This is a genomic window from Paracoccus sp. SM22M-07, assembly GCF_001887735.1.
Classification (GTDB): domain Bacteria; phylum Pseudomonadota; class Alphaproteobacteria; order Rhodobacterales; family Rhodobacteraceae; genus Paracoccus.
The window spans coordinates 1-56,036 of sequence record NZ_JPKW01000008.1 but is presented as its reverse complement, the minus strand read 5'-3'; the positions used below and the strand labels follow the sequence as shown (position 1 = coordinate 56,036).

General features: G+C 65.9%; 54 protein-coding genes, 1 tRNA gene, 1 pseudogene and 1 riboswitch (1 of these 57 running past the window's edge). Of the genes and pseudogenes, 25 read left to right on the top strand and 31 right to left on the bottom strand.

Translation table 11 applies throughout. The features are described from left to right. Both IE00_RS12470 and IE00_RS12465 read right to left on the bottom strand, forming a co-directional pair. Positions 1–179 carry the beginning of a GNAT family N-acetyltransferase gene (locus IE00_RS12470; RefSeq protein ID WP_072297448.1) on the bottom strand. The gene continues 406 nt to the left of window position 1, outside the view, so 179 of the gene's 585 nt are visible here — the first part of the coding sequence; the start codon lies at positions 177–179; its stop codon lies off the left edge, out of view. Further along, a complete protein-coding gene (locus IE00_RS12465; RefSeq protein ID WP_072297447.1) occupies positions 176–571 on the bottom strand; it encodes a ketosteroid isomerase-related protein in 396 nt (131 codons plus the stop codon). Before IE00_RS12465 ends, IE00_RS12470 begins: the two co-directional genes overlap by 4 nt. 165 nt (positions 572–736) lie before the next feature. On the opposite strand from IE00_RS12465, the gene IE00_RS12460 reads away from it, so the two are divergent. Beyond that, entirely contained in the window at positions 737–2,125 is a 1,389-nt protein-coding gene (locus tag IE00_RS12460) for a phosphomannomutase (protein WP_072297446.1), read from the top strand. A gap of 40 nt (positions 2,126–2,165) precedes the next feature. Here IE00_RS12460 and IE00_RS12455 read toward each other — a convergent pair whose 3' ends face one another. From IE00_RS12455 to cysQ, 8 genes are all read right to left on the bottom strand, one after another. Then, positions 2,166–3,563, bottom strand: a complete 1,398-nt coding sequence (locus tag IE00_RS12455; protein ID WP_072297445.1) for a hypothetical protein — start codon at positions 3,561–3,563, stop codon at positions 2,166–2,168. Beyond that, positions 3,560–5,254, bottom strand: a complete 1,695-nt coding sequence (locus IE00_RS12450; RefSeq protein ID WP_072297444.1) for a beta-1,6-N-acetylglucosaminyltransferase — start codon at positions 5,252–5,254, stop codon at positions 3,560–3,562. Before IE00_RS12450 ends, IE00_RS12455 begins: the two co-directional genes overlap by 4 nt. Next, a complete protein-coding gene (locus IE00_RS12445; RefSeq protein WP_072297443.1) occupies positions 5,251–6,276 on the bottom strand; it encodes a glycosyltransferase family 2 protein in 1,026 nt (341 codons plus the stop codon). Before IE00_RS12445 ends, IE00_RS12450 begins: the two co-directional genes overlap by 4 nt. Before the next feature lie 87 nt (positions 6,277–6,363). Next, complete coding sequence (locus tag IE00_RS12440; protein WP_371328442.1) at positions 6,364–7,407, bottom strand: glycosyltransferase family 2 protein; 1,044 nt, start codon at positions 7,405–7,407, stop codon at positions 6,364–6,366. Continuing rightward, entirely contained in the window at positions 7,404–8,390 is a 987-nt protein-coding gene (galE, locus tag IE00_RS12435; RefSeq protein ID WP_072297441.1) for a UDP-glucose 4-epimerase GalE, read from the bottom strand. Before galE ends, IE00_RS12440 begins: the two co-directional genes overlap by 4 nt. Before the next feature lie 4 nt (positions 8,391–8,394). Beyond that, positions 8,395–9,291, bottom strand: coding sequence for a UTP--glucose-1-phosphate uridylyltransferase (locus tag IE00_RS12430; RefSeq protein WP_072297440.1), 897 nt, complete (start codon positions 9,289–9,291; stop codon positions 8,395–8,397). Between the two features lie 189 nt (positions 9,292–9,480). After that, the gene (locus tag IE00_RS12425; protein WP_072297439.1) at positions 9,481–10,281 is read right to left on the bottom strand and encodes a 3-deoxy-manno-octulosonate cytidylyltransferase; all 801 of its coding nucleotides are present in this window, start codon (positions 10,279–10,281) and stop codon (positions 9,481–9,483) included. A gap of 1 nt (position 10,282) precedes the next feature. Further along, positions 10,283–11,080: a 3'(2'),5'-bisphosphate nucleotidase CysQ gene (gene cysQ / locus IE00_RS12420; protein ID WP_072297438.1), complete on the bottom strand. Its 798-nt coding sequence runs from the start codon at positions 11,078–11,080 to the stop codon at positions 10,283–10,285. A 158-nt stretch (positions 11,081–11,238) separates the two neighbouring features. On the opposite strand from cysQ, the gene IE00_RS12415 reads away from it, so the two are divergent. The 8 genes and pseudogenes from IE00_RS12415 to IE00_RS12380 all read left to right on the top strand — a co-directional run bounded on the left by IE00_RS12415 (position 11,239) and on the right by IE00_RS12380 (position 20,356). After that, the gene (locus tag IE00_RS12415) at positions 11,239–12,063 is read left to right on the top strand and encodes an ABC transporter permease (protein WP_233490611.1); all 825 of its coding nucleotides are present in this window, start codon (positions 11,239–11,241) and stop codon (positions 12,061–12,063) included. Between the two features lie 203 nt (positions 12,064–12,266). Beyond that, positions 12,267–14,177, top strand: a complete 1,911-nt coding sequence (gene dnaK / locus IE00_RS12410) for a molecular chaperone DnaK (RefSeq protein WP_072297437.1) — start codon at positions 12,267–12,269, stop codon at positions 14,175–14,177. An 81-nt stretch (positions 14,178–14,258) separates the two neighbouring features. Then, the gene (gene dnaJ, locus IE00_RS12405) at positions 14,259–15,434 is read left to right on the top strand and encodes a molecular chaperone DnaJ (RefSeq protein ID WP_072297436.1); all 1,176 of its coding nucleotides are present in this window, start codon (positions 14,259–14,261) and stop codon (positions 15,432–15,434) included. 46 nt (positions 15,435–15,480) lie between these two features. Then, on the top strand, positions 15,481–16,251 hold the full coding sequence (radC, locus tag IE00_RS12400; protein WP_072297435.1) for a DNA repair protein RadC: 771 nt from the start codon (positions 15,481–15,483) through the stop codon (positions 16,249–16,251). Positions 16,252–16,423: 172 nt separating this feature from the next. After that, complete coding sequence (gene petA, locus IE00_RS12395; RefSeq protein WP_072297434.1) at positions 16,424–16,987, top strand: ubiquinol-cytochrome c reductase iron-sulfur subunit; 564 nt, start codon at positions 16,424–16,426, stop codon at positions 16,985–16,987. An 11-nt stretch (positions 16,988–16,998) separates the two neighbouring features. Then, positions 16,999–18,321 carry a cytochrome b gene (gene petB / locus IE00_RS12390; RefSeq protein ID WP_072297433.1) on the top strand — a complete coding sequence of 441 codons (1,323 nt, stop codon included), beginning with the start codon at positions 16,999–17,001 and terminating at the stop codon, positions 18,319–18,321. Between the two features lie 319 nt (positions 18,322–18,640). Continuing rightward, positions 18,641–19,363, top strand: a pseudogene (locus IE00_RS12385) (cytochrome c1); the annotation flags it as partial. Positions 19,364–19,480: 117 nt separating this feature from the next. Continuing rightward, on the top strand, positions 19,481–20,356 hold the full coding sequence (locus tag IE00_RS12380; protein WP_072297432.1) for a ribokinase: 876 nt from the start codon (positions 19,481–19,483) through the stop codon (positions 20,354–20,356). Here IE00_RS12380 and aroC read toward each other — a convergent pair. Together aroC and mutS are read right to left on the bottom strand one after the other, a co-directional pair. After that, complete coding sequence (gene aroC, locus IE00_RS12375) at positions 20,347–21,453, bottom strand: chorismate synthase (protein WP_072297431.1); 1,107 nt, start codon at positions 21,451–21,453, stop codon at positions 20,347–20,349. The genes IE00_RS12380 and aroC overlap by 10 nt on opposite strands. Then, entirely contained in the window at positions 21,450–24,080 is a 2,631-nt protein-coding gene (gene mutS, locus IE00_RS12370) for a DNA mismatch repair protein MutS (RefSeq protein WP_072297430.1), read from the bottom strand. Before mutS ends, aroC begins: the two co-directional genes overlap by 4 nt. 69 nt (positions 24,081–24,149) lie before the next feature. After that, a riboswitch (TPP riboswitch) is annotated at positions 24,150–24,250 on the top strand. 31 nt (positions 24,251–24,281) lie between these two features. Here mutS and thiB point away from each other — a divergent pair. From thiB to IE00_RS12340, 6 genes are all read left to right on the top strand, one after another. Continuing rightward, complete coding sequence (gene thiB, locus IE00_RS12365) at positions 24,282–25,262, top strand: thiamine ABC transporter substrate binding subunit (protein WP_072297429.1); 981 nt, start codon at positions 24,282–24,284, stop codon at positions 25,260–25,262. Beyond that, positions 25,238–26,776: an ABC transporter permease subunit gene (locus tag IE00_RS12360; protein ID WP_072297428.1), complete on the top strand. Its 1,539-nt coding sequence runs from the start codon at positions 25,238–25,240 to the stop codon at positions 26,774–26,776. Before thiB ends, IE00_RS12360 begins: the two co-directional genes overlap by 25 nt. After that, a complete protein-coding gene (locus tag IE00_RS12355; protein WP_072297427.1) occupies positions 26,769–27,461 on the top strand; it encodes an ATP-binding cassette domain-containing protein in 693 nt (230 codons plus the stop codon). Before IE00_RS12360 ends, IE00_RS12355 begins: the two co-directional genes overlap by 8 nt. Positions 27,462–27,545: 84 nt before the next feature. After that, positions 27,546–28,502 (top strand): TAXI family TRAP transporter solute-binding subunit, encoded by a 957-nt coding sequence (locus tag IE00_RS12350; RefSeq protein WP_072297426.1) that lies wholly within the window; start codon positions 27,546–27,548, stop codon positions 28,500–28,502. A 54-nt stretch (positions 28,503–28,556) separates the two neighbouring features. Next, positions 28,557–30,662: a TRAP transporter permease gene (locus IE00_RS12345; protein ID WP_072297425.1), complete on the top strand. Its 2,106-nt coding sequence runs from the start codon at positions 28,557–28,559 to the stop codon at positions 30,660–30,662. Next, the gene (locus IE00_RS12340; RefSeq protein WP_240493886.1) at positions 30,662–31,030 is read left to right on the top strand and encodes a DUF1850 domain-containing protein; all 369 of its coding nucleotides are present in this window, start codon (positions 30,662–30,664) and stop codon (positions 31,028–31,030) included. The genes IE00_RS12345 and IE00_RS12340 overlap by 1 nt, the downstream gene beginning before the upstream one ends. Here IE00_RS12340 and IE00_RS19780 read toward each other — a convergent pair. From IE00_RS19780 to IE00_RS12290, 10 genes are all read right to left on the bottom strand, one after another. Further along, positions 31,027–31,131: a DUF2474 family protein gene (locus tag IE00_RS19780; RefSeq protein ID WP_072297423.1), complete on the bottom strand. Its 105-nt coding sequence runs from the start codon at positions 31,129–31,131 to the stop codon at positions 31,027–31,029. The two genes, IE00_RS12340 and IE00_RS19780, sit on opposite strands and share 4 nt — an antisense overlap. Next, entirely contained in the window at positions 31,131–32,162 is a 1,032-nt protein-coding gene (gene cydB / locus IE00_RS12330) for a cytochrome d ubiquinol oxidase subunit II (RefSeq protein ID WP_072297422.1), read from the bottom strand. The genes IE00_RS19780 and cydB overlap by 1 nt, the downstream gene beginning before the upstream one ends. 2 nt (positions 32,163–32,164) lie before the next feature. Then, entirely contained in the window at positions 32,165–33,613 is a 1,449-nt protein-coding gene (locus IE00_RS12325; RefSeq protein WP_072297421.1) for a cytochrome ubiquinol oxidase subunit I, read from the bottom strand. A gap of 301 nt (positions 33,614–33,914) precedes the next feature. Further along, positions 33,915–34,928: a YeiH family protein gene (locus IE00_RS12320; RefSeq protein ID WP_072297420.1), complete on the bottom strand. Its 1,014-nt coding sequence runs from the start codon at positions 34,926–34,928 to the stop codon at positions 33,915–33,917. Positions 34,929–34,979: 51 nt separating this feature from the next. Further along, the gene (dctP, locus tag IE00_RS12315) at positions 34,980–36,038 is read right to left on the bottom strand and encodes a TRAP transporter substrate-binding protein DctP (protein ID WP_072297419.1); all 1,059 of its coding nucleotides are present in this window, start codon (positions 36,036–36,038) and stop codon (positions 34,980–34,982) included. 20 nt (positions 36,039–36,058) lie between these two features. After that, complete coding sequence (locus IE00_RS12310; protein ID WP_072297418.1) at positions 36,059–37,348, bottom strand: TRAP transporter large permease; 1,290 nt, start codon at positions 37,346–37,348, stop codon at positions 36,059–36,061. Then, on the bottom strand, positions 37,348–37,935 hold the full coding sequence (locus tag IE00_RS12305) for a TRAP transporter small permease (RefSeq protein WP_072297604.1): 588 nt from the start codon (positions 37,933–37,935) through the stop codon (positions 37,348–37,350). The genes IE00_RS12310 and IE00_RS12305 overlap by 1 nt, the downstream gene beginning before the upstream one ends. Before the next feature lie 55 nt (positions 37,936–37,990). Then, positions 37,991–38,497: a flavin reductase family protein gene (locus IE00_RS12300; RefSeq protein ID WP_072297417.1), complete on the bottom strand. Its 507-nt coding sequence runs from the start codon at positions 38,495–38,497 to the stop codon at positions 37,991–37,993. Continuing rightward, positions 38,497–39,387 carry an aldo/keto reductase family oxidoreductase gene (locus IE00_RS12295; protein ID WP_072297416.1) on the bottom strand — a complete coding sequence of 297 codons (891 nt, stop codon included), beginning with the start codon at positions 39,385–39,387 and terminating at the stop codon, positions 38,497–38,499. The genes IE00_RS12300 and IE00_RS12295 overlap by 1 nt, the downstream gene beginning before the upstream one ends. Continuing rightward, entirely contained in the window at positions 39,388–40,542 is a 1,155-nt protein-coding gene (locus tag IE00_RS12290; protein ID WP_072297596.1) for an LLM class flavin-dependent oxidoreductase, read from the bottom strand. Positions 40,543–40,641: 99 nt separating this feature from the next. Between IE00_RS12290 and IE00_RS12285 the strand changes: the two genes are divergently transcribed. Together IE00_RS12285 and IE00_RS12280 are read left to right on the top strand one after the other, a co-directional pair. Then, positions 40,642–41,367 (top strand): GntR family transcriptional regulator, encoded by a 726-nt coding sequence (locus IE00_RS12285; RefSeq protein ID WP_072297594.1) that lies wholly within the window; start codon positions 40,642–40,644, stop codon positions 41,365–41,367. 10 nt (positions 41,368–41,377) lie between these two features. Continuing rightward, entirely contained in the window at positions 41,378–42,511 is a 1,134-nt protein-coding gene (locus IE00_RS12280) for a Gfo/Idh/MocA family protein (protein ID WP_072297415.1), read from the top strand. Positions 42,512–42,517: 6 nt separating this feature from the next. On the opposite strand, the gene IE00_RS12275 is transcribed toward IE00_RS12280, so the two are convergent. From IE00_RS12275 to IE00_RS12260, 4 genes are read right to left on the bottom strand one after another with little or no spacing between them, the layout of a single operon-like run. Then, positions 42,518–43,276, bottom strand: a complete 759-nt coding sequence (locus IE00_RS12275) for an SDR family NAD(P)-dependent oxidoreductase (RefSeq protein WP_072297414.1) — start codon at positions 43,274–43,276, stop codon at positions 42,518–42,520. A gap of 19 nt (positions 43,277–43,295) precedes the next feature. Next, complete coding sequence (locus tag IE00_RS12270) at positions 43,296–44,609, bottom strand: TRAP transporter large permease (RefSeq protein WP_072297413.1); 1,314 nt, start codon at positions 44,607–44,609, stop codon at positions 43,296–43,298. After that, the gene (locus IE00_RS12265; protein WP_240493885.1) at positions 44,602–45,081 is read right to left on the bottom strand and encodes a TRAP transporter small permease; all 480 of its coding nucleotides are present in this window, start codon (positions 45,079–45,081) and stop codon (positions 44,602–44,604) included. Before IE00_RS12265 ends, IE00_RS12270 begins: the two co-directional genes overlap by 8 nt. 45 nt (positions 45,082–45,126) lie before the next feature. Further along, complete coding sequence (locus tag IE00_RS12260) at positions 45,127–46,134, bottom strand: DctP family TRAP transporter solute-binding subunit (RefSeq protein ID WP_072297412.1); 1,008 nt, start codon at positions 46,132–46,134, stop codon at positions 45,127–45,129. A 137-nt stretch (positions 46,135–46,271) separates the two neighbouring features. Between IE00_RS12260 and IE00_RS12255 the strand changes: the two genes are divergently transcribed. From IE00_RS12255 to IE00_RS12240, 4 genes are read left to right on the top strand one after another with little or no spacing between them, the layout of a single operon-like run. Then, positions 46,272–47,084: an IclR family transcriptional regulator gene (locus IE00_RS12255; protein WP_072297411.1), complete on the top strand. Its 813-nt coding sequence runs from the start codon at positions 46,272–46,274 to the stop codon at positions 47,082–47,084. Beyond that, a complete protein-coding gene (locus IE00_RS12250) occupies positions 47,081–48,250 on the top strand; it encodes an acetyl-CoA acetyltransferase (RefSeq protein ID WP_072297410.1) in 1,170 nt (389 codons plus the stop codon). Before IE00_RS12255 ends, IE00_RS12250 begins: the two co-directional genes overlap by 4 nt. After that, positions 48,247–49,827: an acyl-CoA synthetase gene (locus tag IE00_RS12245; protein WP_072297409.1), complete on the top strand. Its 1,581-nt coding sequence runs from the start codon at positions 48,247–48,249 to the stop codon at positions 49,825–49,827. The genes IE00_RS12250 and IE00_RS12245 overlap by 4 nt, the downstream gene beginning before the upstream one ends. Beyond that, positions 49,806–50,645 (top strand): hypothetical protein, encoded by an 840-nt coding sequence (locus IE00_RS12240; RefSeq protein ID WP_072297408.1) that lies wholly within the window; start codon positions 49,806–49,808, stop codon positions 50,643–50,645. Before IE00_RS12245 ends, IE00_RS12240 begins: the two co-directional genes overlap by 22 nt. On the opposite strand, the gene map is transcribed toward IE00_RS12240, so the two are convergent. The 3 genes from map to IE00_RS12225 form a co-directional block, all read right to left on the bottom strand. Further along, on the bottom strand, positions 50,629–51,381 hold the full coding sequence (map, locus tag IE00_RS12235) for a type I methionyl aminopeptidase (RefSeq protein WP_072297407.1): 753 nt from the start codon (positions 51,379–51,381) through the stop codon (positions 50,629–50,631). The genes IE00_RS12240 and map overlap by 17 nt on opposite strands. An 82-nt stretch (positions 51,382–51,463) precedes the next feature. Beyond that, the gene (locus IE00_RS12230; protein WP_072297406.1) at positions 51,464–51,814 is read right to left on the bottom strand and encodes a DMT family protein; all 351 of its coding nucleotides are present in this window, start codon (positions 51,812–51,814) and stop codon (positions 51,464–51,466) included. A 102-nt stretch (positions 51,815–51,916) separates the two neighbouring features. Then, positions 51,917–52,303, bottom strand: a complete 387-nt coding sequence (locus tag IE00_RS12225) for a helix-turn-helix domain-containing protein (protein ID WP_072297405.1) — start codon at positions 52,301–52,303, stop codon at positions 51,917–51,919. A gap of 96 nt (positions 52,304–52,399) precedes the next feature. Here IE00_RS12225 and IE00_RS12220 point away from each other — a divergent pair, with 96 nt between their 5' ends. Continuing rightward, positions 52,400–53,467: an SDR family oxidoreductase gene (locus IE00_RS12220; RefSeq protein ID WP_072297404.1), complete on the top strand. Its 1,068-nt coding sequence runs from the start codon at positions 52,400–52,402 to the stop codon at positions 53,465–53,467. A 74-nt stretch (positions 53,468–53,541) separates the two neighbouring features. On the opposite strand, the gene IE00_RS12215 is transcribed toward IE00_RS12220, so the two are convergent. Further along, positions 53,542–54,447, bottom strand: a complete 906-nt coding sequence (locus tag IE00_RS12215) for a LysR substrate-binding domain-containing protein (protein ID WP_072297590.1) — start codon at positions 54,445–54,447, stop codon at positions 53,542–53,544. Positions 54,448–54,547: 100 nt separating this feature from the next. On the opposite strand from IE00_RS12215, the gene IE00_RS12210 reads away from it, so the two are divergent. Genes IE00_RS12210 through IE00_RS12200 form a run of 3 tightly spaced genes read left to right on the top strand, consistent with a single transcriptional unit; the run spans position 54,548 to position 55,911 of the window. Then, positions 54,548–54,868 (top strand): nuclear transport factor 2 family protein, encoded by a 321-nt coding sequence (locus IE00_RS12210; protein ID WP_072297403.1) that lies wholly within the window; start codon positions 54,548–54,550, stop codon positions 54,866–54,868. Beyond that, a complete protein-coding gene (locus tag IE00_RS12205; protein ID WP_072297402.1) occupies positions 54,868–55,647 on the top strand; it encodes an SDR family oxidoreductase in 780 nt (259 codons plus the stop codon). The genes IE00_RS12210 and IE00_RS12205 overlap by 1 nt, the downstream gene beginning before the upstream one ends. A gap of 33 nt (positions 55,648–55,680) precedes the next feature. Next, positions 55,681–55,911, top strand: a complete 231-nt coding sequence (locus tag IE00_RS12200; protein WP_139291423.1) for a hypothetical protein — start codon at positions 55,681–55,683, stop codon at positions 55,909–55,911. 26 nt (positions 55,912–55,937) lie between these two features. Here the strand turns inward: IE00_RS12200 and IE00_RS12195 are convergent. Further along, positions 55,938–56,014, bottom strand: a tRNA-Met gene (locus IE00_RS12195). Positions 56,015–56,036 lie beyond the last annotated feature (22 nt).

The window sequence follows — 56,036 nt, the reverse complement described above, 5'->3', positions numbered from 1 at the left end:
AGGGCCGCCACCACGACCGCGCCTGGCGAGAGATAGGCCTGCAGGTATTCACGTTCGTAATCTTCATCCCCGTCGTAGCGGTAGGGCCAGTCGCGAAAAACGGTCATCCGCAACCGCGCCACGTCCTCCAGCGCATCGGCCAGCGCCTGTCCCGTCAGGACACGCGTCGCGACGCTCATCCGCCGACCTGCCGCATCCAGTCGGCCAGGTTGTAATAGGTGGTGACGCGGGCGATCTTGCCGTCGCGGATGGTGAAGAACGCCCCGGCAGGCAGGCGATAGGTCTGGCCATCGGCGGGGGGCAGGCCCTCATCCGTCTTCAGATAGGTGCCGTTCACGACGAATTCGGCGGCCGCGCGATCGCCATTGGCCATGATGACCATGTCGGTCAGGTTTTCACGATAGCATTCGGTCATATGGGCGTTGAACGCCGCGAACAGGTCGCGTCCCTTGCGGATCTGCCCTTCATTGACATGATGTTCCACGTCATCGTGAAGAAGGTCCAGCATCCGATCCGTCTGACCGGCGTTGAAGGCATCGTAATAGGTCTGGATGAGGGTGATGGCGTCCATGGATGTCCTCTTGGGTGTTCAAAGGCAATTTAGCGCTGCAGGCATGCGTCGTCACCTGCTTCCAAGGTTGCAGGTGGGCATTTCATCCCCTCGGCAAGCCGATCTCTTGAATTTGGGCGCGAACCTGTTAGCGCTGATATCAACAATACCATCGGAGGACCCGGAATGACCGGAAAAGATCAGCTAGGCAGGCGCGAGATCACCTGCTTCAAGGCTTACGACGTGCGCGGCGAACTGGGCAAGAACCTGGACCCCGATGTCGCCTATCGCATCGGTCGCGCCTTTGCGCAGGCGCGCAGCGCCAAGCGCGTGGTCGTGGGCCGCGACAGCCGCGAATCCTCGCCCGAACTGGCAAAGGCCCTGATCGAGGGGCTGACCGATGGCGGCGCCGACGTGCTGGACCTGGGTCTGGCCGGAACCGAGGAAGTGTATTTCCACACCGGCAACCAGGATACCGATGGCGGGATCGAGGTCACAGCCTCGCACAACCCGATCAACTACAACGGCATGAAGATCGTGGGCCGCGGCTCGGCGCCGCTTGATCCCGCGACCGAACTGCCGCCCATCGTCGATCTGGCGACCAATGGCGATTTCGCCCCCGCCACCAAGGGCAGCGTCACCGATTTCAGCGATGCCCGCGCCGAATACGCATCGCGCATGGCCGATTTCGTCGATATCGACGCGCTGCGCCCGATGAAGATCCTGGTCAATGCGGGCAATGGCACCGCCGGCCCGACCTTCGACGCCATCGCCGCCGAACTGGAACGCCGCGGCGCGCCGCTGACCTTCGTGCGCATGCATCATGACGTCGACAGCAGCTTTCCGAACGGCATCCCGAACCCGCTGCTGGACGAGAACCAGCCCCCCACCGTCGAACGCATGATCGCCGAAAACGCTGATCTGGGCGTCGCATGGGACGGCGATTTCGACCGTTGCTTCTTCTTTGACGAGAACGGGCGCTTCATCCCCGGCGAATATATCGTCGGCCTTCTGGGCGCGGCCTTCCTAGAAAAATCGCCGGGCGAAAAGATCGTGCATGACCCCCGCGTCATCATGAACACCCGCGCCATGATCGAGGAAGCCGGCGGCGAGGCCGTCGTCAGCAAGACCGGCCACGCCTTCATCAAGCGCAAGATGCGCGACGTCAGCGCCATCTATGGCGGCGAGATGTCGGCCCACCATTACTTCCGCGATTTCTATTACTGCGACAGCGGCATGATTCCGTGGCTGTTGATGATCGAACTGCTGTCGCGCAAGGGCAAGACCCTGGCCGAGCTGCTGGAGGAGCGTATGCGTCTTTATCCGTCATCCGGAGAGACGAACTATACCATCGCCGACCCGGACGCGGCCATCGCGCGCCTGATCGACACCTATGAGGCCAAGGCCGACAGCCGCGACGATCTGGACGGCGTGTCGCTGAACTTTGGCAGCTGGCGCTTCAACCTGCGCAAGTCGAACACCGAACCGGTGGTGCGCCTGAACGTCGAAGCCGATGGCGATGCGGCGCTGGTGCGCGAAAAGCAGGCCGAACTGGCGGCGCTGCTGAAAGCCTGATCCCGGAGGGGGCCGCATCACCCGATGCGGCCCTGTCACCTTACGCCGGGTCTTCGAACCCGAAGGCGATGTAATCGCGCAGATAGGCCGCCCGCGCCGCCTCGATCAGCGGCTTGCGCAGCAGGAATTCCGGCATCGCGTCACTGTCCAGATGATGCAGCCCGGCATCTGCCACCCCCGCCGCCCCTGACAGCACCGCCATGTCCTGCATCAGCCGATCTTCGCGGATCAGCATGTCAGGCGTGGAAAAGCGCGCAAAGCCCGATATCACCTCGGATTGGCTGGCCCAGCCGGCATAGGTGGGCAGCGTGGTCTGGCCGTTCAGGTTGCGGCGCAGGAAGTTCAGGAAGGGCTTGAACAGGTCCAGCTGCGCATCCTGCGACAGCCCCGCCAGATCCCGGTCATCGGGCAGCGGGACCCGCTGGACGTCGCGCAGCAGCTGACGCAGTTCGGGCGGCCCTTCGGTCAGGACCTGCCGGAAGGCGTGCCAGGCGCGATGCAGCGGATGGCGCAGGACGGTAAAGCTGCGATGGCCAGGATGCTTGCGCTTCCATTGGCGCAGGCTGGACTGGGTGAAGTCCTGCTGAACCTCGCCCAGCCGGGCCATCCAGTCGCGGATCAGCGGCCCCGGCCCGCAGCGCACCGGCATATAGATCAGCCCCTGCCCGGCCCCGACGGCGGCAAAGCTGGGCACCGACGGGCCGCGGCGCGGTTCGAAATTCGGGATGCGGCGCAGGATGAAGGGATCGACCTGCTGCAGATCCTGCTGCATCTGGTCGAAATTTTGAACCTTTTCGGCCAGTTCGCGCGGGTTTTGCGGGACCTGGTCGCGGGCCGGCTCCAAGCGGCCCACATCGGTGCGGCCCATCCAATGCGCCAGCCCCGTCATCACGTCGGCATCGCGCAGATCCTCGTATCCCAGCCAGAACCCCGTCTGCCCCGACACCTGCAGGCGGTGCAGCACCCGCGCCTGGAACCGTTCGACCGCGTCCAGCATCTGACGGAATTCGGGGCCGTCATAGGTGATGGACGCGGGAATGGGGGTCTCGGTCTCGTTCAGCTTCCACTGGTTGGTTTCCCATGCCAGCCGGGTCGAGACATAGCTGTCCAGCGGGTTGCGCGTCAGGATGATCTTGGCGCAGCTGGCGTCGTTCATGATGGCATCGAAGACGCGCGGATCGTGATCGTGGAAATAGCGAAAGCCCGACATGTGTCCGGGCTTGTCGATCAGCCGCTTCAACAGGGCCATCGGATCGGCCTCGCGCTCGGCGCGGGTCACGCCCTCCAGTTCATCCTTGTCAGGCCAGCCCATCATGTAGGGGTTGAAGGCCTCGCCGAAGCAGGTGACGCCGCGCAGCCCGTTCAGGGTCGCCTCCAGCAGGTTCGAGCCTGTCCGCATCTCGGCAAAGATCACGAAGCTGCGAAACGGTTCGGTCATTCGGCGGCCGTCCTTTCAGACAGGGATGGATCGACAAGCGGCAGGCCGTCGCCCGACAGGCGCGGCTTCAGCCCGGAATTGCGCAGCCTGCGCAGCAATTCGGACAACCCGTCCAGATTGCGCATCCGCGGCATGCTGTCCAGCAGGTCCGGCGTCACGGGCATCTGCTGCAGCGCCTGCATGATGATCCCCTGCGGGCGTGCCAGAAAATCGTTCAGCTCGTGGACCTGGACCCGCGCCTTGACCCAGACCGAGTTCAGCACCTCAAGATGCTCGGTCTCGGCGCGCTGCAGGATCGCGGTGACGCGGCGGATGTCGTCGAAGGGCATGTCCGATTCCAGCAGCGGCAACATCCAGGCGCCGGTGACGACATGGATATGGGCATTGGGATCGGTGGCCATGAACCAGTTCAGCGCCTGGTTGTCGCGCGGGCTGGTCTGGAAGACCTGCATGCGCGACGTGATGCGGATCAGCGCCGTCAGAAACCCCTGCGGATCGCGGTCGCGGATCTGGGGGTTGGACGAGATCGCCCCCGGCCCGATCCGCGGACGGCCCGCGAATTCCACGATTTCCGGGGAAAAGAGATGGCCGTGGATGTCGGCATCGATGATGCCCGCCAGCCATGCCTCGAATTCGGGAAAGATGTCGGTGAAGCCCTGAAAGACCGCATAGGGCGCCGAGGTCTTGCCGTTTTCGCTGTCCTTGCGCGGATAGCGGCTCTGCATATAGAGGCCTGGCCGCCCTTGCGTGCGGCGGCGCACGGTGCGGCTGATCATCCGTTCAAACCGCTGCGGCTGCGGGGGACGCAGCGCGGGACCGGCCGTCCGCGCGACGGGAAACTGCTCCAGCAGCAGGGACGCCCCCGGCCAGATCTTGCGCGCCACGAAGCAATGCGATTCTTCCAGCATGCGCGCGTGATCGTCGTAAAGCTGATAGGGACGCCCGTCCTGGTCGAACTTGGCAAGCGTCAGGCTGTGGCTTTCGATGCGCATCGCATGGCGGCGCGCCAGCGTCTGGAAATAGCTTTCATCGGGAATCCAGGTCAGGCGGAAATAGCGGTCGAATTCCGCCCGACGCGGATCGCCCAGGATCGCGCGCAGGGTCGAGGCCGTCAGGCACCACCATTGCGACCCCAGATAGGGGACGATGCCCTTGGGCGGGCTGCGTCTGATCTTCAGGCGGCGCTGCCAGTCCACCAGCCGGTCGAACAGCCAGCGTTGCCGCCGCCAGTCCAGCGGATAATAGAGCGTGAAGCGTTCCTCGTTCAGGCCGCCGATCGTCCAGCCCACATCATTGGCGCTGACGCTTTCGATATGATCGCGCTGCGGGTCCAGGGCCAGGTATTCGCACAGCTCGGCCACGGGACGCAGGGGCAGGCAGGACCCCGAGGCCAGATAGACATGGGTCAGGTCGGGGTGCCGCTCCAGCAGCAGCTGCGCGGCATCCTGCGTGGCCTCGATCAGCGAAAATCGCCCCCAGTCGCAGGACACGCGCCGGGAATAGATGATCCCCGGCAGATCCTGCAGCGTTTCCTTCATGATGGCGACCGCCTTGGCCGGGGCCTTGGCGTCGATATGGATGGCGACCCTGGCGCCGCCTTCGACCCAGATGCGCGCCATATGGGCCGCGACCTGCAGCTGGGCGTGACACAGCAGCACCACCCCCAGGCGGATGTCGGCGGCACCCGTCATGCCCAGTTCCCGCGCGATATCAGGCCAAGATCCTCAAGCTGGCGCCAGTCGGTGTATTCGCGCGATTCGCTGCACCACAGGTTGGTCCCCTTGGACAGCCCGGCGTGATAGGCCTTGTATTCCTTGCTGTTGGCATAATGCTGACGACGGTCCAGTTCCTCGGCGGATTTTTCGGCGAAGGTCGACAGGAACTTGGCATGCAGCAGGCAACCCGACGCCTGTTCGCCGCCATCCTCGTCATAGACCTGGTTGAGGAATTTCGGCAGCAGCAGGTGGGTCGAACTGACATAGGCATAGCGCCACGACCATTTGACCAGCGGCGTCTTGTTCAGCGCCGGCCCCGAAATCGGATCCGATGAAAAGAAGTTCCGCGTCCGTGGCCCGCCCTGGATCCACAGGTTGCCGTAATACCAGTTCTTGGTGATCGTATAATTCGCCGGGTCGAACCATTTGGCGATGGCGAAGGGATCGGTGCCCTCCTCATAGGGCTCGTCCTCGATATTGCCGCGCGGATACATGTCCAGCAGCATGGCCGGAAAGGACCGCCGACCCGATGCGTCCAGCCAATCGGTCAGCGCCTGCAAGGGCCGCGTGTCGCAATGCGGATAGATCAGGAATTCGTCGGGATCGATCGTCAGGCACCAATGCCCGTCGCCGTATTTCATCAGCAGCCGGTTGATCCAGTCCATCCCGAAGCGCGCCCGCTTGTATCCGGCGTTGGTCCACCACAGCGACACGTCGGGTTGTTCGGCCAGGTAATTGCCGCTGCCGTCATTGCTGTTGTTGTTGACGAACAGAAAATGCTTCACCCCAAGGTTGCGGTAATAATCCAGGAAGAAGGGCAGGCGGACGCGTTCGTTGCGCATGGTGACAAAGGCCAGGACGTCGCCCTTGCGGATCTGGCCGGTGCGGTTGACGATCGTCTTCAGGGCGCGGCGACGGTTGAAGGCCCGCGCGATCATGTACTGGCGTTCGATCCGGCGACGCAGCCGATCCGAGATGGGCAGTTTAGAGATACGCATCGCCACCGCCGACCGAATTTCGTGAGTTCCGCAACCAAGTCATCATACCAAGCAATGTGCTGCATGCATCCGCTTGGCAAGGTTTTTTCAGGAATCCTGGACGTCCGTCCAGTCCCCTGTGCCCATCAGGCCCAGCTGCACCAGTTGACGCCAACCCGTCAGGCGCTGCGAATTCGCATCGCGCAGGACCGGTCCCCGCGCCACCGCGCGATGATAATCGGCATAGGCCTCGGGGCGGGCGAAGTGCTGGCGGCGGGTCAGTTCCTCGGTGGATTTTTCGACGATGCCGGGCAGGAACTTGCCATGCAGCAGAACCCCCGACAGCCGCCCGTCACCCGGCCCGTCGTAAAGGTCGTTCAACCGTGGCGGCAGGAGCGAATGGGTCGAATTCACATAAACCTGCCGCCAGTTCCAGCGCATCAAGGGCAGCTTGTTCAAGGTCGGGGACCGCACCGGATCGTCGGCAAAGAAAGCTCTTTCGCGCACCCCGCCCTGCACCCACAGGTTGCGTCGCGGCATCATCCGCCGCGCGCGATAGGGGCCGGGGTCGAACCAGGACAGCCGCTGCGCCAGGGGGGCGCCCTCGGGGGCATCCGCGCTGCCCACGGGCCCGTCCGGATACAGATCCAGCATCAGCGCCCCCATCCCGGCGATCCCCTGCGCCTGAAGATGCGCGACCAGCTGTGGCAGAGGGCGGGTGTCGTGATGGGGATAGATCAGCAATTCGTCGGCATCGACCGTGACGCACCAATGGCCGTGCCCATGCCGCATCAGCAGCGCGTTGGTCCAGTCCAACCCAAATCGGGCCGCGCGATAGCTGGCCTTGCTGTGCCACAGCGACACATCGGGCTGTGCCGCCAAAAGCCCGTCGGACCCGTCATCGCTGGCATTGTCCACGATCAGGAAATGCGCGGCCCCCAATCGACGGTAGTGGTCCAGAAAACCAGGCAGATGCGAAATTTCATTGCGCAGCGTCGTCACGACCAGGATGTCGTCGGGTCCGATCGCCCCGGTCCGGTCGGCGATGGGCTGCAGATCGCGGCGCGCCTTGATGGCGCGCCACATCAGTTCACGTCGCTTCCACCGGGCACGATAGACCTGCCAGGCGTGGCGAAGCGAGCCGCGGCTCACTGTTGATAGTCGCCCGCCTGATGCCAGCGCCATGCATCGGCGATCATCTGCTTCATGGTGGACCGGTCGGGGGTCCAGCCCAGGTCGGTCTTGGCGCGTTGGCTGCCGCAGACCATCTTGACGGCATCGCCGCCACGGCGCGGGCCGTCGACCATGGGAACCTGCCGGTTCGTGACGTGGCGGGTGGCATCCACGACCTCGCGGACCGAGAAGCCGTCGCCCGTGCCCAGACAAAAGACGCGGCTGCCCTTGTCGGCCTGCAGCCATTCCAGGCCCTTCACATGCGCATCGACCAGGTCCATCACATGGACATAATCGCGGATGCAGGTGCCGTCCGGCGTGGGATAATCCGTGCCGTGGATGGTCAGCGCCGACCGCTTGCCATCGACCGCGTCCAGAATCAGCGGGATCAGGTGCGTTTCGGGGCGGTGGAACTCTCCGACCTCGCCATCGGGATCGGCACCCGCGACGTTGAAGTAGCGGAAGATCACGTGGCGCAGCCCGTGGGACGCCTCGAAATCCACCAGCATGTCCTCGATGGCGCGTTTGCTGGCGCCATAGGCGTTCAACGGAGCCTGCGGTGTATCCTCGTTCAGGATCTCTCCGTCGCGATCACCATAGGTGGCGCAGGTCGAGCTGAAGACGAAGTTCATGCAACCCGCCGCAATCGCCGCCTCGATCAGGTTCAGCGACCCCGAAACGTTGTTGCGCCAGTATTTGCCCGGCTCGGCCATCGCCTCGCCCACCTGGCTCAGCGCCGCGAAATGCAGCACGGCCACGGGCCGGTACTCGGCGAATGCCGCGTCCAGCGCCGCGCGGTCCATCAGATCGGCTTCGACCAGCGGGCCGAACTTGACCGCGTCGCGCCAACCGGTCGTCAGGTTGTCCAAGGTGACGGGCACGAAGCCCGCCCGTGAAAGCGCCTTGCACGCGTGCGAGCCGATATAGCCCGCACCGCCGGTCACCAGGACGTTCCGGGTCATCAGATCACTCGGCCGCACGGTTCGTGGACATGACGTGATGCAGGTATTCGGCGAATTCGTCGCGCAGCTCCTCGCGCTCTAGGCCGAAGGCGACGGTGGCCTGCAGGAAGCCCGCCTTGGACCCGCAATCGAAGCGCTGGCCGCGGAAGCGCAGGCCAAAGACGTCGCGCCCGGCCTCGATCTCCTCGGCGATGGCGTCGGTCAGCTGGATCTCTCCGCCCGCGCCCTGCTTCAGCTTGTTGAGGTTCTTCATGACGGTCGGTGCCAGGATATAGCGGCCGATCACCGCCAGATTCGACGGCTGCGTGCCCATCGCGGGCTTTTCGACCATGCCCTTGGCGCGGACGATCGCGCCCATATCCTCGGCCACGTCCAGAACGCCATAGGCGGATGCCTTTTCCGGGGCGACCTCCATCGTGGCGACCATGCTGCCGCCGGTCTCGCCATAGGCTTCGATCATCTGCTGCAGGCAGGGCGGTTCGCCCTGGATGACGTCGTCGGTCAGCACGACGGCGAAGGGCTCGTCATCGGACAGCAGGCGACGGGCGCACCACACGGCATGGCCGAGGCCCAGCGCCTTGTGCTGGCGGATATAGGCGATGGCGCCCGAATCCATGTTGGTCTGGCGCAGGGTTTCCAGCAGCTTGTCCTTGCCGGCCTTCTTCAGGTTCGATTCCAGCTCGTGCGAATGATCGAAATAGTCTTCCAGCGCGCCCTTGCCCCGCGAGGTGACGAAGATGAATTCCTTGATACCGGCAGCGCGGGCCTCGTCGATCGCGTATTGGATCAGCGGCTTGTCGACCAGGGACAGGATTTCCTTCGGAATGCTCTTCGTGGCGGGAAGGAAGCGTGTTCCCAAACCCGCGACCGGAAAGATGGCTTTTGTAACCTTGCGACCCATTTCAACTACCTCTGATAACGTGACGGACCAGGCGGCCGCCCTAATTGCAGCCACTGCCTACACGCAGGGGCCTGAAATTCAATAGACAGACTATATTCTGGGCAGTTACCCGCCAAGCCATTCTGCCGGAATGCTACAAATGTTTAACATTTATCGCCCAAGGGACCGGCAGTGCTGATGGCGGGGCGGTCACTGAAGACCCATATCGGACATCATCTGTTCAAGCCGCTCAACATCCTGCGGGTTGTTCAGTTCCCAGAATTGACGCCCCCGGGCCTCGACCTTGACGCAAAGGACAGGTCGGCCGCGCTCCAGAAAGCGCAGCTGTTCCAGCCCTTCCAGCTTTTCCAGCGTGCCTTCCGGCCAGGCCGCATAGGCCGCAAGCGCCGCGGGGCGATAGGCATAGACGCCCACATGATGAAAGACCGGGCTGTCGGCATCGTCGTCGATGTCGCCCGGCACGAAGGGCACGACTTCCTTGGAGAAATAGAGCGCCTGCCCGTCATGCCCGAAGACCGCCGTGGTGCCGCCCACGCGTCCGGCATGGCGATCGGCGATCAGGTCGGCGCGCATCCGGCCCGAACAGCGCAGGACCGGCGTGGCCACCTGGGCCTCGGGGGCGGCGCGCAGGCCCGCGACCAGGTCCTCGACGAACCAGGCGGGGGTCAGCGGCGCGTCGCCCTGCAGGTTCACGACGATCTCGTGGGTGATGCCCAGGTTGGCGATCGCCTCGGCGCAGCGTTCGGTACCGTTGCGGCATCCGGTGCTGGTCATCACGACCTGGGCGCCGAAACCTTCGGCATGGTCGCGGATGCGGTCGTCATCGGTGGCGACGACCACAAGGTCCACGCCGGACACCGCCATGGCCGCGTCCCAGCTGCGCCGGATCAGGCTGCGCGCCGCGCCGCCCGCGCCGCGCAATTCGACCAGCGGCTTGCCCGGATAGCGAGTCGAGGCATGGCGGGCGGGGATGACGATGACGACCGACATCTTACGATTTCGCCAGCAGGACGCCGGGGGCGTAGGCGATGAAGAAGGGGTTCTCGAAGCCCGGCTTGCCATAGACGAAGGTGCTGTGGTCGTCGAAGCGCACCATCTCGCCGCCCGCGCCGCGCAGGACGGCGTCACCGGCGGCCGTGTCCCATTCCATCGTCCGCCCCAGCCGCGGATAGAGATCCGCCTCGCCCGTGGCGACCAGGCAGAATTTCAGCGACGACCCGGCGCTGGTCATGTCGCGCACCGCGTACTGGCCGATATAGGCGTCGGTGGCCGCATCGCGATGCGACTTGGAGGCCACGACCAGCAGCGCGCGGTTGTCGGGCATGGCGTTGACGCCGATCGGTTCGACCTTGCCGGGGGCCTCGCCGAAGGGGGCCTTCTCCTCGACCGACATGCCGTCGGCGGCGGTATAGAACAGCCGGTTCTTGGCGGGGGCATAAACCACGCCCCGGACCGGCACGCCGTTTTCCACATAGGCGATGTTGACGGTGAAATCGCCGCGGCGCTGGACGAATTCCTTGGTGCCGTCCAGGGGATCGACGATCAGGAAGGTCGACAGCGACTGGCCATGGGTCTCGGCCTGTTCCTCGGTCACCAGGGCGATGTCGGGAAAGGCCTCGCGCAGGCCGGCCGAGATGATCGCATCGGCGGCCTCGTCGGCCTCGGTCACGGGCGAATCGTCGGCCTTGGTGCGGGTTTCGAAATCATCGGACTGATAGATTTCCATGATCCGCTCGCCTGCCAGCAGGGCAAGGCGGCGCATTTCGGTGGTCAATCGGTCGAATTGCATTCACTTTCCTTTACGTGGCGGGGCCGGTCCGGCCATGCCGGATTGTCTGGGTGTGCTGCCATCCTTATGCTGTGCCGCGGGGATATCGGCAAGCACCGCCACCGTGGCAGCCCCGATGCTGCGACAATCCCGCATCAATTCAAGGCCAAGGGGTCGGAATGCTGTTCAAGCAACGTCAAAGCCGCAACATGGCCCAGGCCGCCTTCACGACGCTGGCGCTGATCTATCACCAGACCGTCTACAACCTGCGGACCGAACACCGAAACGCGGCGGTCGGGCTGCTGCTGACCATCGTCCAGACATCGCTGTTCATGCTGGTCTTCCTGGCGCTTTATGCGCTGGTGGGCATCAAGACGGCGCCGCTGCGGGGCGACTTCCTCCTCTATATCATGTCGGGGATCTTCGTCTTCATGCTGCATGTGCAGGCGGTGGGGGCGGTGTCGGCCAGCCATTCCGTCTCATCGGGGATCATCAAGCACGAACCGCTGAACGCGGCGGTGCTGATCTCGGGGGCGGCGCTGGCGATCCTCTACAAGCAGGCGATCAGCATCATCGTGCTGCTGCTGGCCTATCACGTGCTGTTCAAGCCGATCACCATCTATGACCCCCTGGGCGCGGCGGCGCTGTTCCTGCTGGCCTGGTTTTCGGGGTGCTGCGTGGGGCTGGTCTTTCTGGGGATCAGGCCCTGGTCGCCCGCCACCGCCAAGGTGCTGACGACGCTGTACCAGCGGGTAAACATGTTCGCCTCGGGCAAGTTCTTCGTGGCCAACACCATGCCGAACTTCATCCTGCCCTGGTTCATCTGGAATCCGCTGTTCCACCTGATCGACCAGGAACGCGGCTTCCTGTTCATCAACTATTCGCCGCACAAGACGGTGCTTCTGTATCCGCTGTGGTTTTCCATCGCGATGCTGATGATCGGGCTCTTGATCAACTTCACCACCCGCAAGCACGAATCGATCAGCTGGGCCGCCACGCAGTAGGATTGTTTCCCGCAAGGCCGCAAAAGGCGGCACAGGGGGCCGATTTTGCGCCGCCGCGGTGCTTGCGGGGCTGAATTGCATCCCTATATACACCCCCGAAGCAGTCCGGAGGTTCCGGGCCTAATTCAAAGCAAGGGATCGGGCCGCGGGGGCCAAAACGGACCCGAGGCTCACAATATCGCCGCAAGAGAGGTTATATTCATATGTCTAAAGTCATCGGCATCGACCTTGGCACCACCAACAGCTGCGTGGCCATCATGGACGGCAGCCAGCCCAAGGTCATCGAAAACAGCGAAGGCGCACGCACCACGCCCTCGATCGTGGGTTTCACGGATGGCGAACGTCTGGTCGGCCAGCCCGCCAAGCGTCAGGCCGTGACGAACCCCAGCAACACCGTCTTTGCCGTCAAGCGCCTGATCGGCCGTCGCATCGGTGACGAAGCCGTGGAAAAAGACCGCAAGCTGGTTCCCTACAGCATTGTCGACGGCGGCAATGGCGACGCATGGGTCCAGGTCAAGGATGAGAATTACTCTCCTTCGCAGGTCAGCGCGATGATCCTTCAGAAGATGAAGGAAACCGCCGAATCCTATCTGGGCGAGACCGTGACCCAGGCCGTGATCACCGTTCCGGCCTATTTCAACGACGCCCAGCGTCAGGCCACCAAGGATGCGGGCAAGATCGCCGGCCTTGAAGTCCTGCGCATCATCAACGAGCCGACCGCGGCTGCCCTGGCCTATGGCCTGGACAAGAAAGAGACCAAGACCATCGCGGTCTATGACCTTGGCGGCGGTACTTTCGACATCACCATCCTGGAAATCGACGACGGCCTGTTCGAGGTCAAGTCGACCAACGGCGACACCTTCCTGGGTGGCGAAGATTTCGACATGCGGATCGTCAACTATCTGGCTGACGAGTTCAAGAAAGAGCATGGCGTCGACCTGACCAAGGACAAGATGGCCCTTCAGCGCCTGAAGGAAGCCGCCGAGAAGGCCAAGATCGAACTGTCCAGCAGCAGCCAGACCGAGATCAACCAGCCCTTCATCAGCATGGGCAGCAACGGCCAGCCGCTGCACATGGTCATGAAACTGACCCGCGCCAAACTGGAAAGCCTGGTCGCCGACCTGATCAAGCGCACCATGAAGCCCGTTCAGGACGCGCTGAAGGATGCCGGCTGCGCCAAGGGCGAGATCGACGAAATCGTTCTGGTCGGCGGCATGACCCGCATGCCCAAGGTCGTGCAGGAAGTGACCGAGTTCTTCGGCAAGGAACCCCATAAGGGCGTGAACCCCGACGAAGTCGTGGCACTGGGCGCCGCCATTCAGGCCGGCGTGTTGCAGGGTGACGTCAAGGATGTCGTTCTGCTGGACGTGACGCCGCTGTCCCTGGGCATCGAGACCCTGGGTGGAGTCTTTACCCGCCTGATCGACCGCAACACGACGATCCCGACCAAGAAGTCGCAGATCTTCTCGACCGCCGAGGATAACCAGAACGCCGTGACGATCCGGGTTTTCCAGGGCGAGCGCGAGATGGCCGCCGACAACAAGATGCTGGGTCAGTTCAACCTGGAGGACATTCCGCCCGCACCGCGCGGCATGCCCCAGATCGAGGTGACCTTCGACATCGACGCCAACGGCATCGTCTCGGTTTCGGCCAAGGACAAGGGCACCGGCAAGGAACAGAACATCACCATCCAGGCTTCGGGCGGTCTGACCGACGAAGACATCCAGCGGATGGTCGATGATGCGGAATCCAACGCCGAGGCCGACAAGAACCGTCGCGAACTGGTCGAGGCCCGCAACCAGGCCGAAAGCCTGATCCATTCGACCAAGAAGTCGCTGGCCGACCATGGCGACAAGGTCGACAGCTCGACCGTCGAAGCCATCGAACTGGCCGTCGGCGCCTTGGAAGAGGCCCTGAAATCCGAGGATTCGGGCAAGATCCGTTCGGGCATCCAGAACGTCATGGACGCCTCGATGCGCCTGGGTGAGGCCATCTACAAGGCCCAGGAAGGCAACGACGAAGCCGCCTCGTCCGAGGATACCGAACGCGAGGTTGACGAGGATATCGTGGACGCCGATTTCGAAGATCTGGGCGAAGACAAGAAGCGCGGCTGATCGGGGCCGACTCTCAAAAAGGGGCCGGTCTGCTTTCGCGGACCGGCCCGCGTTTTTTGGGACAATTGAACAGGACGACACATGAGCAAGCGTTGCTATTACGAGGTGCTCGGGGTCAGCCGCGGGGCTTCGGCCGACGAGATCAAGAAGGCCTATCGCACCAAGGCCAAGGAATTGCATCCCGACCGCAACCCGGACGACGCCTCGGCCGAAGCCCGCTTCAAGGAAGCGAACGAGGCCTATGACTGCCTGAAGGACGACCAGAAGAAATCCGCCTATGACCGCTTCGGCCATGCCGCCTTCGAAGGTGGCGGCGGCGGCTTCGGTGGTGGCTTCGGCGGTCGCGGCGGTGCCGGTCAGGGCGATTTCGGATCGGCCTTCGCGGATGTCTTCGAAGACCTTTTCGGCGACATGATGGGTGGACGTCGCGCAGGCGGCGGCGGTCGGTCGCGCGCACAGCGCGGTCAGGACCTGCGCTATAACCTGCGGGTGTCGCTGGAGGACGCCTATGTGGGCGTTCAAAAGCCGATCACGGTCAAGGGCTCGGCGGCCTGCGACGAATGCGACGGCACGGGCGCCGAGGGCGCGACCCAGCCCGCAACCTGTCCGACCTGCGCCGGCATGGGCAAGGTCCGTGCGCAGCAGGGCTTCTTTACCGTCGAACGCGCCTGCCCCACCTGCGGCGGCGCCGGCCAGATCATCAAGAACCCCTGCAAGGCTTGCCACGGCGCAGGGCGCACGGAACGCGAGCGCACGCTGTCGGTGAACATTCCGGCCGGTGTCGAGACCGGCACCCGCATCCGCCTTGCCGGCGAGGGCGAGGCCGGGCTGCGCGGCGGACCCGCGGGCGACCTCTACATCTTCGTCGAGGTGCAGGAACACGCGATCTTCCTGCGCGACGGTAAGATGCTGGCCTGCCAGGTGCCCGTCAGCATGGCCACGGCCGCCCTTGGCGGCGAGGTCGAGGTGCCGACGATCGACGGCGGTCGCGCCAAGGTCAAGGTGCCCGCGGGCAGCCAGACCGGACGCCAGATGCGCCTGCGCGGCAAGGGTATGCCGCCCCTGCGCCACGGTGCCGGTGCCGGCGGAGAGCTGGGCGACATGCTGATCGAGCTGACGGTCGAGACCCCCGTGAACCTGACCGCCCGCCAGCGCGAACTGCTGCGCGAGTTCGAGGAGCAGAAGGCCGATAACAGCCCCCAGTCCGACGGGTTTTTCGACAAGGTCCGCAGCTTCTGGGACGGGATGACCCGCTGATCTCGGTTTAACCCTTTGTTTACCGATCGGGCCCATGCTTGCGGGCATGGACCCGAATCGCTCCTTTGGCGAAATGCCCCTGCCCCTGTTCGCCCCTGCACCCGACGACGTGGTGCAGGCGGTCCCGACACGCGGCAAGACGACCCCCTCCTATCTGGCCGATCATCGCGCGCGGCTGCGCGACCGCTTCATGCAGGGCGGTGCCGCCGCCATGCCCGATTACGAGATGCTGGAGCTGATCCTGTTCCGCGCCATTCCCCGTCAGGACGTGAAACCGCTGGCCCGCCGCCTGATCGAGGCTTTCGGCGATTTCAACCGCGTCCTGACCGCGACGCCCGCGCGACTGCAGGCCATCGACGGCGTCGGCCCCGCCGTGGTGACCGAGTTGAAGATCATCGAGGCCGCCGCCCAACGCCTGGCCCGCGCGCGCGTCATGCACCGTCCCGTGCTGTCCAGCTGGCAGGATCTGCTGGATTACTGCCACACCGCCATGGCCCACCGGGAGATCGAGCAGTTCCGCGTCCTGTATCTGGACCGCAAGAACGTCCTGATCGCGGATGAGGAACAGGCCCGCGGCACAGTCGATCACGTCCCCGTCTATCCGCGCGAGATCATCCGCCGGGCGCTGGAGCTGAATGCCTCGGCGCTGATTCTGGTGCATAACCACCCTTCGGGTGATCCGACGCCCTCGGATTCGGACATCACCATGACGACCCGCATCGCGCAGGCCGCCGAAAGCATGTCCATCACCATCCATGATCACCTGATCATCGGCAAATCGCGCGAGCTCAGTTTCCGTTCCGAAGGCCTGCTGTAACCGGAACGTGGTGCATTTGCGACAGATGCGGCGAAATGCGCCGGTTTGTTCCGGGTTACAGTCTGGACTGACATGAATTTGAACGGTAGAACCGCGACGCGAAGGCTGCGTCTTGGACGTGGCCCGGAATGTCGTATCGGCCTGAATTTCGGCCCGAATTGGAGTATGACCCGTGTCCCACGCAGATGACCACGTAGGCACCCGGAGGGATTTCCTCTATTATGCCGCGGCGGGCGCAGGCACGGTGGCCGCCGGTGCCGCCGCCTGGACGCTTGTGAACCAGATGAACCCCTCGGCTGATGTCCAGGCCCTTGCCTCGATCCCGGTCGATGTCAGCGGCGTGGCCGAAGGATCGCAGATCACCGTCCTGTTCCTGGGCAAGCCGGTCTTCATCCGTCGCCGCACCGCCGAGGAGATCGAGGCCGGACGCGCGGTCGAACTGAACGAACTGGTCGACCAGAACGCGCAGAACCCCAATCTTCCCGCGGACCAGCCTGCCACCGACGAAAACCGCACCCTGGACGAGGCCGGCGAATGGCTGGTTCAGATCGGCGTCTGCACCCATCTGGGCTGCGTGCCGATCGGGGATGGCGCGGGTGATTTCGGCGGCTGGTACTGTCCGTGCCACGGCAGCCACTATGATACGGCAGGCCGCATCCGCCGGGGTCCCGCGCCCCAGAACATGCATATTCCCGTGGCGTCGTTCATCAACGACACCACCATCCAGCTGGGCTGAGGAGGGTTCTCATGGCCGGAATTCCGCACGACCATTATCAGCCCAAATCGGGCTTCGAACGCTGGCTGCACCGTCGTCTGCCGGTGGCCGGACTGCTGTATGACACGCTTGTCATCCCGACCCCCAAGAACCTCAACTGGATGTGGATCTGGGGCATCGTCCTGACATTCTGCCTGGCGTTGCAGATCATCACCGGCATCGTTCTGGTCATGCACTACACGCCCCATGTCGACATGGCCTTCGCCAGCGTCGAACATATCATGCGCAACGTGAACGGCGGCTATATGCTGCGTTACCTGCACGCCAACGGCGCGTCGCTGTTCTTCGTGGCCGTTTACCTGCACATCTTCCGCAGCCTTTACTACGGCAGCTACAAGGCCCCGCGCGAGGTGACCTGGATCGTCGGCATGCTGATCTATCTGCTGATGATGGCCACGGCCTTCATGGGCTATGTGCTGCCTTGGGGTCAGATGTCCTTCTGGGGCGCGACCGTGATCACCGGTCTCTTCGGTGCCATTCCGGGCATCGGTGAATCGCTGCAGACCTGGCTGCTGGGCGGACCGGCCGTCGGCAACGCGACGCTGAACCGCTTCTTCTCGCTGCATTATCTGCTGCCCTTCGTCATCGCGGGCTTGGTCATCGTCCATATCTGGGCCTTCCATTCGACCGGCAACAACAACCCGACGGGCATCGAGGTCCGCCGCGGTTCGAAAGAGGAAGCGCAGAAGGACACCCTGCCCTTCTGGCCCTACTTCGTGATCAAGGACCTCTTGGCGCTGGCCGTCATCATGGTCGTCTTCTTCGCGATCGTCGGCTTCATGCCGAACTATCTGGGCCACCCCGACAACTATATCGAGGCGAACGCGCTTGCGACGCCTGCCCATATCGTTCCCGAATGGTACTTCCTGCCCTTCTACGCGATCCTGCGCGCCTTCGACGGCGATGTCTGGGCCGTGCAGCTGGTCCAGTTCCTGTCCTTCGGCATCGTCGACGCCAAGTTCTTCGGCGTGCTGGCGATGTTCGGTGCGATCATCGTCATGGCGCTGGTGCCCTGGCTGGACACTTCGCGCGTGCGTTCGGGCCGTTACCGCCCGCAATTCAAGTGGTGGTTCTGGCTGCTGGCCGTCGATTTCGTCGTGCTGATGTGGGTCGGCGCCATGCCGACCACGGGTCCCTACCCCTATATCGCGCTGCTGGCCTCGACCTATTGGTTCGCCTACTTCCTGGTCATCCTGCCGCTTCTGGGCGTCATCGAGAAGCCCGAGCCCATGCCGGCCACGATCGAGGAAGACTTCAACGCGCATTACGGCGCCAAGGCGACACCGGCCGAGTAAGGAGAGCCAAGGAATGACCCTGAGAACCAAGACGCTCACGGCCGCATTGGCCCTGACGATCTCTGCGACCGGCTTCGCGCTGGCGCAGGATGCCACCACGACCACGGTGCCGATGCAGCCGGCGGATGCGGAGCAGACGACGGCCGAGGGCACGACCTTCGTCGCCACGCCCACCGAGACCGCGACCGAAACCACCGAGGTTGCTGCGGAAGAACCCGCAGCGGCCGAGGCCGAGGCCCAGGCGGAAGCCGGGGCCGAGCATGCCGAAGGCGAGGCCGAGCATGCAGATGCCGGTCACGCAGAAGAAGGGGGCGACCACGGCGCTGCCCATATCGAGGATATCGATTTCAGCTTCGAAGGCCCCTTCGGCAGCTATGACCAGTTCCAGCTGCAGCGCGGCCTTCAGGTCTATACCGAGGTCTGCGCCGCCTGCCACGGGATGAAGTTCGTCCCGATCCGCACCCTGGCCGATGAAGGCGGTCCCGGCCTGCCCGAAGACCAGGTCCGCGCCTATGCCGCGACGCTTCTGCCCATCATGGACGAAGCCACCGGCGAGGAACGCGACCGTGTCGCCACCGACCACTTCCCGGCCATCTCGGGCATGGGCATGGGTCCCGACCTGTCGCTGATGGCCAAGGCACGCGCGGGCTTCCACGGCCCCGTGGGCCTCGGGATCAACCAGCTGGTCAAGGGCATCGGCGGCCCGGAATATATCCACGCCGTCCTGACCGGTTACACCGGTGAGGAAAAGGAAGAGGCCGGTTCGGTCCTTTACGGCAACTCCGCCTTCCCCGGCGGCTGGATCGGCATGCCGCCCCCGCTGTCGGATGACCGCGTGACCTATGCCGACGGCACGGCGGCGACCGTGGACCAGATGTCCACCGACGTCTCGGCCTTCCTGATGTGGACCGCCGAGCCCAAGCTGATGGACCGCAAGTCCGTGGGCCTGGTCGCGGTGCTGTTCCTGTTGATCCTCAGCGCGCTGCTGTATCTGGTCAACAAGCGACTCTGGGCACCCCACAAGTCCAAGCTGAAGCACTGATCCCCCGCGATCATCCCGACCTGAACGAACGCGCCCCGAAACGGGCGCGTTTTTTCGTGTCTGGACAAGGGACCGCCCCCTCGGTCAGATGTCGCCCGTCGAACGGAGGAGACGGCCATGGCGATCTGGAATCTGGGGTCCATCAATATCGACCGGGTCTATCGGCTGGACAGCCTGCCGCTGCCCGGGGAAACGCTGACGTCGCGCAGTCATAATTCGGGCCTGGGCGGCAAGGGCGCGAACCAGTCGGTGGCGGCGGCCTGTGCGGGGGCGGTGACGCATCACCTGGGCGCCATGGGGCCGGGCGATGACTGGGTCATCGAACGGCTGGCGGCCCGGGGCGTCGACACCGCCCATGTCGCGCGCATGGCCGATCAGGCCACGGGACATGCGATCATCATGGTCGATGACCAGGCCGAAAATGCCATCGTCATCCATCCGGGCGCCAATCGCGCCATCGACGAAGACCATCTGACGCGGTCGCTGACGGGGATCGGCGCGGGTGACACGCTGCTTTTGCAGAACGAGACATCCGGCCAGGTCGCTGCCGCCCAGGCCGCCAATGCCGCCGGCGCGCGCGTGATCTATTCCGCCGCGCCCTTCGACCTGCAGGCCGTCCGCCAGGTCCTGCCCCATGTCACCATCCTGGCCATGAACGAGGGCGAGGCGGCACAGCTGTTCGCCGCCTTGCCCGGCGATCTGCCGGTCCAGGGTCTGCTGATCACGCGCGGATCGAAAGGGGCGGAATACCGCGACCTGACGACAGGCCGGACGCATGAACAGGCCTCGTTCAAGGTGACGCCGGTGGATACCACGGGCGCGGGCGATACCTTCGCGGGCTATTTCGCGGCCGGGCTGGACGGCGGGCTGTCCATTCCCGATGCGCTGCGCCGCGCCTCGGCGGCGGCGGCGCTGCAGGTGACGCGGCCGGGGGCGGGCGACGCCATCCCCACCGCCGCCGAGGTCGACGCCTTCCTGGCCGCTCAGTCCTGACCGATGCGCCCGCGCAGGCCGCCGGTCTGCGCCCGGTCCATCAGCAGATGGTCCAGCAACACGCAGGCGGCCATTGCCTCGGCCACCGGGACGGCGCGGATGCCGACGCAGGGGTCGTGACGGCCCTTGGTGATCACCTCGATCTCGTCGCCGCGCGAATTGATCGACCGGCGCGGCGTCGTGATCGAGCTGGTCGGCTTGATGGAAAACCGCACCACGATGTCCTGACCGGTGGAAATCCCGCCCAGGATCCCGCCCGCGTGGTTGGACAGGAACTCGGGGCCGTCTTCGCCCATGCGGATCTCGTCGGCGTTGTCGACGCCGGTCAGGCCGGCGGCGGCCATGCCCTCGCCAATCTCGACGCCCTTGACGGCGTTGATCGACATCATCGCGGCGGCCAGATCGGTGTCCAGCTTCGCATAGACCGGCGCGCCAAGCCCCGGCGGGCAATGCCTCACCAGCACCTCGATCGCGGCGCCGACGCTGTTCTGATCCTTGCGGATGCCGTCCAGGTAATCCGACCAGGCCTCGACCGCGCCCGCATCGGGCAAAAAGAACGGGTTGCCGTCGATCGCGTCGGCATCAAAGCGGTCGCGGTCCAGATGCAGCGCACCCATCTGCACCATGTATCCGATGATCTGCATGTCGGGGGCCAGCTTGGCCAGCACCGCATGGGCCACGGCCCCCGCCGCCACCCGCGCCGCCGTTTCGCGGGCCGATGACCGGCCGCCGCCGCGATAATCGCGCACCCCGTATTTCAGGTGATAGCTGATATCGGCATGGCCGGGGCGAAAGCTGGTGGCGATGTCGCCGTAATCCTTGGACCGCTGGTCGGTATTCTCGATCATCAGCTGGATCGCGGTGCCGGTCGTCACACCCTCAAAGACGCCCGACAGGATGCGGACCTGGTCGGCCTCGCGCCGTTGGGTGGTGTGCTTGCTGGTGCCGGGGCGGCGGCGGTCCATGAAGCGCTGGATGTAATCCTCGGACAGGGGGACGCCGGGGGGGACGCCGTCGACGGTCGCGCCCAGGGCGGGCCCGTGGCTTTCGCCCCAGGTGGTGAAACGGAATTCGCGGCCGAAGGTGTTATAGCTCATGGTCCGGCGTCCTCGGTCAGGGCTTTCAGGGAATAGACCAGATCCAGCGCCTCGCGCGGGGTCAGGCTGTCGGGATGCACCGCTTTCAGCGCGGCGTCCAGCGGGGATGATTTCGCAGGCGCAGGGGCGGGCGGGGCTGCGCGGAACAGCGGCAGGTCGTCGATCAGCGCGGCGGGGCGCGCGGCCCCCTGCCGTTCGCCCGATTCCAGCGCGTCCAGCACCTGCCTTGCGCGGTCCACGACCGAAGCTGGCAGGCCTGCCAGCCGCGCCACCTGCACGCCATAGCTGCGGTCGGCGGCGCCCTTCCTGACCTCGTGCAGGAAGATCACGTCGCCCTCCCATTCGCGCACGGCGACGGTGGCGTTTTCCACACCCTCCAGCCGCGCGGTCAGGGCGGTCATTTCGTGGTAATGCGTGGCAAACAGCGCGCGGCAGCGGTTGGCGGCATGCAGATGCTCCATCACCGCCCAGGCGATGGACAGCCCGTCCCAGGTGGCCGTGCCGCGCCCGATCTCGTCCAGGATGACCAGCGCATGGTCGTCGGCCTGGTTCAGGATGGCGGCGGTTTCGACCATTTCCACCATGAAGGTCGACCGGCCCCGCGCCAGATCGTCGGCGGCGCCGACGCGGCTGAACAGCTGGCTGACGATGCCGATATGGGCCTGCCGCGCCGGGACAAAGGCCCCCGCCTGCGCCAGCACCGCGATCAGGGCGTTCTGGCGCAGGAAGGTCGATTTGCCCGCCATGTTGGGGCCGGTCAGCAGCCAGATGGCCGGGGTCGCGCCTTGGGTCAGGTCGCAATCATTGGCGACAAAGCTTTCGGCCTTGCGCTTCAGGGCGCGTTCCACGACCGGATGCCGCCCGCCGGTGATGGAAAAGGCGCGGCTGTCATCGACGCGCGGGCGCACCCAGCCTTCGCCCGATGCGATATCGGCAAAGGCGCCCGCCAGGTCGATCTCGGCCAGCGCCCGCGCCGCCTGCCCGATGGGTCCGGCATGGTCCAGCACGGCGGCGCGCAGGCGGTCGAAGATGCCACGCTCGATCTCCAGCGCGCGGTCGCGGGCGTTCAGGATGCGGGTCTCCAGCTCGGACAGCTCGACCGTGGTGAAGCGGATCTGGTTGGCGGTCGTCTGGCGGTGGATGAAGGTCTGGTTCAGCGGCGCGGCCATCATGCGTTCCGCATGAGTGGTCGTCGTTTCGATGAAATAGCCCAGGACATTGTTATGCTTGATCTTCAGACTGCCGACACCGGCAAGTGCGGCATAGTCCGCCTGCATCCCGGCAATGACGCCGCGCCCTTCGTCGCGCAACCGGCGGGTCTGATCCAGATCCTCGTCATAGGTCTCGGCCACGAAACCGCCGTCGCGGACCAGCAGCGGCGGCTCGGCCACCAGTGCATCATCCAGCAGATCGATCAGGGCGTCGTGGCCCGTCAGGTCACTCACCGCGTCGCGCAGCACCTGGGCTGCGTCATCCGGCAGGCGGTCAGCGATGGCGGCCCCTTGGGTCAGCCCCGCCCGGATCGCCGCCAGATCGCGCGGCCCGCCGCGTTCCAGCGCCAGCCGCGACAGGGCGCGGTCCATGTCGGGCACGCGGGCCAGCGCGCTGCGCAGATCGGCCAGCAGGCGCGGATCATCGACCAGCATGGCCACGGCCTGCTGCCGGGCATGGATCAGCGACAGATCGCGGCTTGGGGCGCTGACGCGCCGTTCCAGCAGGCGCGCGCCGGGGGCCGTCACGGTGCGGTCGATGGCCGCCAGCAGCGATCCCTCGCGCCCGCCGGACAGGGCCTGGGTCAGTTCCAGGTTGCGACGGGTGGCGGCGTCGATCTGCATCGCGCCGCCCGCCTGTTCGCGGACAGGGTGGCGCAGCAGCGGCAGCTTGCCCTTCTGCGTCATGTCCAGGTAATCGACGATGGCGCCCATCGCACCCTGTTCGGCCCGGGTGAACGTGCCGAACCCGTCCAGCGTTTCGACACCGTAAAGCGCGCAAAGCCGCCTGGCCCCCGCGCCGCTGTCGAAGGCGCCGGGATGCAGGTCGGTCAGGGCGGCGCCTGCGTCCTGCACAAGTTCCTCGAATTCATACCCCGCGGCCAGGACCTCGCGCGGGGTCAGGCGGGCCAGTTCGGGGGCCAGCCGCGCGGGCGGGCATTCCATCACCTGAAACGCCCCGGTCGAAATATCGACCCAGGCCAGCGCCCCTTCGTCACGAACTTGGGCATAGGCTGCCAGGTAATTGTGGCGGCGCGCCTCCAGCAGCGATTCCTCGGTCAGGGTGCCGGGGGTCACAAGGCGGACGACATCGCGGGCGACGACCGATTTGCTGCCACGCTTCTTGGCCTCGGCGGGGTCCTCCATCTGTTCGGCAATGGCCACGCGGAACCCCTTGCGGATCAGCGTCAGCAAATAGCTTTCGGCGGCATGGACCGGCACGCCGCACATCGGGATCGGTTCGCCCGCATGGGTGCCGCGTTTCGTCAGCGCGATGTCCAGCGCGGCTGCGGCCTGCACCGCGTCATCGAAGAACATCTCATAGAAATCGCCCATGCGATAGAACAGCAGCGCACCGGGGTTCGCCTCGCGGATCGCAAGATACTGCGCCATCATCGGGGTGGGCTGGTCGGTCATGACGGTCCTTCACTGCCTTCTGGCCCCCGTATCTAGCCGCTTGCGCGCTGCGGTGAAACCATTACATTCAGGCCTACCTCGGGGTGCCCTGCATGGGCTGAGACGCAGTTGCGGACCCGTTGAACCTGATCCGGTTGATACCCGGCGGAGGGAAGGTGACGGCTGTCCTTTCTTTCGAAACCCGTTTGAAAGGAGGCCACCGTGAAACCCCTGTTTTTCGCCACCGCCCTGCTGGCGGCGACCCCCGCGCTGGCGCAGGATCGCGTCCTGACCGTCTATGCCAGCGATTACATCGCCAGCGAATGGGGCCCCGGCCCGACGATCAAGGCCGAATTCGAGGCCTTCTGCGATTGCACCCTGGATTTCGTCACCGGCGACATCCTGCCCCGCCTGCTGATGGAGGGGAAGGGCACCGAGGCCGACATCGTCTTTGGCCTGAACACCGATGTCACCGCCCGCGCCCGCGCATCCGGCCTGTTCGCGCCGCATGGGCAGGACACGTCCGACCTGTCGCTGCCGGTGGAATGGACCGATGACACCTTCCTGCCCTATAACTGGGGCGAAACCGCCTTCGTCTATGACGACACCCGTCTGGAAAACCCGCCCGCCAGCTTTCAGGAATTGCTGGACGCGCCCGACGACCTGAAGATCGTGATCCAGGACCCGCGTTCGTCCATTTCCGGTCTGGCGCTGCTCTTGTGGGTCAAGCAGGTCTATGGCGACGATGCGCCGGATGCCTGGGCCAAGCTGGCCCCCAAGGTGCTGACCGTCACGCGCGGCTGGTCGGAATCCTATGGCATGTTCACGGACGGAGAGGCCGACATGGTCCTCTCCTACACCACCTCGCCCGCCTATCACATCGCAGCCGAGGATGACCTGACCAAGAAGGCCGCCATCTTTCCCGAAGGCCATTACTTCATGGCCGAACTGGCAGCCCAGGTGGCCTCGACCGATCAGCCCGAACTGGCGCAGCAGTTCATGGATTGGATCCTGACCCCGGAATTCCAAAAGACCATCCCGCTGGCCAACTGGTCCCTGCCCGCCAAGCTGGCGCAGGACGACTGGCCGCCGGTCATGCGCGACCTGCCCCGCCCCGACAAGACGCTGTTCTATTCCGAGGACGAGGCCGAAGCCCTGCGCCAACCTGCGCTGGACGAATGGCTGCGCGCCTTCGCGGGGTGATCGCGGGACGCATCGTCGCCGCCGGACTGGGCGCCCTGATCCTTGGCACGCTGGCCGCCGTCGCATGGCAGGCGGGCGGGTTGTCGGGATTGGGCGAATGGGACTGGCGCGCGGTGCGCTTTACCATCTGGCAGGCGGCGCTGTCGGCGACGCTGTCCGCGGCGCTGGCCGTGCCCGTCGCGCGGGCGCTGGCGCGGCGGCGGTTCCGGGGGCGCGGCCTGCTGGTCACGCTGCTGGGCGCGCCCTTCATCCTGCCGGTGATCGTGGCGATCATGGGGCTGATCTCGGTCTTCGGGCGCAATGGCGCGCTGAACGAAGGCCTGCGCGCCCTGGGCCTGCCGGAAATCGGCATCTATGGCTGGCAGGGGGTGATCTTGGCGCATGTCTTCTTCAACCTGCCCCTTTCGGTCCGGCTGATCCTGCAGGGCTGGCAGGCGATCCCGTACGAACGCTTCCGCCTGGCCAGCAGCCTGGGCTTTGCCCCCGCCGACATCGCCCGCCACTTGGAACGCCCGATGCTGCGCGCGGCCCTGCCGGGCGTCTGGCTGGCGGTCTTTCTGGTCTGCCTGACATCCTTCACCGTCGCGCTGGCCCTGGGCGGCGGCCCGCGCGCCACCACGGTCGAACTGGCGATCTATCAGGCCTTCCGCTTTGATTTCGACCTGGGGCGGGCGGCCACGCTTGGGCTGGTGCAGATCGCGCTGTGCATCGCCGCCCTGATGGTCGCGCGCTGGATCGCCATTCCGGCGGCATTCGGGGCGGGCATGGATGAACGCCAGGGCCCGACCGGTCCGCGCGGCTGGCGCGTCGCGGCGGATGCGGCGGTCATCGCGCTGGCGGCGGGGTTCCTGCTGTGGCCGCTGGTGGCGGTGATGGCGGTGGGCGTGCCGCGTCTGCCGATGCTGGAGGCCGATATCTGGTGGGCGGCGGGGCGGTCCGTGGTGATGGCCGTGATCTCGGCGCTGCTGGCGATGATGCTATGCCTGACGTTGGCGCTGACCATCGCCCGTGGTGCCGGCCGCTGGACCGAGGCCGCGGGCATGCTGCCGCTGATCGCCTCGCCTCTGGTCCTGGGGACGGGGCTGTTCATCCTGCTGCGCGACGTGGCCAGCCCGCAGCAGATGGCCCTGCCAGTGACGGTGGCGATCAACGCGGCCATGGCCCTGCCCTTCGGGCTGCGGGCGCTGATCCCGGCGGCGCGCAGCCTGCAAGACGATTACGACCAGCTGGCGGCATCGCTGGACATGCGGGGGTGGGCGCGGTTGCGATACCTGACCCTGCCGCGGCTGGCACGTCCCCTTGGTTTTGCCGGAGGGCTTGCGGCGGCCCTTGCCATGGGCGACCTGGGGGTGATCACGCTGTTCGCCAGCGACCAGCCGACCTTGCCGCTGAAACTCTATCAGCTGATGAACAGCTATCGCATGGCGGATGCGGCGGGTGCGGCGGTGCTGTTGATGGCGCTCAGCTTCGGGCTGTTCTGGATTTTCGACAAGGGGGGGCGACTGGATGCTTGAACTGCGGGATATCGCGATCCGTCAGGATGACTTCAGCCTGAGCGCCGATCTGTCGCTGGAACAGGGCGGGCGCTTTGCGGTGATCGGCGCGTCGGGGTCGGGCAAGTCCACGCTGCTGTCGTTGATCGGCGGGTTTTTGGCGCCCGACAGCGGGCGGATCTTGTGGCAGGGGCAGGACATCACGCAGGTGCAGCCGGGGGTCAGGCCGATCTCGACCCTGTTTCAACACCACAACTTGTTCCCGCATCTTACTGTAAAACAAAATATAGGAATGGGCCTGCGCCCGGATCTGCGCCTGGACCGCGATCAGACCGCCCGTGTCGCGCAGGTAATGGAGCAGGTGGGATTGTCCGGGACCGGCGATCGCCGCCCCGCCGCGCTGTCCGGCGGCCAGCAAGGCCGGGTCGCCTTGGCCCGCGTGCTGCTGCGGGCGCGTCCCGTCCTGCTGCTGGACGAACCCTTCGCCGCCCTCGGCCCCGCCCTGAAAGCCGAGATGCTGGTCCTGCTGGCCGATATTGCCGACAGCACGGAGGCCACGGTCCTGATGGTTACTCATGATCCGCAGGATGCCCGCGTCTTTTCGCCCCGCACCATCCTGGTCGAAGATGGCCGCGCCCATCCGCCCCGCGACACCGCCCCCCTGCTGGACGACCCGCCTCCCGGTCTGCGCGCCTATCTGGGATAAGTTCTGCGCGCTGCGCAACATCAGGTATCCGCAGGCCCGATAGGTTGCTAACCTTGGCGACAGAACATCACGGGAGGAAACCACATGTTCCATCGCATCGCCGCCGCCATTCCCGCGGCCGCCCTTGGGGGCCTAATGGCCACCGCGCCCATGGCCCAGGCCCAGGACTTCATCAACGTGCTGACCGGCGGGACCTCGGGCGTCTATTACCCGCTTGGGGTCGCCCTGTCCGAGATCTATGCCGAGGGCATCGAGGGATCGCGCACCCAGGTGCAGGCCACCAAGGCCAGCGTGGAAAACCTGAACCTGCTGGCCCAGGGCCGCGGAGAGATCGCCTTCGCGCTTGGCGACAGCGTCCAGGCCGCATGGGAGGGGAACGAGGAAGCAGGCTTTCCCCGCAAGCTGGAGGAGCTGCGCGCCATCGCCGCCATCTATCCCAACTATATCCAGATCGTGGCTGACGCATCGGCCGGCGTGACCACGCTGGAGGATCTGCGCGGCAAGACCATGTCCGTCGGCGCCCCCGCATCGGGAACCGAACTGAACGCCCGCGCCATCTTTGCCGCCGCCGGCATGAGCTATGACGATCTGGGCAAGGTCGAATACCTGCCCTTCGCGGAATCGGGCGAGCTGATCAAGAACCGACAGCTGGAGGCGACGCTGCAATCCTCGGGACTGGGGGTGGCCTTCATTAAGGACCTGTCCTCGACCCATGACATCAGCATCGTGGCCATCCCCGAGGAAACCGTGACGGCCATCGGCGCGCCCTTCGTGCCCAGCGTGATCCCGGCGGGCACCTATAACGGCCAGGACCAGGACGTGCCGACCGCTGCCGTCGGCAACATGCTGATCAGCCATGACGGCGTGTCCGAGGAGGCCGCCTATCAGATGACCAAGCTGCTGTTCGAGAACCTGGACCGCATGACCTCGGCCCATGCGGCGGCGGGGGGCATTTCGACCGACACCGCGCTGGACGGGATCTCGATCCCGCTGCATCCGGGCGCCGAGCGGTATTACCGCGAAATCGGCCTGATCGACTAAGCGCCCCATGGCCCGCGCCACCCGGCGCGGGCCGATCCCTAGGAAAGGTCAACGATGTCCGCATCCCATCCCCCCGCAAGCGGGCCCGCCACGCTTGATCCCACCGCCGAGGCCGAATTCAGCGAGGGCCTGCCCCCCGGCTTCGGCACGGGCATCATGGGGCGCGTGGCCTTTTGGCTGGCCGTCGCCTTTTCGCTGTTCCAGCTGTGGGCGGCCGGATATGGCAGCCTGCCCAGCCAGGTCGTGCGCGCCATGCATGTGGGCTTTCTGCTGCTTCTGGGCTTTGGCCTGGTGGGCAACCTTGTCGCCAGAACGACGCGGGGGCAGGCGTTCTTCTGGGCATTGGGGCTGCTGGGTTTCAGCACCGGCATCTATAACTGGGTCGAATATAACGACCTGATCCGCCGCACCGGCTTCCTGACCCAGATGGACCTGGTGATGGGCACCATCCTGGTCCTGCTGGTCTTTGAAGGCGCGCGGCGTCTGATGGGCTGGCCGCTGGCGGTGATTGCGGGGATCTTCCTGGCCTATTGCTTCCTGGGCCAGCATCTGCCGCCGCCCTTCATCCATCGCGGCTATGGGTTCGAACAGATCGTCGAACATTTCGCCTTCGGGACCGAGGGCATCTATGGCAGCCCGATCTATGTCAGCAGCGCCTATATCTTCATCTTCGTGGTCTTTGCGGCCTTCCTGGAACGCGCGGGCATGCTGAACCTGTTCAACGATTTCGCCCTGGGACTGGTCGGCGGCGTGCGCGGCGGGCCCGCGCAGGTGGCAGTGCTGTCATCGGCGCTGATGGGGACCATCTCGGGGTCGGGGGTGGCCAATGTCGTGGCCTCGGGCCAGTTCACCATTCCGATGATGAAGAAATCCGGCTTCAAACCGGCCTTCGCGGGCGGGGTCGAGGCGACGGCATCCATGGGCGGGCAGATCATGCCCCCGGTGATGGGCGCTGTCGCCTTCATCATGGCCGAGACCCTGAACGTCCCCTATGCCTCGGTCGTCAAGGCGGCGATCATTCCGGCGCTGCTCTATTTCGGGGTGGTCTTCTGGATGGTCTGGCTGCAGGCCGGGCGCGACAACCTGAAGGGGCTGCCGCGTGCCAGCCTGCCGAACCCCTGGCACGCGGTGCGCGACCAGTGGCCGCTGGTCCTGCCGCTGGCGGCGCTGGTCTATCTGCTGTTTGCGGGCTACACGCCGATCTTTGCGGGCACGATGGGGCTGGCGCTGGTCACGGTGCTGATCCTGGGCGCGCCCTTGGCCGCGATGATCGGGCCCTATGCCTTTCGCGTCGTCTTTTGGCTGGCACTTGGGACCGCGTCGGCGCTGTTTCTGAAATACGGGATCAACCTGCTGGTGGCGGTCATCGCTCTGTTGGTGCTGGCTTGCTCGGGCTTCAAGGGCACCCGCCCCACCATCGGCATCGTCCGCGACGCGCTGGCCCAGGGCGCGCGCAATGCCCTGCCCGTCGGCATGGCCTGCGCCATCGTGGGGGTGGTGATCGGGACGCTGACCCTGACCGGGATCGCGTCCACCTTCATCGGCGCGATCATCGCCATCGGCCAGGACAACCTGTTCCTGTCGCTGGTGCTGACCATGCTGACCTGCCTGGTGCTGGGCATGGGGATCCCGACGATTCCGAACTATATCATCACCTCGTCCCTGGCCGGACCGGCGCTGATGGAGCTGGGGGTGCCGCTGCTGGTCAGCCACATGTTCGTCTTCTATTTCGGGATCATGGCCGACCTGACGCCGCCCGTGGCGCTGGCCTGTTTTGCGGCCGGGCCGATCGCCAAGACCTCGGGGCTCAAGATTTCCATGCAGGCGATCCGGCTGGCGGCGGCGGGGTTCATCATTCCCTTCATGGCCGTCTATACGCCGTCGCTGATGCTGCAGGATGGCGGCCCCATCGCCGCGACCTGGGGCTATCCGGTCGAGGTCGCCTATATCCTGCTGAAGACCGTCCTGGGGGTCGGGCTGTGGGGTGTGGCGATGGTCGGATATTTCCTGGACCGCACCAATATCGTCGAACGGGTCCTAGCCTTCGCGGCGGGGGTTTCGCTGATCGTGGCGATGCCGCTGTCGGATGAGCTGGGCTTTGGGCTGGCGCTGGCCTTCGGGGCGATGCACTGGCTGCGGCTGCGCCGGGTCGTCGCCTGATGCTGTGCGTGGCCGGCGGCGCCCTGCTGCTGTCGCTGGCCACGACCGAATTCACCCTGGACTGGACGCATTCGGTGGAACGCACGACCTGGTGGGAACGCTGGCAGGTCACTGACACCGGGCTGGCCCCCGTCCAGGCCCGGATCAGCGCATCGGGGGCGGGGATGGAACCCCCGCCCGATGCGGTTCTGCGCGATGGTGCCTGGCACTATGCGCCCGATCTGCCGCCGCAGCGCGATGTCTGGCTGGGCACGTCCGGGGCCACGGGCGGCGGCTGGCGGTTATGCGCGGATGGCCGTTGTCACGCCCTGCCGGAAGGGGACGGACCGCTGCATCTGTGGTCCGCCCCCGATTGCGCGCAGCCCTAGACGATCCACAGCCGGATCAGGAAGGCCACGGTGCCGATGCAGGCAACGCTAGCCAGCCAGATCCCCACGAACCAGGCCAACCGGCCCATGCCCTGCCGCATCAGTGATACCCCTCGCCGGGGATGATCTTGCCGCGGAACACCCAATAGGAAAACGCGGTATAGGTCAGGATGATCGGGATCAGCACCGCCGCGCCGACCAGCATGAAGATCTGGCTGTTGCGGGGGGCGGCGGCCTCCCAGATGGTGATCTCGACGGGGACGATATAGGGGAACATCGAAAAGCCCAGTCCCGCAAAGCCCAGCACGAACAGCCCCAGGGCCAGGACAAAGGGCCAGTAATCGTGATGGCGCACGGTCAGCGTGCGGAACATCCCGAAGGCCATCGCCAGGACCGCGATGCCCACGCCCGCCGCCAGCACGATGTTCCACCCCCCGAACCAGCGGCTGTAATAGCCGTCCTGCAGGAAGGGCGTCCACAGGCTGACGATGCCGATGAAGACCACCGTCGCGATGCCCAGCACCCAGGCCTTGCGGCGCATGCGTTCCTGCAACGGGCCTTCGGTCTTCATCACCAGCCAGGTCGCCCCCAGCAGCATGTAGCCGACCATGACCGCCACACCCACCATCATCGTGAAGGGCGTCAGCCAATCCCACCAGCCGCCTGCATAGGCGCGGCCGGGCTTGTCAATTTCAATCCCCTGCAGCAGGCCGCCCAGGGTGATGCCCTGCGCCAGCGCCGCCATGGCGGACCCGCCGATGAAGGCCACGTCCCAGACCGGCCGCCAGCGGGTCGTGCGCCAGCGGAATTCAAAGGCGACCCCGCGGAAGATCAGTGCCAGCAGCATGGCGATGATGGGGGCGTAAAGCGCCGGCAGGATCAGCGAATAGGCCAGCGGAAAGGCCGCGAACAGCCCCCCGCCGCCCAGCACCAGCCAGGTTTCGTTGCCGTCCCAGACCGGCGCGACCGAGTTCATCATGACGTCGCGATCCTCGCCCTCGGCCTCGGTCGCGAACAGCATGCCAAGGCCCAGGTCGAACCCGTCCAGCACGACATAGACAAGGACCGCGAAGGCAATCACGAATGCCCAGATGACGGTCAGGTCGAAGGAAACGCCTTCTGCAATGCTCATGGTCACTCTCCGGGATGAACGGGGCTGGTCTTGCGGGTCATGTGCTGTTGGGCGGGCGTGGTGCCTGCCGTGCGCGTCGGGCTGTTGGTCACATCCTTCAGGCGCGGTTCGGCCTGGGCGGGTGCGCGATTCATCAGCCGCAGGATGTAGTATGTTCCGGCACCGAAGACCGCAAAATAGACAATGATGAAGGCCACCAGCGAGGCACCCACCGCCGCCGCGTCAAGCGGCGCGGCACTGTCGGCGGTCCGCAGGAAGCCATAGACCGTGAAGGGCTGGCGCCCGACCTCGGTGGTGATCCAGCCCGCAAGGACCGCAATCAGGCCCGAGGGCGCCATGACGACCGCCGCACGGTGCAGCATCGACCATTCGAACAGCCGCCCCCGCACGCGGGCCACCAGCGACCACAGGCCGATCCCCAGCATCGCAAAGCCCAGCATCACCATGACGCGGAACGACCAGAAGACGATGGCGACGGGGGGCTGATCCTGGCGCGGGATGGTGTCGAGGCCGTCCAGCGGCGCGTTCAGGTCATGTTTCAGGATCAGCGAGGACAGCTTGGGGATGCCGATGGCATAGTTCAGCCGCTGTTCATCCTGGTTCGGCAGCCCGAACAGGTAAAGCGGCGCGCCATCGGGGTGGCTTTCGAAATGCCCCTCCATCGCCATGACCTTGGCGGGCTGATGTTCCAGCGTGTTCAGCCCGTGCATGTCGCCCAGGAAGATCTGGACGGGCGCAAAGACCGCCGCCATCCACATTGCCATCGAAAACATCGTGCGCGTGGCGGGGCTGACCAGGTCGGGGCGATGGCGATGACGCAGCAGGTGCAGCGCCGCCACGCCGCCGACGATGAAGGCCGTGGTCAGATAGGCGGCCGTCACCGTGTGCATCAGTCGATAGGGGAAGGACGGGTTGAAGATCACCTGCCAGAAATCGGTGGGCAGGAACTGGCCGGTCTCGGGGTCGATCTCGAAGCCTGCGGGGGTGTGCATCCAGCTGTTCACCGACAGGATCCAGAAGGCCGAAATGGCCGTGCCCACCGCCACCGCAAGGCAGGCGATCATGTGCAGCGTCGGCCCCACGCGGTCGCGGCCGAACAGCATGATGCCCAGGAAGCCCGCTTCCAGGAAGAAGGCCGACAGCACCTCATAGGCCATGGGCGCGCCGATCACCGGACCCGCCTTGTCGGAAAAGACCGACCAGTTGGTCCCGAACTGATAGGACATGACGATACCCGACACGACGCCCATCGCGAAGGCCAGCGCGAAGATCTTGACCCAATAGCGGAACAGGTCGAGATATTTCGTGTTGCCCGACCACAGCCACAGCCCGTTCAGCACCGCCAGAAAGCTGGCCAGACCGATGGTGAAGGCCGGGAACAGGAAGTGGAAGCTGACCGTGAAGGCGAATTGTATCCGGGCCAGCAGGACGGCATCGACGGTTTCGAACATCAGGAACCTCTTGGCAAAGACCCTGTCCGGCGCGGCGCGTGGCTGCGCTGTGGGCGACTTCGTTTAACGGAAGCTAGCCGCCGCGGGTTCCCCATAGCAAGTGCCCTGAGGTCGCAGCGACCGCTTGACCGGGTCGGACGCGCCCGGATCGCCACGGCCGCATGGGGGACCGGAGGCGCTGCAACAGGCCGAAATCGTTGATCAATCAGCAGACGCAGCATCGGGATTCGCAGGGCGCGGGTCCGGCGAAACGCGGCTGCGACGGCCGGTCGCGTTGCCGGGGCGCAACCCACATGGCCCGTCAGACCAGCCCCAACAGCAGCGGCACCAGCACCAGGCAGGCCAGCGCCAGGGTCTGGGCGGTCAGCATCGCGAAGGCCGCGCCCCCGACATCGACCAGACGCCCCAGCGACGTCTTCATCCCGACCGCCGCCACCGCCGTCACCAGCAGCGACCGCGACAGGGTCGAGGCGGGGTCGGTCACCGCCTGCGGCACCAGATGCAGCGAATTCAGCGTCGCCAGCACCAGGAAGGCCACCACGAAACCCGGCATCAGCGGCGGCCTTTTGCCAACCGTCGGATGGTGACGGCGCAGCACCAGCGCGCCGATCAGCACCGTGGGCGCAAGCAGCGTGACGCGGATCAGCTTGACGACCGTTGCGATGTCGCCGGTTTCCTCATTCACGGAATAGCCCGCGCCCACAACCTGGGCGACGTCGTGGATGGTCCCGCCCAGAAACAGCCCCGTCTGGTGATCATCCAGCCCTAAGGCGCCCGCCACGATCGGATAGAGGATCATCGCCACGGTCGAAAAGGCCGTGACCGAGATGACGGTGAAGGCCAGATCGCGTTCCGAGTTCTCGCGCTGCGGCAGGATGGACCCGATGGCCATGGCCGCCGAGGCCCCGCAGATCGCCACCGACCCACCCGTCAGAAAGCCGAAGGCGCGGTCGCGCCCCATCAGCCGCGCCATCAGCACCGACAGCAGGATCACCGCCGCCACGCAGCCCACCATCACCAGCACGAACCCCCAGCCGATGTCGCGCACCATGTCAAGCGACACGCGCAGGCCCAGCAGCGCCACCCCTGCCCGCAAAAAGACGCGCGCCGCGACCGCGATGCCGGGGCCGGTGCGGTCATGGTCGGACAGGAAGTTGAAGGCGATGCCCAGCAGGATCGCCATCAGCATCACCGGCGCGCCATAATGGTCGGACAGGAACTGCGCGGCCATCGCCACGATCAGCGCCAGCGCGATGCCGGGAAACAGCCGTTGCAACGCCTGCGCCGCATGGCGGGCGGATGTGATCTGCGTCATGTCGTGATCGTCCCGGTTGGCTAAGGGGGGCGCGTGGCCCCCCTTGCGGTCTTACTGGATGTCGCGGGCGCGGTTTTCGTCCATCTGGGCCTGGGCCTCGGCGACGTCGGCCCGCAGGGTCTCCAGGATTTCGGCGCCGCCGTCGACATTGTCGGTGAACCAGTCATAGACGGGCTGGGCGGCGTCGGCGAAGGCCTGCTTCTCCGCGTCCGAGGGGACATAGATCTGCCCGCCGGCCTCGGTGAATTCCTCATAGGCGGGGATCGACTTGCGCTTGGGCGAGGCGAAGGTCGCCTGTTGCAGCTGATAGAAGCCGTCATTGACGATGACGCGCATGTCCTCGGGCAGGGACTGGAAGGTCTGGTTCGACATCCACCAGAAGGCGCCCATATAGGCATGCCCATCCAGCGTGATGTATTTCAGGCCCGCATCGGGGAATTTCATCGACATGATGTCGGTGATGCCGTTCTGGGTGCCTTCGACCACGCCGGTCTGCAGGGATGTGAACAGTTCCGGCCACGGGATCGGGGTGGGCGATGCGCCCATGGCGCGGACCAGTTCCTGCGGCAGGTCGGCCACGACACTGCGCAGCTTCATGCCTTCCAGATCGGCGGGGGTGCTGACCTGCTGCTTGGTATTGGCAAAGTTGCGCCAGCCGCCGGTGTTGCCGATGGTCATCAGCCGCAGCGTGTCGCCCGAATCGGCCAGCATGCGTTCGCGCAGGTCGCGGGTGAAATCGCCCGACAGCACAATTTCCGCCACGCGGTCATTGGGCAGGACATAGGGCAGGTCCAGCACCTGCACATAGGGGAACAGCCCCGCCGCCCCGTCCGAGGTCGAGATATAGACGTCGATCGACCCTTCGGCGACGCCCTGCAGGCATTCCGCGCCGTTCGAGCACAGCTGGGTGCCCATGTAGATCTCGACCGCGATGGCGCCGTTCGAAGCGGCCTCGACATAGGATTTGAACACCTGCAGGCCGTCGTAATCCTCGTCGTTCTCGTTCGAGTTGGCGACGGCGCGGATGGTGTAATCCTGCGCCATGGCCGGCAGGGCGATGGCCGTGCCCAAGGCCAGCGTCGCGGCCAGTGTCAGTGTCGTCTTCATCATGTTCCTCCCACAGAATTCAGTCAGTTTGCAAAGCCCGTCAGGCGCGGAATCGTCAGCGAGATGGCGGGGAAATAGGTGATCAGGAAGATCACCAGGATCTCGACCGCAAGGAAGGGCAGGATCGCCCGCGAGATGGTCGAGACCCGTTCCCCCGACACGGCCGAGGCGACGAACAGCACCAGCCCCATCGGCGGCGTTGCCAGCCCCACCGTCAGGTTGACGCACATGATCATGGCGAAATGGATGCTGTCCACACCCATGCCGGTGAAAACCGGACCCAAAATCGGCCCCAGGATGATGATCGCCGGTCCCGCATCCAGGAACATGCCCACGATGAACAGCAGGATGTTGATCAGGAACAGCAGCAGCAGCGGGTTGTCGGTCAGGATCAGGATGAATTCCGCCAGCTGCTGGGGCGCATGGCTGAGCGAGACGACGGTCTTGAACGACATCGCCGCCCCCACCAGCAGCAGCACCACCGCCGAGGTCAGCCCTGCCTTGCCCAGCACGTCCGGCAATTCGCGCACCCGCAACGTCCGCAGAACGAAAAGGCTGATCACCAGCGCATAGAGAACGGCGACGGCGGCCGCCTCGGTGGGCGTGAAGATGCCGAACAGGATGCCGCCCAGGATGATGACCGGGGTCATCAGCGGGAAGAACGCCTTGAGGCTGGCCTGACCGCGTTCGGGCCAGGTGTATTTGCGCGACGCGACGGGGAAATCATATTTGTCCGCCATCAGCTTGATCAGCGCCATCAGCCCGACGCCGACCAGCACACCCGGCACGATGCCTGCCAGGAACAGCGCCGCGACGCTTTCGCCCATGACATAGGCATAGATGATCATGATCCCCGAGGGCGGAATGATCGGCCCGATCACGGAACTGGCGGCGGTGATGGCGGCGGCGAATTTGCGGGTATAGCCCTGCTTCTCCATCGCGGGGATCAGCATCGACCCCAGGGCGGACGTGTCGGCGACCGCGCTGCCCGACAGGCCCGCGAACAGCATCGAGGACAGCACGTTCACATGCGCCAGGCCGCCGCGCAGATGCCCGATCAGCGCCTGGCTGAACTCGACCAGCCGCAGCGTGATGCCGCCGCGGTTCATGATCTCGCCGGCCAGCATGAAGAAGGGGATCGCCATCAGCGGAAAGCTGTCGATGCCGTTATAGAGGTTGCGATAGAGCAGCGTCAGGTCGCGTTCCTGTCCGTTCAGGAACAACAGCAGCCCCGGCGCGGCCAGAAGCGCGAAGAAGACGGGCAGGCCGACCAGCAGAAAGACCAGGAAGACCGGAAGAAACCAGACCAGCATCATTCGGCCCCTTGCGTATCGGTTTTCGGGATGTCCGGCAGGCCGGTCACCCCCAGAAGCAGCGCCAAGTTGCGCAGCAGCAATTCGATGTTCACCACGAACAGCATCACCGCCCCCACCAGCAGCGATGCCATCATCCAGGATCGCGGCACCCGGTACCACTGGCTGAAATCAAGCGAGACGGGCAGATGCAGGGATGCGCTGGCAAAACGGCCGCCGATGCCCGTCACCTCGGACCAGGCGATGGGAATGGTGAAATACAGAACCAGCAGCGACAGGCACAGCAGGATCAGGTTCAGGATGCGCGCGACGGTTGCGGTCAGCATTTCCGGCAGCACGTCGATGGCCACAAAGCCGCCGGTGCGAAAGGCCGTCGGCGCCATCAGCCCGGTCATCCACAGCATGCAGAACCGCGCGGCCTCGTCGGGCCAGGCCAGCGCGCTGTTCAGCACATAGCGGCTGAAGACCTGCAGCAGCGTCACGGCGACCATGACCGCCACGGCGGTGATGCCGATGGCGCGGCCGACCCGCAGGACATGGTCGTTCAGCCAGGACAAGGGCCGGATCAGCCCGCTCAGAAACATCATCATTCCCCTCCGCCCCGTTCCGCGCCCCGCCTCCTCCTGCGGGATGCGGCGGCGCCTAACTGTTGTCCAGCCGCGTCACCCGCCCGCCGAAGAAGGCCAGCGGATCGCCCTGGCGCATTTCGGCCCGCAGGACTTCGCCCACGATGATGGCGTGGTCGCCCGCCTCGTGAACGGCATGGCGGACGCAGTCGAAGCGCGCAAGGCAGTTCGACAGGACCGGCACGCCGTTTTCGTTCAGGCTCAGCTTGTCGGCGGGCAGCGCGGCCTGATCGCGCGCCACGGCGAAGGCCAGCGATTCCTGTTCGGCTCCCAGCACGTGGATCGCGTAATGTTCGGCCCCCACGAAGACCGGATAGCGCGACGAGGCCCGCCCCGGCGACCACAGCACCAAGGGCGGCTGCATCGAGACCGAGGCGAAGCTGTTGGCGGTCATCGCCACGCAGCCGTCCCGCCCCTGCGCCGTCACGATGGTGACACCGGTCGCAAACCGCCCAAAGGCGTCGCGCAGGTCGCGGCTGTTGTCAGCGGCGGGAACAAAGCTGGTGGCCGCGCCATGCTGCATCACGCGACCTCGTGGCCCAGGGCCGCCTGATAGAGGCGGAACCATTGCTGGCGATCCAGATCCACCTTGGCCGCGTCCGAAATGGCGGCGATGCGCGGCAACGCATTCGTGCCCAGCACCGGCAGGATCGTCGCCGGGTGGCGCAGCAGGAAGGCGACCGCCATCGCCGCGCGATCGACGCCGAATTCGCCTGCCAATTCGTCCAGCACCGCCTGCACCGGGCCTTCGCCGGTCATCAGGCTGCCGCCGCCCAGGGGGGACCACGCCATCACGCAATCGCCCCGCTTCTGGTGGAAGGCCAGATCGCCATTGGCAAAGGGCGCGACATGGGCCAGCGACAGTTCGATCTGGTTGGTCGCCAGCCGGGTGTTCATCGCCGATTGCAGCAATTCAACGTCCCAGGGGCGGAAATTCGACACGCCCACGGCGCGCAGCTTGCCCTGGGCCACCAGGTCGTCCAGCACGGCGCCGGTCTCATGGTGGTCCATCAGCGGATCGGGGCGGTGGATCAGCAGCAGGTCCAGATGGTCGGTGCCGAAATCGCGCAGCGAGCTTTCGACCGAAGCGCGGATATGCGCCGCCGAGGTGTCGTAATGCTTGCAGGACGCATCGGCGTATTTCCCACAGGGCGCGACGATGTCGCATTTGCTGATCAGTTCGACCTTGCTGCGCAGGCCCGGATCGGCCTTCAGCGCAGCGCCCAGGATGGCTTCGGCGGTATAGTCGCCATAGATGTCGGCCTGGTCCAGCGTGGTGATGCCCTGGTCCAGGCAGGCATCGATCTTGGCGCGCACATGCGCGACCGAGGTGTCGGCATCATCGCCCACCCGCCACATGCCATAGACAAGACGGGACAGGGACAGGCCTTCGGCAATCGTGACGCGTTCCATTCAGCGACGTTCTCCTGCGCCCAGCGGCGTCTGCGGTGTGGTGGCGGGCACGCGGCCCCATTCGCGGTTCAACTGGCTTGTCTTCATCTGCGGCAGCACGCGGGTTCCGAAATGCTCGGCCTCATCGATATGCGGATAGCCCGACAGGATAAAGGACCGGATGCCCATCTTCTGCAACTCCTCAAGCTTCGACAGAACCTGGTCGGTCGACCCGACGATGGCCGCCCCGCAGCCCGACCGCGCCCGCCCGATGCCGGTCCACAGGTTCGGTTCGATATACCCTTCCAGATCGGCCAGCTCGCGGTTGCGTGCCTGCCGGCTGACCCCCAGAGAGCCCGCGTCCAGCGCCCGTTCACGGATCAGGCGGCCCTGTTCGTCATCCAGCTTCGACACCAGTTCGCGGGCATATTCGCGGGCCTCGGTTTCCGTGTCGCGCACGATGACATGGGCGCGAAAGCCGTAATCCAGCACCCGCCCGTGACGTTCGGCCGCAGCATGGGCGGCCTTCATGCGGTCTGCGATGTCCTCGGTCTTTTCGGGCCACATCAGATAGACGTCGCAATGTTCGCCGCACAGGTCCAGTGCCGCGGGCGAATAGCCGCCGAAATACAGCATCGGCCCGCCCGTCTGATAGGGCTTGGCAGGATCGGTGGACAGGTCGCTGAAATCATAGACCTGACCGTGAAAGTCGATCTTGTCCCGGGTCCAGGCCTGTTTCAGGATCTGCACCACCTCGCGCGAGCGTTGATAGCGGAACTCACTGTCGGCCTTTTCGCCCGGAAAATCCGACGAGATGATGTTCAGTGTCAGCCGCCCCTGCATCATGTGGTCCAGCGTCGCGACCGTGCGCGCCAGCATGATCGGCTGCATTTCCCCGCAGCGCACCGCCGCCAGCATGTTGATGCGATCCGTGATGGGCGCGCAGCCCGCCACGAAGGACAGCGTGTCCTGACCCACCTGATAGGAGGACGGGCACAGGATGTTGCCGAAACCCTGCGCCTCGGCGGTTTTCACGATGTCGGAACAATGCGCCCAGGACGACCGCAGATCGGGGTCCGGCACGCCCAGGTACCGATAGTCATCCGAACAGAGCGCGGAAAACCACGCGACCTCGACGCGGTCCAGATCGGCCGATGTGACGGGAACGACGGTCATGCTTTCCTCCGCGGGTTCATCCGAACTTTCCCCTTGCATAGCCTTGGCCTTGATGTAGATCAATGGTGTATCAATTATTCCGGAGTGGAGGTCGGGGAATTGAATTCGACCCGCCGCACATCGGCAGCCCGCCCCGATGCCCTGCCGATCCATCTGCAGATCGAGGAACTGGTCATCCGCGACATCGCGGCGGGCCGCCTGGTCGACGGCCAGCGCCTGCCCCCCGAGCGCGAGATGGCCGAGGCGCATGACACCACCGTCCGCACCCTGCGCAAGGCCCTGGCCCAGCTGGAGGGCAAGGGCCTGATCGAGCGTCGGCAGGGGTCGGGAAACTATGTCCGCGCGGGCCAGCAGGTGGCTTCGGTCTATTCGATGTTCCGGCTGGAACATGCGGCGGGCGGGGGCGGGCTGCCCAATGCCCAGGTCCTGTCGGTCGATTACCTGCCCAAGGATGCCGCCCAGCCCGATTACGGCACATCCGACCACGGCACGCGCTTTCGCCGCCTGCGGTTCCTGGACGACATCCCCATCGCCATCGAGGAGATCTGGCTGGATGGCGGTGCGGGCCGCGTGCCCCGCGACAAGGTGCAGGATTCGCTCTACCTGACCTACAAGCGGGCGCTGAAGCTGTGGATCACCCGCGCCGAGGATCGCGTGGGCATCGCCCCGGTCCCCGACTGGTCGCATGACCGCTTTGCCCCCCGCCCCGGCACCGTCACCGCCCATATCCAGCGCCTGTCATGGGCGCAGACCGCCCGTGCCGTCGAGTTTTCTCGCACCTGGTACGACACCGACAGGGCGCTTTACGTGCAGCGCCTGATCTGAGGAGATCCGCATGACCACCCAGACCCTGGTTCACGCCAAGACCCGGACCGTATCCTATGGCATCATCGGTTGCGGCATGATGGGACAGGAACACCTGCGCAACATCGCGCTGCTGGACGATACCGCCATCGGCGCCATCTTCGAACCCGATGCCGGCATGCGCGCCGCGGCCCGCGCCCTGGCCCCCAAGGCGCAGTTCGTCGACAGCGTCGAGGCCCTGCTGGAGGTCGCGGATCTGGACTGCCTGCTGATCGCCAGCCCCAATTTCCGCCATCTGGAACAGCTGCAGGCGATCGCGGCGCGCCGGCCCCTGCCGGTCCTGGTGGAAAAGCCGCTGTTCACCGACCTGACCCAGCTGGCCCAGATCGACGCCTTCGCCGCCAGCTATCCCGCGCCGGTCTGGGTGGCGATGGAATACCGCTACATGCCGCCCGTGGCCAAGATGATCCAGCAGGCGCAGCAGGCGACCGGCGGCATCCGCATGCTGACCATCCAGGAACACCGCTTTCCCTTTCTGGACAAGGTGGGGGCGTGGAACCGTTTCAACGACCAGACCGGCGGCACCTTCGTCGAGAAATGCTGCCATTTCTTCGACCTGATGCGGGTGCTGCTGAAATCGGACCCGGTGCGGGTCATGGCGTCGGGTGGTCAGGCGGTCAATCACCTGGATGAACAACCGGGCGGGCGTCCGGCCGACATCTTCGACCACGGCTATGTCATCGTCGATTTCGCCAACGGCGCCCGCGCCATGCTGGAACTGTGCATGTTCGCGGAAGGGGCGCGGTTCCAGGAACAGATCTCGGCCATGGGTCCCTTGGGCAAGATCGAGGCCTTCGTGCCCGGACCGGGCCGCTTCTGGCCCGAGCATCTGGGCCCCGCCCCCGTGCCCGAGGTCGTGATCTCGCCCCGCAGCCCCAAGGGACCGCGGCTGGAGCCGGTCCCGGTGGACCCCGTCCTGCTGGAGGCGGGCGATCACAACGGATCGACCTTCTATCAGCACCAGCGTTTTCTGGAACTGGTGCGCGGCACCCGCAGCGCCGCCGAGGTCAGCCTGGAGGACGGCCGATGGGCGGTGCTGATGGGCCTGGCCGCGCAGCGGTCGATGGCGACGGGCGCCTCGGTGACGCTGGCCTCGCTGATGTGAGGCCGCTCAGTTCCCCGCGCGCAGGGCCGGCAGGCCGACGCCCGTCGCCTCGAACCCGCCATCGGCGGCCAGCACCTGCCCGGTGACATAGGAGGCCTGGTCGCTGCACAGAAAGGCGATGGCCTGCGCGATCTCATCCTCGCGGCCATAGCGGTTCAGCGGGATCGCGTCGTGATAGGCCGCGCGGATCGCCGGGCTGTGCACCGCCAAGGCCAGCTTGGTATCAACCGGACCGGGCGCCACGCAATTGGCGCGAATGCCCTGCTGGCCCAGTTCGGCCGCCTGTTGCCGCGTCAGATGGATCACCGCCGCCTTCGAGGTGCCATAGGCCACCCGCAGCGTGCTGGCCCGCAATCCCGAAATGGAGGCGATGTTCACGATCGCCCCATGCGTCCGGGCCAGGTGCGGGATCGCGGCCTGCGAACACAGGAACACCCCGTCCAGGTTCACCGCCATGACGCGCCGCCACGTGGCCAGGTCGGTCTGGGCCATCGGTCGGAAATCGGCGACGCCCGCATTGTTGACCAGCGCGTCGATGCGGCCCGACCAGGCGACGGCATCGGCCACCATCGCATCGACCCGATCAGGGTCGGACACGTCGCAGGGGATGGCATGCGCATCCGGCAGGGTGGCAGCGGCGCGGGCCAGTTCATCGGCATCGATATCGGCCAGCACCACGCGCCATCCGCGCTGCGACAACAGCCGGGCGGTGGCCAGACCGATGCCGCGCGCGGCCCCGGTGATGATGGCGGTCTTGTCGGTCATGGATCGTCCTTTCGGGAAATCATCTCAGCCAGTGGATCAGCCACAGCGACATCTGGGGAAAAGCCGCGACCACGGCCAGTCCGGCCAACGTCGCGACCAGGAAGGGAAGCGCGCCGCGGGCCACGCGTTCGATCGGCAGGCGGGCCACGTTGGCGGCCACGAACAGGTTGACGCCCACCGGCGGGGTGATCAGCCCGATGGCCAGGTTGATCATCACCACGACCCCGAACCAGACCGGGTCCCAACCCAGTTCCTGCATCACCGGCAGCACGATGGGCAGGGTGATGAACATCACCGTGATCGCGTCCATGAACATGCCCGCGACCAGCAGGATCAGCATGATGACCAGCAGGATCACCCATTCATTATCCGACAGCCCCAACAGGCCGCTGGAGTAGGTGCCGACCAGATCCTCGACCGTGATGACCCATCCGAACAGGCCCGCATAGGCCACGATCAGCATCACCGTCGCCGAAGACGCCGCCGCATCCGCCAAAGTGTCGTAAAGCGCGCGCAGCGACAGGCTGCGATAGATCAGCCCGCCCACCAGCAGCGCATAGACGGTGGCGACCAGCGCCGCCTCGGTGGGCGTGAAGATGCCGGAATAGATGCCCCCCAGGATCACCACCGGCGTCATCAGCCCCCAGAAGCTGTCGCGAAAGCTGCGCCACAGCCGCGCGCCGTAGGGCAGGCCCGCATGCGGATCGGGGATCAGCCGGTCCAGCGACCCGCCAGCGCCTTTCGGCGCGATGAAGGGCAGCACGACCAGCATGGCCAGCCCCATGAACAGCCCCGGAAGGATCGCCGCCAGGAACAGCTGGGAAATCGACACTTCGGCGATGACCCCGAACAGCACCAGCCCGATCGAGGGCGGGATGACGATCGACAGCGCCGCGCCCGCGCAGACCAGCCCTGCGGCATGGGCGCGGGTATAGCCGTCCTCCTCCATCCCTTTGATGATCATCGGGCCGATGGCCGCGACCGATGCCGGACCCGACCCGCTGACCGCCCCCCAGAACAGGCACACGACCGTGCCCACGACCCCCATGCCGCCGGGCAGGCCGCCGACCAGGACGCGAAAGAACCGGATCATCCGTTCCGCGATGCCGGTCGACCCCATCAGCGCGCCCGCCAGGATGAAGAACGGGATGGCCAGCAGTGAATAGCGCGCAACGCCCGCGGTGATCAGATCGCCCGCCAGCTCCAGCCCGAAGCCCATCCGCGCCATCGCGTAAAGCGCCGAGAGGCCCAGCGAAAACGCCACCGGCACGCGCAGCGCCAGCAGCAGGAAGAACAGCACGATCATCTGCGTGCCCGCGCCGATATCAGCCATGATTCGCCCCCGCCTGCCGAAGTTCTTCGATGGCATGCTGAACGAAGCGCCAGGCGATCAGCAGAAACGCGAAGGGCACCGCCGCCTGGTAATACCACATCGGAATCCGCAGCGCGTATGACGTCAGCCCGTTTCGATAAAGCACCGCGACCGCCCCCCAGGCCAGCCAGGCCGACGCGATCAGCAGCCCCACCGACAGGACCACCGACAGTATCACGACCACCTGCCCCGCCCGGCGCGGCAGCATCGACACCACCGCCGTGACGGCCAGGTGCTGACCCTGCCGCGCCGCGATGGCCGCGCCGAAGACGGTCAGCAGCAGGAAACCGTTGGTCAGCAGCTCCTCGGAGGAGGCCAGCGAATAGTTGGTGGCATAGCGCACGACCACATTGGCGAACCCCAACAGGGTCATGCCCAGAAACAGGACGGCACAGATCAGCCGCTCGGCCTCGCGCGACAGGAATGACAGCATGGGGACCTCCGGGCAGAGCGGGGGGCGCCTTGCCCCCCGTCCGGGTTACTGTGCCTGCGCGATGGCATCCTGGAAGGACGCGACCAGTTCGGGACCGACGCGTTCGGCCCATTGGTCGAAGGCCGGCTGCGTCGCCTCGCGGAAGGCGGCCAGTTCCTCGGGGGTGGGCTCATGGACCTCCATCCCCTTTTCGCGCAGGAAGGCCACGCCGGTTTCGGTGCCCTCGCGGGTGATCTGGCGCTGGTATTCCATCGCCTGGGCCGCGACTTCGCGCAGCATGGCCTGGGTTTCGGCGTCATAGCCGTCGTATTTCGCCTTGGAGATACCCAGGAAGATCGGGTCATAGGAATAGTGCCAGGTCGTCAGGTATTTCTGCACCTCATAGACCTGCTGCGGGATGATCACCGCGCCGATGGGGTTTTCCTGCCCGTCGACGACACCCTGCTGCAGCGCGGTCATCGTCTCGGTCCACTGCATCTGCTGGGGATTGGCGCCCAGCGCATTCATCACGTCGATATACATCGGTCCGGCGACGCGCATGTTCAGGCCCGCCATGTCGGCGGGCGCCTTGATCGGGCGGGTGTTGTTCGTCACCTCGCGAAAGCCGTTCTCGCCCCAGGCCAGGACCTCGATGCCCTTGCCGCGCAGGATCTCGCGCAGCGCCTCGGCCGGGCCGCCATCGGCGGTGGTGGCATCCACCTGGGCATAGTTTTCATACATGTAGGGCAGCGAAAACACCGCCATTTCCTGCACCAGCGGCGTCACGTTGATGGCAGACGTCATCACGAAATCCAGCGCGCCGCGGCCCACCATGTCGGCCTGGCGCATCTGGTCGCCGCCCGCCAGCTGGGCGTTCGGGAACACGCGCAGTTCCATGTCCCCGTCGGTGCGTTCGGCCAGCAGTTCGCCGAACCGTTCCGCGCCCTTGTGCCAGGTCGTGCCGTCGCCGGTGTTGTGCGACAGGCGCAGCGTTTCGGCCAGCGCGGCCCCCATGCCCATCGCCGACACCAAAGCCGTGGCCAACGCCAGCCGTCCCCATCCCGTCCGTGACATCGCAATCCCTCCCTGAACCTGCCACCCTCCCGTGGCGTCGGTTCATATCATGGTGCGACCTTTTGCGGCGTGGCAAGAAAAAACTTGCGCAATCCGCGATATCCTTGCCATCTTTGCGTGAATCAACGGGAAGCCGCATGACCCAGCCCGAACCACCGGTCCATATTGTGGGCGCCCCGGATACCGGAACGCAAAGCGTCGACCGGGCGCTGATGCTGTTGCAGCGCATCGGCGCCAGCGGCGAACAGGGCGCCAGCCTTGCCGGTCTGGTCGCCGAGACCGGGTTGAACAAGGCCACCGTGCGGCGGCTGGCCTTGGCGCTGATCCGGGCGGGCATGGCCGAACAGGACGCCGCCAGCCGCTATCACCTGGGCGAACAGATCCACGTGCTGGGCGCGCAGGCGGCGCGGCGCCCCGGCCTGATGGCGGCAGCGGGCGAAAGCGTGATGCGCCTGGCGCAGATCACCGGCGATGCGGCACTGCTGTCGGTGCGGCGCGGCGCCAGTTCGCTGTGCCTGATGCGCGAGGAAGGCAGCTATCCCCTGCGCAGCCATGCGCTGGTCGCGGGCCAGACCCATCCCTTGGGCGTCGGTGCGGGGTCGCTGGCGATGCTGGCAACCCTGCCGGATGACGAAGCCGGCACCATCCTGCGGGCCATCGCACCGGTTCTGGCCGACCGCTATCCGACCCTGACCCCTGACCGCATGCGCGACCTGATCGCGCGCACCCGCGCCGAGGGCGTGGCGCTGAACCCCGGCCTGGTGATCGAGGGGTCCTGGGGCCTGGGCATCGCGCTGCATCACCCCGACGGGCGGCTGGCGGGCGCGCTGTCCGTCGCCACGGTCGAGGCGCGGATGCGTTCCGACCGCCTGCCCGACCTGATCCGCCACCTGCGCGCCGAGGCTGCGCAGATCGAAACCCGCCTGACGCAGAAGGACAAACTGACATGACCGACCCGATGATCGTCGGCTGGAGCCATACGCGGTTCGGCAAATCCGACGCCCCCGACACCTGCGCCCTGATGGCCGAAGCCGTGCCCCTGGCGATGGACCATGCCGGCATCACGGCAGCGGATGTGGACGGCATCTTTACCGGCGTCTTCAACAACGGCTTTTCACCCCAGGATTTCCAGGGTGCGCTGGTCGGGATGGCCGTGCCGGAGCTGGCCCATGTCCCCGCCACGCGGTATGAAAACGCCTGCGCGACCGGGTCGGCCGCCCTGCATGGCGCGATGGATTTCATCGCCGCAGGCCGGGGCCGCATCGCGCTGGTCGTGGGGGCGGAAAAGATGACCGCCACCCCCACCGCGGATGTGGGCGACATCCTGCTGGGCGCCAGCTTCCACGCCGAGGAGGCGCAGATCGACGCCGGCTTCGCGGGCCTTTTCGGTCAGATCGCGGCCAGCTATTTCCAGCGCCACGGCGACCGGTCGCAGGAACTGGCGATGATCGCGGCCAAGAACCACGAAAACGGCATGCGCAACCCCTATGCCCATATGCGCAAGGATCTGGGCGTGGCCTTCTGCAACACCGTGTCGGACCGCAACCCGCGCGTGGCCGGGCCGCTGAGGCGCAGCGACTGTTCGCTGATCTCGGACGGGGCGGCGGTGCTGGTGCTGGCCGATGCCGAAACCGCCCTGACGATGCGCCGCGCCATCGCCTTTCGCGCCCGCGCGCAGGCCAACGACCCGCTGGCCCTGTCGCGCCGCGACATGCTGGAAATGCGGGCCGCGCGTTCGGCTTGGCGCCAGGCCCTGGACCGCGCGGGGGTCACCCTGGACGACCTGTCGCTGGTCGAGACGCATGACTGTTTCACCATCGCCGAGATGCTGGAATACGAGGCGATGGGTCTGGCCGAACCCGGCCAGGGCCACCGCGTGATCCGCGACGGCGTGACCGCCCGCGACGGTCGCCTGCCGGTGAACCTGTCGGGCGGGTTGAAATCCAGGGGCCATCCCATCGGCGCGACCGGCGTGTCCCAGCATGTCATGGCCGCGATGCAGCTGATGGGCGATGCCGGAGAGATGCAGCTGCCCGGCGCAACGATGGCAGGGGTCTTCAACATGGGGGGCGCTGCGGTGACGAACTATGTCTCGATCCTGGAGCGGGTGCGATGACCCCCGTTTCGGACCGTGTGATGAACCTGGGCCATTTTCTGACCCAGAACGCCCGCCGCCTGCCCGACGCCCCCGCCCTGATCCATGGCGACCACGTCACCACCTGGGCGCAGATGCAGGCCCGAGTCGGTGCCCTGGCCCATGCGCTGATCCACGACCATGGCCTGACCAAGGGCGACCGGGTCCTGGTGCAATCCGCCAACTGCCTGCAGATGCTGGAGACGATGTTCGCCTGTTGGCGCATCGGCGCGGTCTGGGTGCCCGCCAATTTCCGCCTGTCGCCGCAGGATCTGGCCTGGCTGGCGCAATCATCGGGTGCGAAGGCCATGTTCTGCGCGGCGCAGTTCCCCGACCATGCGGCGGCCTGCGCGGCCCACATCCCGGCGATCATCCCCATTGGCGCATCGCCCCTGGGCCCCGACCACGACGCGCTGATCACCCGCCACATGGGCCGGATGCCGCCCGAGGCCGCGGTGGCCCGCGACGATCCGGCCTGGTTCTTTTACACGTCGGGGACGACCGGGCATCCCAAGGCCGCGGTGCTGACCCATGGCCAGATGGCCTTCGTCGTCACCAACCACCTCTGCGACCTGATGCCCGGCACGACCGAAGCGGATGCCTCGCTGGTGGTGGCGCCGCTGTCGCATGGTGCAGGCATCCACGCCCTGACCCAGATCGCCCGCGGCGTGCCGACCATCCTGCCTGCGGGCGACCGCTTCGATGCGGCCCAGATCTGGGCGCTGGTCGAACGCCACCGGGTCAGCAACATGTTCACCGTCCCCACAATCCTGAAGCTGCTGGTCGAGGATGCGTCCGTCGCCCGCCATGACCATTCCAGCCTGCGCTATGTCATCTATGCCGGGGCGCCGATGTATCGCGCCGACCAGATCCGCGCGCTGGAAACCCTGGGCCCCGTGCTGGTCCAGTATTTCGGCCTGGGCGAGGTCACCGGCAACATCACCGTCCTGCCGCCCGCGCATCATTCCCCCGACGACGCGGCGATGCGCATCGGCACCTGCGGGCTGGCGCGCACCGGCATGCAGGTCCAAGTCCAGGACGACCAAGGGCTGGAATTGCCCGCAGGCGAAACCGGAGAGATCGCCGTGATCGGCCCGGCGGTCTTTGCGGGCTATCACGACAACCCTGCCGCCAATGCGAAATCCTTTCGCGACGGCTGGTTCCTGACCGGCGATCTGGGCCACATGGACGCGCAGGGGTTTCTATATCTGACGGGGCGGTCGTCGGACATGTTCATCTCGGGCGGATCGAACATCCACCCGCGCGAGATCGAGGAAAAGCTGCTGACCCATCCCGACCTCTCCGAGGTCATCGTGCTGGGCGCCCCCGACCCGGTCTGGGGCGAGGCCGGTCTGGCCGTCTGCGTCCCGCGCGCGGGCACCACCCCCGACCCGCAGGCGGTGCTGGACTGGCTGGCGCCGCGCATCGCCAGCTACAAACGCCCCAAGCGGCTGATCCTGTGGGATGCGTTGCCCAAATCCGCCTATGGCAAGATCACCCGCAAGATGATCCGCGACGAATTGATCGCCCGCAACCAATGGCCGCAACCGGCATGCTGACCCATCCCGGACCCGCAGATCCACAGCGGGTCCGCGCCATCCCCTGTCGCGCCCATCCGCTGCGCCTGCGCCTGCGTGCGGGGCTGCCTTTGGATCGGGCCATCGCGGCGGCGGCGCGGGGCGCGGGATTTGCGGCTGGCTGGCTGATGCTGGAGGACCTGCCCTGCGACCAGCTGGCCTATGTCATTCCCGCGCCGCCGCCGGGCGACGGGCGCGTGGCCTTTTACAGCGACACCCATGTTTTGGGGCGCGGCGCGCGCATCGTGATGGCGGGCCTGCATCTGGGACAGGGGGGCGCGATCCACGCACATGGCCTGTGGACCGACGCCACCGGCGTGCTGCGCATGGGTCACCTGCGCCCCGAGGCGACCCGCCTGTCGCGCGACGCGCGTGTCGCCGCATGGGGGCTGGACGGCGCCACCTTCCGGCGTGAACCCGATGCCGAAACCGGCTTTGCGCTGTTCAGCCCCCGCCCCCTGCCCCGCCGCCGCCCCGGCGGCCTGCCCGCGCGGCTGGTCCGGCTGCGCCCGCATCTGGATCTGGGGGCGACGATCGGTGCGATGGCGGGTGGCCGGACCCGCATCATGGGGCTGGGCAGCCTGGTCGGCACGGCACTGACCAAGGGGCCGCCCCTGACCGGCCCCGCGACCGAGATCCTGATCCTGGGGCAGGACCGCGCGCGCCTGCGGATTGCATCGGTCGGTCAGGCGGGAACGGTGCGCCAAGGCTGGCTATCCGGCCCGAACCCGGTCTGCATCACCGCCGAGCTGCTGCTGATCGACGCGCCGGACCGATGGCCGTTCACCCCGGCAGGGTGACGATGATCGCGCCGCGGCGGGTCGCCACGACGGTGTGTTCATATTGCACGACCGGTGCCGCGGGCTGACTGTAAAGCGTCCATTCGTCATCCCGGCCGGGTGTCGCCCACTGGCCGCCGCGCGACAGGAAGGGTTCGACCGTCAGCACTTGGCCGTCATGGATCCGGCGCCTGTCGCCTTTGGTGGGCCAGGTCGGGATCTCTTCGGGGGCTTCGTGCAGCGCCCTGCCGACGCCGTGGCTGGCCAGATTGCGGATCAGGGTATAGCCGCGACGGGACGCGAAGGCGCCGATGGCATGGCCGATGCCCGCCAGCGGCTTGTCATGTCCCACCTGCGCGATGCCGATCTGCGTGGCGCGCTTGCCATCGCGGCACAGACGGTGCAGCCCGGCGTCGATGCGACCCAGGGCAAAGGTTGCCCCGGTATCGGCGAAATAACCGTCGAAAGAGGCCGAGACGTCGATATTGACCAGATCGCCCGCTGCCAGCCTGCGCGTGCCGGGAATGCCGTGGGCGACTTCCTCGTTGACGCTGATGCAGGTGGTGCCGGGGAAATCATAGGTCGCGCGGGGTGCCGAGACCGCGCCCTCACGCTCCAGCAGCGCCTCTCCGATGTCGTCCAGATCGCGGGTGGTCATGCCAGGCTCCATCGCGGCGGCCATGGAATGCATGGTGTTGGCGACGATCCGGCCGATCTTGTGCAGGCCGTCCAGCTCTTCCTGCTGCGTGATGGTCATCGTCGGCTCCTTGGTGGTTCGGGCAGGATGCGATCCGGGATCCTGCCGTGGGACAGGCCGCCCGGCCAGGATCGGACCGGGGTCAGTTGAAGGGCCCCTTGAAGATGAAGAAGGCACCCGCGCAGATCAGTCCGAAGCCCACCACATGGTTCATGGTGATCCTTTCGCCCAGATAGGTCACCGAAAAGGCCATGAAGACGGTCAGCGTGATCACCTCTTGGATCACCTTCAGCTCGGCCGCGGAATAGACCTGATGGCCGATGCGGTTGGCGGGCACGGCGAAGCAATATTCCAGAAAGGCGATCCCCCAGCTGGCCAGAATCACGATCATCAACGGCTTGCTGCCGAATTTCAGATGGCCGTACCAGGCGAAGGTCATGAAGACGTTGGAACACAGCAGCAGCAGAATGGGGATGATGGCCGGGGATGTCATGGGATATGTCCTTTGACGCGACATTCGCCATGGACCGCGCGTCCCGTCAAGATCGCGCCCATGCATCCCCCGCATGGACCGGCGAAAAAGCCCGCCGCCCTCTCAGCCGCCCCGCCGGTCCGATGACAGGTTGGCCTGCATGTCGTCCAGCGCATCCGCGTTGCGGCGTCCCCAGTCATAGGTCAGTTCGACCAGATCCACGAAGCGCAGGCCAAGCGGCGTCAGGGTATAGCGCACGGCCGGGGGCACGGCGCTTTCCACATGCCGCCGGACCAGGCCTGCAGCCTCCATCTCGCGCAGGGTCTGGACCAGCATCTTCTTGGAAATGCCCGGCACGCTGCGCTGCAGGACGCCGGTCCGCGCCTGGCCGTCATGACGCGCCTGCAGCGTGTGCAGGATCATGCTGGTCCATTTCGTGGAAAAGATGTCCAGCACGCGCCGTGGGGCGCAATCCTCGCGCCATTCGCCTTCATCGCTGCCCGATCTCATGGTTACCTCGTGGTGCCTATGTCCCATTTTGGTGCCGTCTAGCGCAGGACGCCGCGCATGCCTAGGTCCGCTACGAACCATCACGGAGAAAACGACATGACGAAACGCGCACTCGTGGTCGGCGTCACCGGCATCCAGGGCAACGCCCTGGCGGACAAGCTGGTCGCCGAAGGATGGAAGGTCTTCGGACTGGCCCGCACGCCTGGGGACCGGGACGGGGTCACCCCGGTGGCGGCCGATCTGCTGGACCCTGATGATCTGGGACGGGCACTGCAGGGCATCGACCCCAGCCATGTCTTTGTCGCGGCCTGGCTGCGGATGAAGACCGAGGCCGAAAATATCCGCGTCAATGCGCAGATGCTGCGCAATCTCTTTGACGCCCTGCGCCCGGCCGGTTCGGTGCGGCACGTGGCGCTGGCGACCGGGCTGAAGCACTATCTTGGGCCCTTCGAAGCCTATGGCAAGGGCACCCTGCCCAAGACCCCCTTCCGCGAGGATCAGGGACGTCTGGAGGTCGAGAATTTCTACTATGCCCAAGAGGACGAGCTGTTCGCCGCCGCCCGGCAGGACGGTTTCACCTGGAGCGTCCACCGCCCGCATACCGTGATCGGCAAGGCGGTCGGCAATGCGATGAACATGGGCCAGACGCTGGCCGTCCATGCCACGATCTGCAAGGAAACCGGCCGCAAGTTCCGCTTCCCAGGCTCGCAGGTCCAATGGGATTCGCTGACCGACATGACGGATGCCCGCCAGCTGGCCGCGCAGATGGCCTGGGCGGCGGTGACCCCGCAGGCCCAGAACCAGGATTTCAACGTCGTGAACGGCGACATCTTCCGCTGGAACTGGATGTGGTTCCGCATCGCGGACTGGTTCGGCATCGAGGCCGAGGAATTCGATGGCACGGAACGCCCGCTGCAGGAACAGATGGCGGATGATGCCGCGATCTGGGCCCAGATCGCCGCACGCCATGGTCTGGTCGAAAGCGACATCACCCGCCTTGCCTCGCCCTGGCACAGTGACGCCGATCTGGGTCGTCCGATCGAGGTGGTGACGGACATGTCCAAAAGCCGCCGGCTTGGCTTTACAGGTTACCTGGCAACGGATGAAGCCTTCTTCGACCTGTTCGAACAGCTTCGCGCGGACGGGATCATTCCCCAGGCCTGACCCCCGGCCCGCGCCGGAACTCCGCTGTCGGCACCAGGGGGCGGCAATGGCCATCGGCCCGGGCGACCGGTCGCCTAGCCGATGTCGGCATCGCGGGCGGCGGCCTTCCTGACCATTCCCAGGAAGGCCGTGAACCCCGCCGAAGGGTTGCGTCGGCCCGGGTAATACAGGCTGAAGCCCGGTCTTTCCGGGGTCCAATCCTGCAGCAGATGCACCAACCGACCATCGGCGATGTCGGCAGCGACATCCTGTTCGATAAAGAACCCGACGCCCGCGCCATCCAGCACGGCGGCGCGGGCGATGGCGGCCTCATCCAGGGTCAGGCGGCCTTGGGCCTCGACCTGCGTCACGGCGTCGTCGCGCTGAAACGGCCAGCGCAACAACGCGCCATTGGGCAGGCGCACGCGGATGCATTCGTTCAACGGCAGATCCGCAGGCGTCCGGGGCATGCCGTGAACCGCGACCCAGGCTGGCGACGCCACCACGGCGTGCCGCTGCATCTGCCCCAGGGGCAGTGCAATCATGTCGCGCGGCACCAGATCGGCGGGACGGATGCCCAAGTCGAAACCTTCTGCGACAATGTCGACCAGCCGCCCTTCGGTGACCAGATCGACCTGCATCTGCGGAAATCGGCGCAGGAAGGTGAGGACCAGCGGCGCGATGGCCCGTCCCGCCTGGACCGACGCATTGATCCGCAACAGACCCGCGGGCGTCCGGCGCTGCGACTGGGCTGTCTCCATCGCGCCGCGGATTTCGGCCACGGCGGGGGCAATGCGTTCGACAAAGGCGCGTCCGGCATCGCTGAGCGAGACGCTGCGGGTGGTGCGGTTGAACAGCCGCACACCCAAGCTGGCTTCCAACCGGGCGATGCTGTGCGACAAGGCGGTCGTCGAAACCCCCAGATCCAAAGCAGCCGCCCGGAAGGATCCGCGCCGCGCGATGGCCAGAACCCCTTCCAATCCCTTCAGGCCGCTGTCCATCATCCCGATCCTGTCATCAGCAGATGCTGATTTATCCCGATTATCTGCATGACCGTCCAGCCTTATCTTGGCTGGGAACCTGTCACGAAAGGACCGACCCATGATGCTTCCTGATCCGATCCGGATTTATTTCGACGCCCGCGCGCCGCAGGACGGCGCCGCCTTGGCCGCAGCTTTCGCCCCTGATGCCGTCGTGCGGGACGAGGGCCAGAGCCATCACGGCCCCCAGGCGATCCGCGACTGGTGGTTGGCCGCCAAGGCCAAGTATCGCCACCATGCCGATCCTATCGATGCGACGCAGTCCGGCGACAAGACCGTCGTGCGCGCCGCCGTCACCGGAGATTTCCCTGGCAGCCCGGCGACGTTGAGTTTCAGCTTTGGTTTGTCGGGCGGCCGGATCACCAGTTTGGAGATCGGCTGATGTCTGGCTTTGTGAGCTTGTCGGGCAAGCGGGCCCTGATCACGGGCGGCACGCAGGGTGCGGGCGCGGCCACCGTAGCACTGTTTCGAGAGCTGGGTGCCCAGGTCCTGACCGCCGCACGCAGCCAGCCTGCGGATCTGCCGGACGCCATGTTCGTGGCTGCCGACCTGACCACGCCCGAGGGATGTGGAACAGTCGCCGCCGCCGTTCAGGACCGGATGGGCGGGGCCGACATCATCGTGCACATGCTGGGCGGTTCTTCGTCCCCTGCGGGTGGCTTTGCGGCTTTGGGCGAGGCCGAATGGCGGTCCGAACTGGACCTGAACCTGATGCCCGCCCTGCGTCTGGACCGGGCCTTGCTTCCGGGCATGATCGCGCGGGGCGCGGGCGTGGTCGTCCACGTCACCTCGATCCAGCGTTTGCTTCCCTTGCCCGAAGCGACGACCGCCTATGCCGCCGCCAAGGCCGCGCTGTCGGTCTATAGCAAGAGCTTGTCTAAGGAGGTGGCCGCGAAGGGTCTTCGGGTGGTCCGCGTGGCGCCGGGCTGGATCGAGACCGAGGCCTCGATCCGACTGGCCGAACGCGTGGCGTCCGAAGCGGGCACCGATGTTGAGGGGGCGCGGCAGATCATCATGGACAGCCTGGGCGGCATTCCCATCGGCCGTCCATCGCGCCCTGATGAGGTTGCCAACCTGATCGCCTTTTTGGCGTCGGATCGGGCCGCCAGCATCACCGGCAGCGAACATGTGATTGACGGGGGGACGGTGCCGACCGCGTGACGTTTTCCCGCGTCTGCCCGGTCGCCGGTTTGGTTGTACCCGAACCTTTCGGAGGATTTCCGTCTCAAGGTGACGGAACTGGCGGATACCTTGAGCGATCCGGAGATCCGGACGCGGGCCTTGGAGATCATCCTTGGTCTGATCGAAGCTGTCACAGTCCGCGCCACCCCCGCGGGGATCATCTTGGAGCTGGAAGGGGCGCTGGCGGCGATGATTGGCTTGGCGCAGGGCGGAACGCAAAAAGCCTCCCGTGCGGGAGGCTGATAATCTGCGGATATCTTTTTTGGATCTGGTTGCGGGGGCAGGATTTGAACCTGCGACCTTCAGGTTATGAGCCTGACGAGCTACCGGGCTGCTCTACCCCGCGCCAAGTTTGTCCTGATCGGGAT

Excerpts from the sequence above, each read along its gene's own strand:
- IE00_RS12465 (WP_072297447.1), bottom strand. The coding sequence starts at position 571 with ATGGACGCCATCACCCTCATCCAGACCTATTACGATGCCTTCAACGCC.
- IE00_RS12460 (WP_072297446.1), top strand. The coding sequence starts at position 737 with ATGACCGGAAAAGATCAGCTAGGCAGGCGCGAGATCACCTGCTTCAAG.
- IE00_RS12455 (WP_072297445.1), bottom strand. The coding sequence starts at position 3,563 with ATGACCGAACCGTTTCGCAGCTTCGTGATCTTTGCCGAGATGCGGACA.
- IE00_RS12450 (WP_072297444.1), bottom strand. The coding sequence starts at position 5,254 with ATGACGGGTGCCGCCGACATCCGCCTGGGGGTGGTGCTGCTGTGTCAC.
- IE00_RS12445 (WP_072297443.1), bottom strand. The coding sequence starts at position 6,276 with ATGCGTATCTCTAAACTGCCCATCTCGGATCGGCTGCGTCGCCGGATC.
- galE (WP_072297441.1), bottom strand. The coding sequence starts at position 8,390 with ATGACCCGGAACGTCCTGGTGACCGGCGGTGCGGGCTATATCGGCTCG.
- IE00_RS12430 (WP_072297440.1), bottom strand. The coding sequence starts at position 9,291 with ATGGGTCGCAAGGTTACAAAAGCCATCTTTCCGGTCGCGGGTTTGGGA.
- IE00_RS12425 (WP_072297439.1), bottom strand. The coding sequence starts at position 10,281 with ATGTCGGTCGTCATCGTCATCCCCGCCCGCCATGCCTCGACTCGCTAT.
- cysQ (WP_072297438.1), bottom strand. The coding sequence starts at position 11,080 with ATGCAATTCGACCGATTGACCACCGAAATGCGCCGCCTTGCCCTGCTG.
- IE00_RS12415 (WP_233490611.1), top strand. The coding sequence starts at position 11,239 with ATGCTGTTCAAGCAACGTCAAAGCCGCAACATGGCCCAGGCCGCCTTC.
- dnaK (WP_072297437.1), top strand. The coding sequence starts at position 12,267 with ATGTCTAAAGTCATCGGCATCGACCTTGGCACCACCAACAGCTGCGTG.
- dnaJ (WP_072297436.1), top strand. The coding sequence starts at position 14,259 with ATGAGCAAGCGTTGCTATTACGAGGTGCTCGGGGTCAGCCGCGGGGCT.
- radC (WP_072297435.1), top strand. The coding sequence starts at position 15,481 with ATGGACCCGAATCGCTCCTTTGGCGAAATGCCCCTGCCCCTGTTCGCC.
- petB (WP_072297433.1), top strand. The coding sequence starts at position 16,999 with ATGGCCGGAATTCCGCACGACCATTATCAGCCCAAATCGGGCTTCGAA.
- IE00_RS12380 (WP_072297432.1), top strand. The coding sequence starts at position 19,481 with ATGGCGATCTGGAATCTGGGGTCCATCAATATCGACCGGGTCTATCGG.
- aroC (WP_072297431.1), bottom strand. The coding sequence starts at position 21,453 with ATGAGCTATAACACCTTCGGCCGCGAATTCCGTTTCACCACCTGGGGC.
- mutS (WP_072297430.1), bottom strand. The coding sequence starts at position 24,080 with ATGACCGACCAGCCCACCCCGATGATGGCGCAGTATCTTGCGATCCGC.
- IE00_RS12360 (WP_072297428.1), top strand. The coding sequence starts at position 25,238 with ATGGCTGCGCGCCTTCGCGGGGTGATCGCGGGACGCATCGTCGCCGCC.
- IE00_RS12355 (WP_072297427.1), top strand. The coding sequence starts at position 26,769 with ATGCTTGAACTGCGGGATATCGCGATCCGTCAGGATGACTTCAGCCTG.
- IE00_RS12350 (WP_072297426.1), top strand. The coding sequence starts at position 27,546 with ATGTTCCATCGCATCGCCGCCGCCATTCCCGCGGCCGCCCTTGGGGGC.
- IE00_RS12345 (WP_072297425.1), top strand. The coding sequence starts at position 28,557 with ATGTCCGCATCCCATCCCCCCGCAAGCGGGCCCGCCACGCTTGATCCC.
- IE00_RS12340 (WP_240493886.1), top strand. The coding sequence starts at position 30,662 with ATGCTGTGCGTGGCCGGCGGCGCCCTGCTGCTGTCGCTGGCCACGACC.
- IE00_RS19780 (WP_072297423.1), bottom strand. The coding sequence starts at position 31,131 with ATGCGGCAGGGCATGGGCCGGTTGGCCTGGTTCGTGGGGATCTGGCTG.
- cydB (WP_072297422.1), bottom strand. The coding sequence starts at position 32,162 with ATGAGCATTGCAGAAGGCGTTTCCTTCGACCTGACCGTCATCTGGGCA.
- IE00_RS12325 (WP_072297421.1), bottom strand. The coding sequence starts at position 33,613 with ATGTTCGAAACCGTCGATGCCGTCCTGCTGGCCCGGATACAATTCGCC.
- IE00_RS12320 (WP_072297420.1), bottom strand. The coding sequence starts at position 34,928 with ATGACGCAGATCACATCCGCCCGCCATGCGGCGCAGGCGTTGCAACGG.
- dctP (WP_072297419.1), bottom strand. The coding sequence starts at position 36,038 with ATGATGAAGACGACACTGACACTGGCCGCGACGCTGGCCTTGGGCACG.
- IE00_RS12310 (WP_072297418.1), bottom strand. The coding sequence starts at position 37,348 with ATGCTGGTCTGGTTTCTTCCGGTCTTCCTGGTCTTTCTGCTGGTCGGC.
- IE00_RS12305 (WP_072297604.1), bottom strand. The coding sequence starts at position 37,935 with ATGATGTTTCTGAGCGGGCTGATCCGGCCCTTGTCCTGGCTGAACGAC.
- IE00_RS12300 (WP_072297417.1), bottom strand. The coding sequence starts at position 38,497 with ATGCAGCATGGCGCGGCCACCAGCTTTGTTCCCGCCGCTGACAACAGC.
- IE00_RS12295 (WP_072297416.1), bottom strand. The coding sequence starts at position 39,387 with ATGGAACGCGTCACGATTGCCGAAGGCCTGTCCCTGTCCCGTCTTGTC.
- IE00_RS12290 (WP_072297596.1), bottom strand. The coding sequence starts at position 40,542 with ATGACCGTCGTTCCCGTCACATCGGCCGATCTGGACCGCGTCGAGGTC.
- IE00_RS12280 (WP_072297415.1), top strand. The coding sequence starts at position 41,378 with ATGACCACCCAGACCCTGGTTCACGCCAAGACCCGGACCGTATCCTAT.
- IE00_RS12275 (WP_072297414.1), bottom strand. The coding sequence starts at position 43,276 with ATGACCGACAAGACCGCCATCATCACCGGGGCCGCGCGCGGCATCGGT.
- IE00_RS12270 (WP_072297413.1), bottom strand. The coding sequence starts at position 44,609 with ATGGCTGATATCGGCGCGGGCACGCAGATGATCGTGCTGTTCTTCCTG.
- IE00_RS12265 (WP_240493885.1), bottom strand. The coding sequence starts at position 45,081 with ATGCTGTCATTCCTGTCGCGCGAGGCCGAGCGGCTGATCTGTGCCGTC.
- IE00_RS12260 (WP_072297412.1), bottom strand. The coding sequence starts at position 46,134 with ATGTCACGGACGGGATGGGGACGGCTGGCGTTGGCCACGGCTTTGGTG.
- IE00_RS12255 (WP_072297411.1), top strand. The coding sequence starts at position 46,272 with ATGACCCAGCCCGAACCACCGGTCCATATTGTGGGCGCCCCGGATACC.
- IE00_RS12250 (WP_072297410.1), top strand. The coding sequence starts at position 47,081 with ATGACCGACCCGATGATCGTCGGCTGGAGCCATACGCGGTTCGGCAAA.
- IE00_RS12245 (WP_072297409.1), top strand. The coding sequence starts at position 48,247 with ATGACCCCCGTTTCGGACCGTGTGATGAACCTGGGCCATTTTCTGACC.
- IE00_RS12240 (WP_072297408.1), top strand. The coding sequence starts at position 49,806 with ATGGCCGCAACCGGCATGCTGACCCATCCCGGACCCGCAGATCCACAG.
- map (WP_072297407.1), bottom strand. The coding sequence starts at position 51,381 with ATGACCATCACGCAGCAGGAAGAGCTGGACGGCCTGCACAAGATCGGC.
- IE00_RS12230 (WP_072297406.1), bottom strand. The coding sequence starts at position 51,814 with ATGACATCCCCGGCCATCATCCCCATTCTGCTGCTGCTGTGTTCCAAC.
- IE00_RS12225 (WP_072297405.1), bottom strand. The coding sequence starts at position 52,303 with ATGAGATCGGGCAGCGATGAAGGCGAATGGCGCGAGGATTGCGCCCCA.
- IE00_RS12220 (WP_072297404.1), top strand. The coding sequence starts at position 52,400 with ATGACGAAACGCGCACTCGTGGTCGGCGTCACCGGCATCCAGGGCAAC.
- IE00_RS12215 (WP_072297590.1), bottom strand. The coding sequence starts at position 54,447 with ATGGACAGCGGCCTGAAGGGATTGGAAGGGGTTCTGGCCATCGCGCGG.
- IE00_RS12210 (WP_072297403.1), top strand. The coding sequence starts at position 54,548 with ATGATGCTTCCTGATCCGATCCGGATTTATTTCGACGCCCGCGCGCCG.
- IE00_RS12205 (WP_072297402.1), top strand. The coding sequence starts at position 54,868 with ATGTCTGGCTTTGTGAGCTTGTCGGGCAAGCGGGCCCTGATCACGGGC.